The sequence below is a fragment of the Fundicoccus sp. Sow4_D5 genome, assembly GCF_052116365.1.
Classification (GTDB): Bacteria; Bacillota; Bacilli; order Lactobacillales; family Aerococcaceae; genus Fundicoccus.
Window position 1 is genome coordinate 1 of record NZ_JBQKLF010000001.1, and the last position, 57,671, is coordinate 57,671.

Here is a 57,671-nt window from a genome sequence, read left to right on the forward strand (position 1 = left end):
GGGACACAAGGGGCTGAACTAGCTGAGTCCTTACGAGAAGAGTATGACTTTGAAATTGTGACTTTTGAAGATTCTGTCAATATGTACCAAGAAGTAATGGTTGGTAATAGTACGGCAGCGGTTGAGGATTTCCCTGTAATGGCTTATGCCATCAATGATGGCAAATTAGCTTTAAGACAGTTAGAAGAAACCTTTGATATTGGCTCTTATGGTTTTGCGACCAGTCCTGGTGAAAACCCAGACTTAGTCGCAGCTTTTAATGAAGGATTAGCTAATATTCAAGCGTCGGGTCAATATGATGAGATTCTTGCCACTTATTTAGGTGACGCAGAAGTTGCTGATGATGCATCTAACATTGCTCAAGAAGAAGAATTGACTCATGACAAGAAATATGTGATTGCGACCGATACAACCTTTGCTCCATTTGAGTTCGTAAATGAAGCGGGCGAGATGGTTGGGATAGATATGGATATTCTAGCAGCGATTGCTGAAGATCAAGGTTTCGAATATGAAGTGCGAGCACTAGGCTTTAATGCGGCTGTTCAAGCCTTGGAAAGTAAGCAAGTCGATGGTGTGATTGCTGGAATGAGTATTACACCTGAGCGACAAGAGGCTTTTGATTTTTCGGAAGCTTACTATTTAAGTAGCTTGTCTTTTGCTGTCAAAGCAGATAGCGAAATTCAAACGCTTGACGATTTAAAGGGACAAAGAATTGCAGTTAAAACCGGGACACAAGGGGCTGAATTAGCCGAGTCATTACGAGAAGAGTATGACTTTGAGATTGTGACCCTTGAAGATTCTGTCAATATGTACCAAGAGGTAATGGTTGGTAATAGCGCGGCAGCGGTTGAAGATTTTCCTGTAATGGCTTATGCAATCAATGATGGTAACTTAGATTTAAGACAGTTAGAAGAAACCTTTGATATTGGTTCTTACGGCTTTGCGACCAGTCCTGGTGAAAACCCAGACTTAGTGACTGCCTTTAACCGTGGTTTAGCAAACATCCAAGCCTCAGGTCAATATGACGAGATTCTGGCCACTTATTTAGGTAGTGATTCAGCTGAAGCACTGGAACATGATAAAACTTATATTATTGCGACTGACCAAACTTACGCTCCGTTTGAGTTTGTGGATGATGATGATAATTTAGTCGGGATTGATATGGATTTAATGGCAGCGATCGCCGAGGATCAAGGCTTTGATTATGAGATGAAAGTCTTAGGTTTTAATGCTGCTGTTCAAGCGCTTGAAAGTGGTCAAGCTGATGGTGTAATTGCTGGGATGAGTATCACAGATGCTCGAAAAGAAAGCTTTGACTTTTCAGAGCCCTATTTTGACAGTCAGTTGTCCTTTGCGGTTAAAGCCGATAGTGAGATTCAAACGTTGGCTGATTTAGAAGGTCTACGTGTGGCAGTGAAAACTGGGACACAAGGGGCGGATTTGGCGGATAGTTTGAAAGAGGAATATGGCTTTGAGATTGCGATTTTTGAAGACTCTGCCAATGTGATTGAAGATGTTTTAGCGGGGAATAGCGCGGCCTTAGTTGAGGATCATCCTGTAATGGCTTATACCATTAAGGAAGGGGACGTGGCTTTACGTCTGTTAGATGAAACCTTCACGGTGGGTTCTTATGGCTTTGCGGTAATGAAAGGTGAGAATGCTGATTTATTAACAGCCTTCAACCAAGGTTTAGCGAATTTAAGAGAATCTGGTGCTTATGACGAGATTTTAGCAACGTATACAAGTACTGATGGTGCAACTGAATCAGTTGCAAATGATGCGCTAGCTACAGAAGAAGCAGATGAAGAAGCAGCAAACGTATTTATTAGTCAAATCACTAAAAACTGGCGACCATTATTAAATGGTTTATGGACAACGGTTTGGGTGACACTTGTATCGATTCTAATCGCAATGATTATCGGGATTGCCTTAGGGATTATGAGTGCTGGCCAAAACCCAGTCTTAAAATTTATCGCTTTACTATACGTTGATATCATGCGAGGTATTCCGTTATTAGTATTATCATTCTTTATCTACTTTGGTGTGCCTCAGTTAACAGGCTTAACCTTCCCAGCTACCTTAGCAGGGATTGTTACCTTAAGTTTAAACGCAGCAGCTTATATCTCTGAGATTGTACGTGGGGGAATTAAAGCCGTACCAATCGGCCAGTCTGAAGCAGGACGAAGCTTAGGTTTACCTTACAATCAAACGTTGAGACACATTGTTCTACCGCAGGCGTTTAAAATTATGGTACCATCATTTATTAACCAATTTGTTATTACTTTGAAAGATACGTCAATTTTATCCGTAATAGGCTTGGTTGAATTAACTCAAACTGGTAAAATAATTATCGCACGTGATTTCCAATCAGGAAGTATGTGGTTAATTGTTGGTTTAATGTATATAATCATTATTACTGCATTAACTAGAGTATCGAAGAGACTAGAAAAGGAGAATTAAACTATGTCTAAAGTAATTGTCAAAGATTTGAAAAAAAGCTTTGGTTCGAACGAAGTTTTAAAATCAATTAATTTAACAGTAGCAGAAGGAGAGGTTGTTTGTATTATTGGGCCATCTGGTTCAGGTAAATCAACACTACTTCGCTGCTTGAACCATTTAGAAGAAATTAATGGCGGTCACGTGACAATCAATGGCTTTGATATTAGTTCAAAAGATGTTGATTTGAATAAAGCGCGTGAGAACATTGGTATGGTGTTCCAACACTTTAACTTATTCCCACACCTTAGTGTGAAAGAAAACATTACCTTAGCACCAACGCAATTAGGTGTCTTGAAAAACAAAGATGCAGATGCAAAAGCCCGTGAATTACTGGCACAAGTTGGTTTAGCTGATAAAGTAGATGCTTTCCCTAATTCCTTATCAGGTGGTCAAAAGCAACGTGTAGCAATCGCACGTGCTCTAGCAATGAATCCTGATATTATGTTGTTTGACGAGCCAACCTCTGCACTCGATCCAGAGATGGTAGGAGATGTTCTGTCAGTTATGCAACAATTAGCAAAAGATGGCATGACAATGGTTATTGTAACGCATGAGATGGGCTTTGCGCGTGAGGTAGCAGACCGCGTGATTTTCATGGACGGTGGTTATATTGTTGAAGAGGATGTACCAGAGAAAATCTTCTCGGCTCCTGCTCATGAAAGAACGAAAAACTTCTTAGATAAAGTATTATAAAAGTAAAAAAAGGCAGATGAGCAATCTGTAGAGACCCCCTAAATTCGAATACGGATTTAGGGGGTCTTTTTATTTTGAAGTAAGGAGACGGGGGCCGAAAGTTCAAGTGAATCTCCGGAATATCTTTTTTCGGACAAAAAACAAAGTTTTCACCTTGTTAAATAGGAATTTCAACATTTAACCAGTCACAATATATCATCTCCTATAATGCATATTATGTGAAAGAATACGTAAGCTTTTATATGCTGTGTCATAGATTAAAATTTGAGGTGAAAAGAAAGTGGAAAAAGTAAAGACGAGTCGTTTAATCGTCATTTTTTTTCTGGTTCTAGGTATTTTTGGATTAGGAAATGGAAGTTCGAACGTAGCAGAAGTAAAGGCGCAAGCAAATAAAAAGGTCTATACAATCGCAACTGATACGCCATATGCTCCTTTCGAGTTTCTTGATGGTGAAGGTAATTTAATCGGAATAGCTATTGATATTCTGGCTGCAATTGCCAAAGACCAAGGCTTTGAATATGAATTAATGACGCTGCCGTTCAGTTTTTGGCTTACAAGCTTTAGAAAGTGGACAAGCAGATGGTATGATTGCTGGTATGGGAATTACAGAGGAAAGAGAAGCGTCGTTTGACTTTTCAAATCCATACTTTCAAGGTGGTTCAATGTTTGCAGTGGCTGCCAATAGTGAAATTGAAGCGATAGAAGATCTATAGGTCACAAGGTCGCTGTGAAAATTGGTACGACAGGTGAAGCAATTGCTAATGAATTATCGGGCGAATATGGCTTTGATACGACGACCTTTGAAGATTCAGTTAATATGTATCAAGACGTTGCCGCAGGCAACAGTCAAGCAGTGATTGGAGATGCGACAGTTATTCAATATGCCGTCAATACAGGAGCAGTCGATTTACGTTTAATCGCTGAAGAGAAGGCATCTATTCCGTTTGGTTTTGCTGTAAATAAAGGGAATCATCCAGAACTAGTTGACATGTTTAATGATGGCTTAGCTAATAGCCAAGCATCGGGTGAGTATGATGAAATACTGGCCACTTACTTAGGGGATGGAGCAAGCCAAGAATCTGTTCAAACTGGCTTCTTTGGTCAATTAAAACAAAACTGGCCCTCGCTAAGTTCTGGCTTAATCACGACCATTTGGGTAACGTTAGTATCCTTTGTGATTGCGATGATTATTGGTATGTTGATTGGCTTAATGCGTAGTAGTCAATCGATGATTCTATCTGGAATTGGTTTAGTTTATGTCGATATTATGCGTGGTATCCCACTACTAGTATTAGCATTCTTTATCTACTTTGGTATGCCACAAATGACAGGAATCAATATGAGCGCAAGTATCGCGGGTATTCTAACGCTGAGTTTAAATGCTGCTGCCTATGTTGCAGAAAATGTGCGTGGCGGTATTCAAGCAGTTGCTAAAGGACAGGCAGAAGCTGGTCGAAGTTTAGGTTTAAATTATGGAACGACAATGCGTCGAATCATTTTACCGCAAGCATTCAAAATTATGATTCCATCATTTATCAATCAATTTGTGATTACGTTGAAAGACACAGCAATCCTATCCGTTATTGGTTTAGTCGAGTTAACTCAGACTGGCTGAATTATTATCGCCCGTACTTATCAATCAGGCAGCATGTGGTTAATTATTGGACTGATGTACATTATTTTGATTACAATTTTAACGAAAATTTCAAATCGTCTAGAAAAGGAGTTAGTCTAATTTATGTCAACAGTTAAGGTAAAAGGCTTAAAGAAAAGCTTCGGAAAAAATGAAGTGCGAAAAGGCATCGATATGCAAGTCTCTTCAGGTGAAGTAATGTGTATCATTGGTCCTTCTGGGTCAGGTAAATCAACTTTATTGAGATGTCTTAACCGATTAGAAGAAATTCAAGGTGGGTCGATGACAATTGCTGATAAAGATATTACAAGTTCGACAATTGATATCAATAAGGCTCGCGAAAATATCGGGATGGTTTTCCAACAGTTTAATTTATTTCCACATCTAACGGTAAAGGACAACATTACGTTAGCGCCTTTAGAATTGGGAAGAGTTTCAAAAGCGGAAGCGAATGATGTGGCGTTAAAGTTACTCGATCAAGTTGGTTTAAATAATAAGGCAGACGCCTATCCTAAATCACTATCGGGAGGACAACAACAGCGAGTAGCCATTGCAAGAGCTTTAGCAATGAGTCCGGATATTATGTTGTTTGATGAACCAACTTCTGCCTTAAATCCCGAAATGGTCGGCGATGTATTAGAGGTTATGAAGCAATTAGCAGCCGATGGTATGACGATGGTGGTTGTGACACATGAGATGGGCTTCGCGCGTGAGGTGGGGGATCGTGTTGTGTTTATGGACGGAGGCTATATTGTTGAAGAAGATCAACCAGAAGCAATCTTCGATAATCCTCAAGAAGACAGAACACAAGATTTCCTCAATAAAGTATTATAAGAGTTTTATCACACCTTGTAGTGAGCTAGAATGCTCGCTGTAGGGTGTGTTTTTATTTCGTTAAGCATTGTGTCATTGAGAAATTACTTTCCTAGCTTGTGCTTGTATCGTCTAAAATGAGGGAAGTGCTCTAAAGGCATTTTGTCATTTGGTTAAGTGGTCTACTAAGTGATAGATTTTTATAAAATTGGGATATTTTGGCTTGTTAAAGGGGTTGAAATTCTTTAATATGATAGATGTTAGTTAGAAAGGGTGCAATTTATGAAAAGTATTGTTGAATATTATACGCCAACACATGAGATACCTGTTCCAGATCAGTATTTAGAAATTCCAATCGCATCATGGGACGATGTTATCCAACCGTTATTAGAAGAGGTCGCTAATCGTTATGGCGAGAGTTCAATCACGGATGAAATGGTGATTGATTTAGGTATTGCCAACGTATCAACTGTTCCAGCGTTTAAACGTTTTGCAAAAGAGTATTATCAAGATGAGTATATTTCTTATGCCTTTTATCACAAATTATTGCCATATTTATTAGCCTTTCATGGAGAAACCGCTGAAGTGGTCATTAATGCGGAAGAAAGAGAGCGTTATGTAGAAGAGTATCTTGAGCAAATTGAAGCTTTTGCTGAAGAAGAAGACTTGCCTGTTAATGATTACGCACAATTAAAATTAGGTTTACGTGGTGATATCGACACAATCTTAAAAGAGCGTGCCGTGGAAGATTATATCTTCAAGCTGATTGCCCATCACATTTTTAAAGAGAAGGGCCATGAGTTAGATGAATTAACTTATGAGCGTTTCATTCAACAGAATGTACTTCGTAGTGGAGCCGATGAAATTGATATGCGAGAGCGTTATCCTTACACTATTTTCCAAAAAATTATGCCAGAAATGTCATATAATACTGAACTGTTTGAATACTTCAAACCGAACTTCACATTTAAAGTGACTGGTGAAAATGCTTAATCAGACGGTCAAGCTATCTTATATGGTAAAAATTATAAATATTGAGATTGTGTGTGTGGAGGAGAACTAGAGCATGTCGAAAAAAACAGGGATTGTGGTTGGGCTTGGCTTAATGGTAGGCGTATTAGCTTATTTTCTATTGAGTCCTTTGTTCCAAACCGATATCAACCGAACCGTTAATTCCTTAGTAGATAAATATCAAAAGGCTGCTTTAATCGAGGAAACAAATTATTATGAGCAAACTCCGGTTTATCAAACTCAGCCAATTAATTTGGATCAATCAGCCAGTCTGTTAATTGAATCATTGCGTTTAGAAGGGCCAAACCTATCGATTGGTAATCGAGATGGTCAGCCGTTAATGGAGGCTTTAGAAACCGAAGAAGAAGTCGTAGAGAATCTGCCTTGGTTTTACTTTAGTCCCAATGTAGCGATTGTGTCACCTACATCGGTTGTTCAAAGAAAGCAATTATTGAGAAAAGAAACTGTCAATGGCTTTGCTTGGTATTTGGTGGATAATGAGGAACGACTATTTCAATTTGGTGAACCTTACACAGGTTGGCATAGTACCTCCTTTGATGGTTGGTACTATTTTTCGGATGGGGTGCCTCAAGCTGATTTAATTATCTCGTCGGCTGAAGCCAATGACTTGATTCGTTACCGTAATCAGTTAACAGCTTTAGTACCGGTCGTGGATTATCAACCCTTCTTCATTGAACAGCCAGAAAAATACGAAGTCATGACCGAAAGTTATCCAGTGAATTATAGTATCCTTTACAAAGCAAGGGATCAAATGGTGCTTACTTCACCTCCTGGAACGTATGGTTCAACATTCTTAACCAACACAGCAAGTTTTGAAGATATGCCGATGGAAGTTGTTGAAGAAATATCGACACTTAGCGGGACTTGGTTACGCGTCATGATTGGCTATGAAGAGTTAGGTTGGATTAAAAAGGATGAACAGTTTAATGATTATGTACTGACTTTCTATAGTGAACAAGAGTTATTAGACACGATTGAATTAGTCTTGTATGAAGAAATCGCCAATATTAGTGCTAATGCAGGGGCATCTTTTGTCAATAATGAGACGATGAGTCAGGTGAGTGTTAATAACCAGACCTTCTTCCCAGCAAGTACACAAAAAATCTATGTTTTAGCTGAGTTATATCATCAATATAGTAGGCAAATACTAGACCCGTATGAATATATTGAAATGGGTTGGGAAGATCAAGTGCCGGGCGCGGGTATTATTCAAAGTTACGCACCAGGCACGATGTTTACCTTAGATGAACTCGTCAATTTAGTAGCGATTTATAGTGATAATACAGCCGCAAACATGTTAATTGATGCGGTAGGTGGCGGGAGTGTGATAACCCCTCATATGCATCAGTTAGGTTTCTATGATACCTATGTTGATGGTAAGTATTATAATACACGTGAAGGTTACTTCCATACGACCCCTGGAGATGCTGCCCGTCTATTCGCCTTATTGTACAATAACCGTATTAATGGCGAACCTTGGGATGAAATGTATATCGATAAATTATTTTTAAACTCTCATAACTTTTTACGCCAGTTTATTCCTTATACAACAACCTCTTGGAATAAGTCTGGTTTGGGCGATCCAGAACAGAATGATGTCGCAACATTTGTGACGCCATATGGTTCTTATAGTTTAGCCGTTTATACAGAAACGCCGTGGGATTATGATGCGGTAGGAACACAGATGGGTTACTTGTCTTTAAGGATTCATGATGTGTTTAATGAATTAAGACAGCAGTTATGGGTCACCGTTGAAGATAGTGACAGTTATTTCGCGCCTGGAAGTGTTGAAGAATCGTATTATCAAGAAATAGTCGAATAATGTTCGGTTCATTGATTGAGCGTCCGCTCTTGCTTTTTTAAAAGCAGAGGCGGGCGCTTTTCATTTCTTAAAAAAGATGACAGACAGGTTACGATAGGAGTCTAAGGAAACTTGTTATTTGGTGATTAAAGGCTGTCAAGTTCTTTTGCTTTCAAGGAGACTTTAATGTATCAAAAGGAGATAGCTCTCTAAGGGCAAATAGGCGTCTATTGATTTTTGCCATTCGTGGATGGGTCATATTGTTCCCTGAATGGGGTTATGGTTTTTATGCGAAATGAGAATAGAATACATTTCAAGAAAGTATTTTTTAATGTGGATGGGTCTGATATAATGAAATTTAAATAACATATGAAAGAAGTGGTGAGAGTGGATCATTCAGAAGAAATCTTAAAGCTGCTTGAAACAGATAGCCGTTTAACGGTGAAGCAAGTCGCTATCTTATTAAATCTCGACGAAAAATTAGTCAGTGAGACGATTAAACATCTTGAAGATGAGAAAATTATCGCGGGCTACCATACACTGATTAATTGGGAGAAAACGGATGATCACTATGTCTCGGCGATGATTGAGGTGCGTGTAACGCCTCAGCGGGGGCAAGGTTTTGATCGGATTGCGGAAAAAATCTATCAATTCCCCGAAGTGAAGGCGATGTATTTAATTTCGGGCGGTTATGACTACTTAGTGGAATTGAAGAAAGCACCGATGAGACAAATCGCAAACTTTGTATCGTCACGTTTGTCAGTGATTGAGGAAGTTCAATCGACTGCAACCCATGTTGTATTGAAGCGTTACAAAGACCACAATACGGTTCTTATGAAAGATGACGAAGATAAACGGATGGTGGTTAGTCCATGAGGTCTTTCATCAATCAAAAGGTCAAAGGGATTAAGCCATCTGGTATTCGCAAGTTTTTCGATATAGCCAATGAGATGGCGGATGTAATTTCTTTGGGGGTTGGGGAACCTGATTTTGATACGCCATGGCATATTCGCGATGAGGGAATTTATGCTTTGCAAAAGGGGCAAACTTTTTACACGTCAAATGCAGGTTTAATGGAGTTACGTCTTGCGATTGCTGAAACGATTGCTATCAAGTATGGCATGACATATAATCCCTCAAATGAAATCTTGGTAACGGTAGGAGGCAGTGAGGCGATTGATCTGGCTTTGCGTGCGACGCTTGAACCGGGCGACGAGGTAATTTTCACGGAGCCGAGTTACGTTTCATACTTGCCATGTATTCAATTAGCTGATGGGATACCTGTTGCGATTCCTTTGAAGGAAGAGAATGATTTTCGTCTGACAGCTCAAGAGCTCAGACAAGCCATTACCCCTCAGTCCAAAATATTAATTCTATCCTTTCCGAATAATCCTACGGGCGCTGTTATGGCGAAAGCTGATTTAGAAGCGATTGCGGAAGTTGTTTTGGAACATGATTTGATGGTCATTACGGACGAAATCTATGCGGAACTGACATACTTTGATAAAGAGGCACATGTGTCAATTGCTGCTTTACCTGGCATGCAAGAGCGCACAATTTATATCAATGGCTTCTCTAAAGCTTATGCGATGACGGGATGGCGTTTAGGCTATTGTTGTGGACCAGCTGAGATAATGGAACAAATGATTAAGATTCATCAATTTGCGATTATGGCGGCTCCCACGACTAGTCAATATGCGGGAATTACGGCTTTGCGAAATGGTGATGCAGATGTTGCAGTAATGCGAGAAAGTTATAATCAACGTCGTCGCTTTTTATTGTATGAGCTTGATCGAATAGGACTACCTTGTTTTGAGCCATTTGGCGCTTTCTATGTGTTTCCAAACATCTCTGAGTTTGGTTTGACTTCTGAAGAATTTGCGACTCAATTGATCTATAGTCAGAAAGTTGCGGTTGTACCTGGAACGGCATTTGGTGCTTCAGGAGAGGGCTTTATCCGAATATCTTATGCTTATTCAATTCAAGAATTGAAGGTTGCTTTTGAGAGGTTGGCACTTTTTGTTGAAGCTTTACGTGAAAATAAGGGCACACTTCTATAAGCAAAAGCTAGAGACTGTATAACTAAATTTAATAAATAAAGTTTCAATGTATAAAAAAGTATTGATAAAATAGTCAGAGTATTGATTATAATATATAATTAATACTGGAGGGTAAATAAATAGCCTTGTTAATTGTAGTAATCACAATTAACAAGGCAATTATTAACACTAAATGTTACGCAGTAACATTTTTGATGATTTTGTTCGCTACTTCATTCGTTAATGAATAGAAGATTTTTGTGCCCTCACGCTCTGCTTCCACAATACCAGATTCACGCATTTTACTGATGTGTTGAGACACAGTCGATTGTGGTAAATCCAACGTTTCTTGGATTGCACCAACATTTAACACTCTGTTTTGATACAGTGTTAAAGCGATTGAGAATCTGATAGGGTGGGCTAGAAGTTTAAGGACATCAACGTATTCTTTAATTTCAGGAGATTTAACGTCAATTTTTTGCATAGAAAAGAGCCCCCTTCTTAATAAAATATTTTTGCTCTACTAGAAATACATTCTATCATACTTTCGAAATGAAATTAACTAAAAACCTTTAATATATGAAAATAATAATAATTACTTCTTTTTTCTTTAGAAAGAGAGAATGACCTGTATATTCAAACGTTGAACTTCGAGAAAATTTGTTTCGATAGATTTTAAAATTATAAAGCATTAAGATAGTGAGGATAGTTATTTAGCCAGATTTATGCGATTAACTGAACGTCACAATTTACTTACAAGGAGAAAACACACATGACACAAGAATTACCATTAAGATCAGCGTTACCTTTAGAGTTAACTTGGCAACTTGAACTGCTATACGCAGATCAAGCAGCATATGAAACGGATTTAGCAGAATTTAAAGAGAAGGTTACAACTTTTTCTGAAAAGTACAATGGAAAGTTAGCGGATCAATCACTTTTACTAACTTCATTAGCGGATTATGCGCAGATTATTGAGCAGTTACACCGCCTTTCTGGTTATGCCTCATTAGGTTATGAGACGGATAAATTAAACGACGTCTTTGAAAGCAACATGAGTCGTTTAGAAGACTTATATGAGTGGCAAGGTCAACAATTAACTTTCTATGATAATCAATTAGCTTTGTTAGATCTTGAGTATTTAACAAGCATTAGCCAAACTGAAGAAGGACAGACTTATGAGTACTTCTTAAAAGAAGTCGTTCGACAGAAAGAAACACATCTTTCTCAAGAAGTAGAGGAAGTATTAAGCGGCTTGGATAACTCAATTAATAATCAATACCGTCAATACTTAACAATGAAATTACAAGATATGAGCTTTGATTCTTTCACTGTTGCCGATCAACACTATTCAAATAGTTTTAATGGCTTTGAAGGGGAGTATGAAGTTCATGCCAATCCTGAAGTCCGTGCAAAAGCTTGGAAATCGTTTCACGATGGCTTAGCACGCTATCAAAACAGTGCCGCGATTAATTACATCAACCACGTTCAAACTGAGAAAAAAATGGCTACTTTACGAGGTTTTGATTCTGTGTTTGATTATTTACTATTCAATCAAAAGGTTGATCGTGAAGCGTTCAATCGTCAAATTGATGTCATCATGACTGAGTTTTCACCTGTGATGCAACGTTATGCGCGTTTATTAGCAAAAGAACACGGTTATGAAAAAGTGAGTTTAGCGGATATCAAAATTTCATTTTCAACCGAGGAAGCTGCAACAATTTCCGTTGAGGAAAGTCGTGTGATGATTGAAGATGCCTTGTCAGTTTTAGGAGAAGACTATAGTAAGATTGTTAAACGTGCTTTTGATGAGCGTTGGATTGATTACCCGATGAATCAAACAAAATCCACAGGTGGTTTCTGTTCAACGTCTTATAATGGTCCATCTTATATCTTATTGAATTGGACAAGCTTATTGAGTGAAGTGCTAGTGTTGGCTCATGAATTAGGTCATGCCGGTCACTTCCAATTAACTTATCAAGAACAAAGCGTATTGACACCAGAAGCAAGTCTTTACTTTATTGAAGCGCCTTCGACTGCCAATGAAGTGATTATGTGTCAATATTTATTAAATCAACCGATTTCAGCCGAACAAAAACGTATTTTAATTGCTGAATTTATTTCAAGAACTTACTTCCATAATATGGTGACACATTTATTGGAAGCAGATTTCCAGCGAAAAGTTTATCAAGCAGTTGATCAAGGGGATGTCCTAAATGCTAAGCGTTTAAATACCTTTTTCAAAGAAACACTAGAAAACTTCTGGGGCGATGCAGTTGAAATCAATAAGGGTTCTGAATTAACTTGGATGCGTCAGCCACACTACTTTATGGGCTTATATTCCTATACATATTCAGCAGGTTTAACGATTGGCACTCAAATTGGTCAAAAAATTGCAGCTAAAGATGAAACTGCTATTGAAAACTGGTTGGAAGTATTAAAAGCAGGTGGAACATTAGGTCCCATTGAATCCGCTGAAAAAGCAGGTGTATCAATGACGGATGCTGCTGCTTTAAGAGAAGCGATTCATTTTGTTGATGGTTTATTAGATCAAATTGAGGAATTAAAAGAAGCTTAATATAACTTCGGCTAATAAAAGTAGCGTAGCTATATCATGTTGCAGTTGTGTAACAAATTTTTCGAAAAGTCATATTTGGGCTCATATTTTACATTAGTGTGACGGTTTCAAGCAATGGGATTAAAGCTAGTTAACAACTGGCATTTAATCCTGTTTTTTTATTTGAGGTGCGTTAAGATACTCTATGCAAACACTCGTTTGTCTTTTGCATTAATTAGACAACGAAAGTATGAGGAGAATATTTAATGAAAAAATCGCTTAAAATAGCTGTTGCAGCTATATCACTTTCTGCAACAATGGCACCATTATCAAATTTAAAAGTTGAAGCCATCGAAGCAGCCGCATTTACTTTAAACGCAGGTAGCTGGAGAAAACGTAGTTTAGAAGACGTACAAGCGTCTGTCAATGAAGTCGTTTCCTTAGGGAACCAAACATATATAGTTCAATGGGGAGATACTTTAGGAACAATTGCTGCAGCGACAGGCATTTCAGTCAATGACTTAGCAGCTATCAATCAAATTTCAAACCCTGACTTAATTATCTCAGGTTCTGTTATTTATTTTGATGCCGTTAATCATACCTTAACTTACACTGAACCAAGTGGAGAAGAAGTAACGGTAGCTGCTGAAGAAACTAACGTAGCAGAAGTCATTGAAGATACAACGATTGTGGAAGATACAACTGTTGTTGAAGATGGTTACTTAATTGATGAGATAGAAGAGTGGGATCTTGGTGAAGCAATGAACGCCAATCAAGACGAAAGTCCAGCAGAAGAAGTCGTAGTAGACGACTCAGCTCTGGAACAAGCTTTAGCTGAAGAAGAAGCTGCTCGTTTAGCCGAAGAAGAAGCTGCTCGTTTGGCTGAAGAAGAAGCCGCTCAATTAGCTGAAGAAGAAGAAGCTGCTCAATTAACTGAAGAAGAAGCCGCTCAATTAGCTGAAGAAGAAGCTGCTCGTTTTGCTGAAGAAGAAGCTGCTCGTTTGGCTGAAGAAGAAGCTGCTCGTTTGGCTGAAGAAGAAGCTGCTCGTTTGGCTGAAGAAGAAGCCGCTCGTTTAGCCGAAGAAGAAGCCGCTCGTTTAGCCGAAGAAGAAGCCGCTCGTTTGGCTGAAGAAGAAGCTGCTCGTTTGGCTGAAGAAGAAGCCGCTCGTTTAGCCGAAGAAGAAGCTGCTCGTTTGGCTGAAGAAGAAGCTGCTCGTTTTGCTGAAGAAGAAGCTGCTCGTTTGGCTAAAGAAGAAGCCGCTCAATTAGCCGAAGAAGAAGCTGCTCGTTTGGCTGACGAAGAAGCTGCAAACTCAACTGATCCAACTGTTTATGGCACACCAATTGTAGTTGAAGCTACTGCATACTCGCGTAACGAAGCCGGTCTAGGAAACTTTACTGCAGATGGTACTGACTTACGTTTGGAACCAGCTGTTATCGCTGTTGACCCATCAGTCATTCCACTTGGAACAACGGTTTACATTCCTGGTTGGGGTTATTACCGTGCTGCTGACACAGGTGGCGCAATTGTAGGTAACAAAATTGATGTTCACTTTGAAAATGTCGCAGACACGTACCAATTCGGTCGTCAGTCGCTAACTATTTATATTGTTGACTAAGTAACTATAGAAAATCAGTGAGGCTAGGGTTAAACCTAGCTTCTTTTTTGTGTGTGTTGAGTTATTATTAAAGGGAAGACATTAATTTTGAAGTGAAAATTAACGTGTCGCATATTCAAACACTCAAGTAATTTTATTTCAAAAAATCATAATGAGTGCTAGAATTAAGCAGTGAAAATTTAATCAGAGGAGTTTTGTGAAATGAAAGATCAAACTAAAATAACATTCTGGGGTGGCCTAGATACAATCGGAGGCAACATCGTGAGTATCCAATTCAAAGACTACCGCATCATCACTGATTTCGGTGCATTAGCCGGAGTGAATATTATGGATTTACTTAGTAAGGAAACAACCCATTCTCATTTAGCATTAGGACAATTACCGGCAATTTCCGGCTTGTATCCCAAAGCAGCCATTGGTGATTTCGAACTGGAGAGTTTTGAGGAGTCAGCCTTAAATACAATCGTCTGTCTTTCACATTTACATCTAGATCATTTGGGTGCTTTTGGACAGTTGCCAGAAGAGCTACCTATTTATGCATTAGAAGAAGCTGTTGATTTTTATAAACAGTTAGAAAAAACAAGCTTACTGCCTAGTTATGCTGTTAATTGGCAAAAAGTGACTGCAGAAAGTACACTTCAACATGGACCTTTTGAGATTGTCTTTCATGAGAGTGATCATGATACAGTTGGCGCTGCAAGTATTTTTATTAAAACGCCAGATTTTAAAATTGTGTATTCAGGTGATTTCCGTTTATCGGGCTTCCATCCAGAAAAAGTCTTAAACTGGGCTCAAAAAGCACATGAGTTTGATGCGGACCTTTTCCTTGTTGAAGGAACAACATTTAGTCATTTTGCATCTGAGCCTAATCCAGTCGATGTAGCACTAGCGGAGGTGACACATTCGATTAATTCACCCAATGAAATCAAATTAATGAATTCAATTGAGGCCATCGCTCAAGAACACTCAGAGCAATTAATTGCTTTTAATGGTTACCCTCAAAATATTGAACGCTTATTAGTGTTAGCGGAATTATTCACCACTTTAGGCCGAACGCTCGTCATGGATCAGACCTATTTTGAATTAATGAAGCCTTATTTAACAGGTTATTTGAATGTAAAGTACTTACTTTTAGATGAAAATGCGTCAATTGAGGTGACAGACGAAGCGGTTTCTTTGGAGATGCTTCGTGAGATGCCTCAACATTATATTCTTCAATTTGATTATGAACGTCACGAACATGTATTTACTTTACCTGCGGGTGTATATTTCCATTCGAACGGGATGCCAATTGGAAGTTACATGGCAGAATACGAACCTTATGTACGCCGTTTCGTTGAAGCTGGCTGGGAATTTTACCATGCGAATGTTTCAGGACATGCATCGCAAAGTGATTTATTATTAGTGAATTACTTGACCCAAGCTAAATTAGTCGTGCCATGGCATACATTTAAACCAGACTTTTATGGTCAAGCAATTGAAGAAATTGGTTTACAGACTTGGTTACCCGAATACCACGTTGAATACACGGCGGCTGAACTTTCAGATATGATTAAGTAAATTTAGGAGAGTAGATATGCAGAAAATTACGATTTTAATGACGAGTGACACACATGGTTACTGGATTGATGTGCCTAATCAACCAGACCAGTCATTATTAAATACAGCGGCGACACTGAAGCGTTTGAAGCAAGAGTCAACGCATCCAACCATCAGCATTGATTTAGGTGATTTCATTCAAGGATCAGCATTTGCGACTTATTGTAGTCAAATTGCTGAAAATGGGAGTGTATTTGCTAGAGCGATGAATGATCTTGCTTATGATGCACAGATTATTGGGAATCATGAGTTTAATTTTGGTCCTGAGTACCGTGAAAGTATTCTGAACCAAATCATGGCACCAATTATCTGTTCTAACATTGTCGATGCTCAAACAGGTCAACCTGTTTTAGGTCAACCTTATAAAGTAATTGAAGTTGAAGGAATTAAAGTCGGCATCATTGGAACGACGACTCATTACATCCCCAATTGGGAATTACCTAAACATTATGAAGGTTTAGCCTTCAAAGATGCATTCGAGACAACGAAGTTTTACGCTGAGCAGCTTCGCTCTCAAGTGGACGTTGTGGTGGTGGCTTATCATGGTGGCTATGAAAGAGATTTGGATACTGGCGAAGCATTAGAAGACTTAACAGGTGAAAACCAAGGGGCACGTATGTTACAAGAAATCCCTGAAATTGATGTCTTGTTAACGGGCCACCAACACCGTTTAATTAATCAACAAGTTAATAATGCTTGGACCGTTCAACCGGGTTATGCGGGTGAGTGTGTTGCGTCCATAACACTGACTTTAGACAATAAAGAAATTGTGCATATGACAGGAGAGCTTCATGATACAAGCCTGGACGCTGCAGATACTGCCATCAAAGACGTGGTTAATCCAGAACGTACAATAGGAGAGCAGTGGTTGAAACAAGTCTTAGGTACGGCGAAATTAGACGTGCCAGTTGCAGATGCTTTTGAAGCGCGTCTAACAGGGACACCTTTTGTTGAACTACTTAACCAACTACAATTAAAAGAAACAGGTGCCGACTTTAGTGCTGTCACATTAATCAACGAATCATTTGTGAAGTTTAAAGGACCGGTGACTAATGAAATTTTACTGGAAGTCTATCCTTACTATAATCGTATAGCGAAAGTTCAACTAAGCGGACAAGATCTATATGAGATCGTCGAATTCAACTTAGAATATTGGACTTTAAATGAAAAAGGTGAGGTCCAAGTCAACCCTGATTATATTGACCCTAAACCGCGTCATTATAATTATGACTTATTTACAGGTTTGACAACCATCGCAAACTTGAGCAAACCGCTAGGACAGCGTGTCGAGCAATTGCTTGATGAACGGACACAATTACCAATTAAAAGAGATCAAACTTATACAATTGCAGTGTCTCAATACCGTGCAGTTGGCGGCGGCGATTATAAAACCTACACCCCGGACAAAATAGTCTCGATTAGTGAGATTGATATCGCAACTCGTTTGCGTGAAGCCTTGGCAGACTTTACGTCTAAAAACTGGGCAGCGATTAATGCGAATTATCGACATGTTGAGTGGTTAACGCATTCCTAAGATGGTCATTCAAGCACCGATTTGACTAAAGCTGACATTTGCTGTATACTCTTCATATATTACGAAATCGTAATAACTTTTTGTAAAGGAGTGGTAAGCATGGATATGAAATTAATCATACAAGGTATCAATTATTATGCGAGAAAAGAAAAAATGTATGGGTTGGATGAAAGAGAAATAGCGTTACGACAAGAATTACGTGAAAGCTATATTAAACTCATTCGCTTATCATTTCAAGACCAAATCGAGCATGTAAAAGTAGTAGACATCGAAGGTAACGATTTAACTCCCGAATTCCTAAAAGGTATTCAACGTGGAAAACAAATACATGGTCGACACTTGGAACCTAAAAATGATTTGCCAACTAAGATGGAACAATTCTTAGCAGGAATCGAAGAATTCGATCCAGAAGAAGACGAGCAATAACAGTTTTTTTATTAAAAAAATTAATTTTATGAATAGCCTATTAAAGTCAGCTCGTCTGATTTTAGTAGGCTGTTTTGTTATATTGATGAGCGACGTCTAATGTAAAATGAGAACAACATGATAAAACGGTGATGTTAATATTAAATCGTTAAAAATTTACGAAAAATTTACAATAATCTGTTACTATTGATTCGAATGCTTTGAAAATTGAAGTTGAGGTGAAAGAATGCAAGTTAGATTTGAAAACGTGACAATGCAATTCGAAAATAAGAAAGTGTTGGACCAAATAAATTTTACTTTGCCTAGCAAAGAATTAATCTCTTTTTTAGGTCCTAGTGGTTGTGGTAAGTCAACGACCTTATACCTGATTTCTGGCCTATTGAATGCCACATCTGGAAAAATATTTTTCGGAGACAAAGATGTGACTAAACTTGATCCAGTAAAACGAAACGTTGGGTTAGTATTCCAAAATTATGCTTTATATCCCCATTTAACAGTTCGCGAGAATATTATGTTCCCACTAAAGATGGCTAAGCTATCTAAAAAGGAACGTAGCGAGCGTGCAGAAGAGATGGCATTATTGACGAAAATTGCTGATCAATTAGATAAATATCCACGCCAATTATCGGGTGGTCAACAACAAAGGGTCGCCATTAGTCGTGCTTTAGCAAAAGAACCAGAAATACTCTTAATGGATGAGCCATTAAGTAACTTGGATGCACGTTTGAGAATTGAAATGCGTGAAGAGATTCGTCGTATTCAACAAGAAACGGGTGTTACCACAGTATTTGTTACCCATGACCAAGAAGAAGCGTTGAGTATTGCGGATAATGTTATGGTACTTGAAAGTGGAGAAATCCAACAAATGACAGATCCAGTGACGCTTTACCGTAAACCAAGCAACTTGTTTGTTTCCAAATTTATCGGCTCACCTATTATTAACACCTTTACTAAAGACTCATTAGCTTTGAATCCAGAGTCAGCTTTAATACAAGAAAATTGGATGACTTTAGGCATTCGTTCAGAGCACTTTACGTTAGGAAATGAAGAAGATTACTTAATCCGTGCGGTCATTCAAAGAATCGAAACAATTGGTAAAGATATTACAATTCATTGTGAGTGGCAAGGTGAAAAATTTGTGGTGTCCGACTTAGAAACAGATTCAATTGTAGGAGATACACTTTACCTAAACGTTAGCCCAGACAACTTGTTATTATTCGATGAGAATGAACAACTAGTTGAAAGAAGGGTTGAGAATGAATAAGAAACCCACACTAAAAAGCACCTTACAGGCCTTATTGTATTTAGCTCCCATGTTGTTTTTTATTGGTGTGTTTACCGTCTATCCGATCATCAAGTCTTTCGATATGAGTTTTTATCTGAATTACAATATGTTAAGTGGCTCGATTGATGGGCGAGGTTTAGACAATTATCTTGAAATTTTCAACGATCCTAGCTTTTATACCGCATTAAAAAATACCGGTATTTTCATCATAGGTGTTGTACCGGCATCAATCGTCATTTCGGTTTTGATTGCCCTAATGTTAAATCAAATTCCAATTTTCAAAAGTTTCTTCCGAACGGTTTACTTCTTACCCTTTGTAACAAGTACGGTAGCCGTGTCGATTGTCTGGAGTTGGTTATATCACTCGCGTTACGGATTGATTAACTTTATTTTAGGCCTAGTCGGGATTGATGCAATTAATTGGTTGAATGATCCAAAAATGGCTTTACCAGCCGTGATTATCATGTCTATTTGGAAGGGCCTTGGCTTTAATATCCTACTGACTTTAGTTGGTTTAGGAAACATATCTGAAGACTACTATAAAGCCGCTAAGATTGATGGAGCGAATGCATGGAATAGGTTCTGGAATATTACGGTTCCCTTACTGCGTCCGACCTTATTCTTATTATCAATTGTTGGTATTATTAACGGTTCGAAAGTATTTGATGAAGTGTACTCATTATTTAATGGACGTCCAGGCCCAGCAGGCTCTGCGACCACTTTAGTCTATTACTTATTCCAAAAATTCTATGTGCAGTTTGAATACGGCGTAGCTGCTGCATCGGGCATTATTTTATTCGGAATTGTCCTGATTATAACCCTCATTCAATATGTTGGAAATTCCTATTTTGAAAAAAGAGGAGGATAATTCAGTATGAAAAACGTCTTTAAGTTAATTGCACTATATAGTATCTTGTTCCTAGGAAGTATCATCATGGTGTTACCTTTTTACTGGATGATTACGACGAGTTTAAAATCAGGTGGGGAAGCAATTCAAGTCCCACCCTCATGGTTGCCTGAAAACTGGCTTTTCTCGAATTACCAGAAAGCACTTGAAGCAGCCCCATTTGCCCGCTACTTTATCAACAGTGTGATTGTTACATTCACATCGACAGTGGGCGAGTTAATTACGAGCATTTTGGCAGCCTTTGCCTTTGCTAAACTAAAGTTTTGGGGTAAAGATATTCTGTTTTTATGTTTGTTAGCAACAATGATGGTGCCAGGTGAGTTAATGACCATCCCGAACTTCGTCACATTGGCGAGCTGGGGCATGATTAACACTTATTGGGCGCTAATTATTCCCTGGTTAGCAAGTGTATTCTCAATCTTTACGTTAAAACAATCCTTTCAATCAGTTCCTGATGAACTTTACTATGCAGCAAAAACTGATGGAGCAAGTGACTGGCGTTTCCTTTGGGAAATGATGGTACCACTTTCTAAATCTTCTATTGTGGCAGTAATGATTCTGAAAGTGATTGGAAGTTGGAATTCGTTCATGTGGCCATTAATTGTCACGAACGACACAGCACTACGTACTTTACCAGTAGGGTTACAAGCCTTTACGACCGAAGCCGGAACAAAGTTTGAATTGTTAATGGCTGCGTCGACATTGGTAGTTATTCCGATGGTTGTCATTTATTTATTGTTGCAAAAGCACATTATTCAAGGCATTTCTCGCTCAGGCTTGAAAGGCTAACGTTGTAGAATGCTCACATGATCTCTCAGGAGGGAAAATATTAATGAAAAAGATTAAATTAGTAGTTGCAGCTTTAGTTGCATTGGCAGTATCAAGCGTATTCGCACCTTTGGCATCTGCCCAAGAGAAAGTACAAGTTACTCTCTGGCATGCAATGAATGGTCCTCACCAAGAAATGATAACAACATTAGTAGAAGAATTTAACTCATCTCAAGATACAGTAGAAGTGGTTGAGCAAAACCAAGGTGACTATAGCACCTTACAACAATCAGTCATGGCATCTGCTGCATCTGGTGATTTACCAACAATGACTCAACTGACTTCATCAAACACACCAGACTACAAAAACCAAGGCTTATTGTTAGCTTTAGACGGTTTAATGACAGATGAAAACGGCTGGACTACTGAACTTAAAGACGGTATCTTCCCAGGATTCATCGACGGTGTAACTTACGATGGAGAAATTTTCGCTATTCCATTTTCTAAATCGGTTCGTTTAATGTATGTAAACGAAGACTTATTAGCTGAAGTTGGCGCAGAAGTACCAACAACTTGGCAAGAAGTTTTAGATTTAGGAGTGGCATTAGATGAAGCTGGAATTGATACACCAGCAATGGGTCTAGAAAATAGTATTTCTATGGAACTAGAAACAATGGCTCGTCAAAACGGCGCAACTTGGATTGCACCTGACTTATCAGCAGTAGAAATTGCTTCTGAAACAGCAACAGAGCCCGTTCAATTCATTTATGATTTAATTGCTGAGGGACACGCTCGTACAGCTGGTGAAGACGGCTTTATGTCAGGCCCATTCTCATCAGGTGAATCTGCATTATACATCGGTTCATCAGCTGGTTTATCTTATGTATTACCTGGTATTGAAGAATCTGGCATCACTTTAGGAACAGCTGAAATTCCAGTGTTTGGCGAAGGTGAGCCATTAACATTATTTGCAGGTAACGACTTAGGAATTTTCTCTTCTGCTACTGAAGAAGAACAAGCTGGCGCAGCACAATTTATGGCTTTCTTATTAGAAGCTGACAATACAGCTCGTTGGGCATCAGAAACAGGCTACTTACCAATTACAAGTCAAGGTACAGAATCTGACACATGGACAACATTCTTGGAAGAAAATCCATTAGTAGAAGCAGCTTCTACAGAATTAACTTACGGAATGTCTCAACCAGGTTATGTAGGCGCATCAGAAGTCTTTTCTGAAATCGAAATGGCAATTGAAAGAATTTTATTAAGTGACTCAGACATCACAATGGAATTCCAAACAATTGAAGATTTAGTAAAAGGCCACTTAGGTTTAGAATAAACTTCATCCAACAACAATAAATAAATGACGAGAAACTAGGATACTTCGGTATGCTAGTTTTTTATTTAGGGAAAATAAGCCAAACACAAGCCACGCAGCCGCCACATCATGAAAAACGCCCCCCCTCTGGTCCCTTGGCACCTTACTAAAGTCTCCCATTACACTGCCGTTCTAAATTGCTTTTCACTACTTCTAATTGTCCCCGTTAGCCTCTAAGTGGCTGCGTTAGAATTAAACTGACAATAAGATTTTTATTTTAACAGGCTGACTGATAGGTTAAATCGACTTGTTCCCCACCTAACGTGCCCACTCATTTCTTTAGTTAAAACGTCAAAGATGATCGATTCTACTAACATCGAGCACAAAACGAATGAAGGTCATTTTTGGTAAAAAGGGTGTGAAAATCGACTCAAGACTGGATATTCGTTAAAATAGACGAAAGAGTAGAAAGGGTGTGTCAGTCTGGTAAAGAGGTCTGAAGATTCAAAAAGGTTGCCAATAAAGTAGCAGCGGATAGACTAGTTATGGTCAGAGGTGAAACATTAAGAAATGAGAAGGAAAAAAGCTGTCATAAGAAAGGCACTGAATAATTTCGCTAAACAATCGAAGCAATACTGCTTTAAATTTATAAAGAGGGAATGAAGATATAATGGATATGAATAAAGAACTTAAAGATGTGAAAGACCAAGCCGAAATCGTTCGAACCTTAATTGAGCAAGCTCTGGAGAAAATCGATAGTGCAAGAAATTGGGGGCTCTATGATATATTTGCAGGTGGCATGATTTCAAGCATGGTCAAAAGAGGGCGCATGAAAGAAAGTAATCAATTAATGGAAGAAATCGAACGGGCGTTGCAAAGATTACAAAAAGAGTACGGTGACATCAACTTGGAACTACCCGAGCAGTTAAATTTAGATTTTGCTTCTGAAATGTTTGATGTCTGGTTCGATAACATTTTTACAGACCTTTCTGTCCAGAGTAATTTAAAAAAACGCCGTGAACAATTAGTCTATCTCTATGACCAAGTCGACGAATTAGACAAGCTGATAACAATCGAATTAAACAAGTAAGAAAACTTAATAGCGCAAACACACAAGCTAATCAGCCTTTGATGAAGGTTGATTAGCTTGTGTGTTATTTACTCCTATTTACAATAACGACCAAATCAGTCGTTTAATTCTAGACTCTTTTCTTCACCGTGTGCTACAAACTTCATGCAGATTAAAGCCACGATAAAACAAACTAAAGCAAAAACGAACAAGAGATGATCAGCTTGAAACACATCTTGCAACAAACCATAAAAAATTGGGCTTACAATGGAAGCTGAGAAAGAGAAGAGGTAATAGTAACCAGTAAAAGTCCCAATCGACGTAATCGAAGCGAACTCCAGCACCATCGGTAGGGAATTGATATTAATCAACGCCCAGAAAAAACCACCAATCATTAGGAGAAGCTGCAATAAATGTTGACTAGGTTGGGCGATAATCAAGACGAAAATTCCGATAAAGCCCACAATGCCAAACAAAATTGTTTTCTTACGTCCAAACTTGTGACCGAGGCGACCCGCCGGAATAGCAAACAACAAGAAAAATAATGAGAAACCTGCTAACATGACCGTCGCTTGCCCACCACTAATTCCATAAGTATTCGTCGCATACAAGGTAAAGAAGGTTTCAATCGCATTATTACCCATGAACCAAGCAAAAATTGCTAACAATAAAGCACCTAAACTTACTTTATATTGCGAAGGTAAAGCCATGAAGGTAGTCATACTCCCCGTCTTCGACTTAATCTTTGACAAACTCTCAAAGTCGGTAACTGATTGAGTCGACAGCTCGGCTTGATACAAGCTAAATTGGTCCCTAGCAGTTCGCGCCCAACGATTGGCAATCGTATCACGAATCGGTAACTGCTTTTCTTCTCTAAAGCTAATCGAATCCGGATCACGAACAAACAAATACAGAAAGATTAAGGCAAGCATCATAATCACCGATGCCATTAAGAAAGCATAAAACTTGTCCTCGCGAATATCCGACAACAGGCCACCATAATAAAACGCAATAATTGACCCAAGGCCCCCCATTAAATTAATAATTCCATTGGCTTCACTGCGCAAAGGCGACGGCGTCACATCCGGCATAATTGCTACCACAGGACTCCGCCACAAAGCCATTAATAGGTTAAAGGCAATAATAACGCCCATGAATTGCCAAAGAATCATCTGCAAAGGAATGAATGCAAACAGAAACGCGCAAATCGGAATACCAAGCACAATCCATGGCAACCGTCGCCCTAAACGACTCCTAGTTTTATCACTCCAAGCACCAATCAAAGGCTGCAGAATAACCCCAAAAAAATTATCAATCGTCATAATCGTCCCAATCATCGTCCGACTCATACTGAACCGCTCATCCAAAATCAAAGGCACCTGAGCATTATAAACCGCCCAAGCCAAACTCGAGGCCATAAAGCCCACGCCAATCAGAGAAATTTGCCAATAATTCAACCTTAAACCCTTCTTAGAATTCATTTGCCACCCCTCCCTTAAAAGCAGACTTAGTTTGCATTATTATATAACAAAATAGGATTGATAGGAACACTGTTTCAAAAGGAAGTTTGTGAAAAAAATAAAGACGGCAGAAGAGAACGAACTTCAAAAAAGGTTGGCGCCCTCATAAGAAACAAAAGAGCGACACACTACAAAAGTAATGTGTCGCTCTCACTCAGTTATATTTAAACCGTTTCGTCAGCCTTAATCTCTAAACGCATATTTAAATTAAGGTAGCCGCGCTCGCTTTTTAAGACGAAGGCATTAGACCGTAATTTTAAATCAATTATGTTTTCTTGATCTAAATAAATTAATGCAGACTTTTGCGCTTTAATTGGCCCTAAATTACTTTCAATCGTCGTATCGTACACTTCTTGGGCATCATTGGCTCTTAGAATGAATACACCAGAATTTGCACAGGCACAGACCTCTGTGCCAGTATCATAAAAAAGACTCAGCTGATTGACTGCTGCTTTCTTTTCAAGAAATGTGCTTGCCTCTTGGGTAAATGTTAAATTCATCTAATCACTCCCTTTACTACTTCAATTATAACGCAACAGTCAGCTTTAGACCATAATATTACATTTAATATTTAGTAAAAGATGCAGATGAAGATGAAGATGAAGAGATGGCTGTTTGAAGTAGACTCCCAGGTGATGTAGCGATTTGTTATATCACTTCCAGGTGATGTAGCGATTTGTTATATCACTCCCAGGTGATGTAGCGCTTTGTTATATCACTTCCAGGTGATGTAGCAGTTTGTTATATCACTCCCAGGTGATGTAGCGCTTTGTTATATCACTTCCAGGTGATGTAGCAGTTTGTTATATCACTTCCAGGTGATGTAGCGGTTTGTTATATCACTTCCAGGTGATGTAGTGCTTTGTTATATCACTTCCAGGTGATGTAGCAGTTTGTTATATCACTTCCAGGTGATGTAGCGGTTTGTTATATCACTTCCAGGTGATGTAGTGCTTTGTTATATCACTCCCAGGTGATGTAGTGCTTTGTTATATCACTCCCAGGTGATGTAGCAGTTTGTTATATCACTTCCAGGTGATGTAGCAGTTTGTTATATCACTAAACATTGATAATGCAGCTAACGACATCAATTTTATTAGGCGTTTCCAATCCAATATTCTTCAACAACTAACCAAAAAAGAGTCGACCAGATGGTCGACCCCTTAATTTATTTAAATAAAGGCCATCACAATGTAGTTTAAGATGAACAGTATAATGGATACCCAGATAAGAGGGTGAACGTCTTTTCCTTCACCTTTTACAGTTTTTACTAAACCGTATGTGATGAAACCAGCTGCAATACCATTTGAGATTGAGTAAGCAAGCCCCATAAAGATTGAAGCAAAGAATGCTGGAACAGCTTCAGAGAAATCAGACCAGTCCACATCGTTTAAAGAAGCAATCATCAAAATACCTACAATAATTAAAGCAGGAGCAGTTGCTTGCGTTGGCACAATGCCAATCACTGGTGAAAGGAACATCGCTAATAAGAAACAAATAGAAGTGACAACAGATGTCATACCTGTACGACCACCAGCGCCAATACCTGCAGCAGATTCAACATAAGTTGTTACGTTCGATGTACCAAACAATGCACCAACTAATGTACCAATTGAATCACCAAACAATGCTTTATCCATTTTTGAACTGAAACCTTTGCTGTCTTGAACCGCTTTTTCATCTTCTTCAGAGAAGATACCAGTACGACGACCAGTTCCAATAAATGTTCCGATTGTGTCAAAGATATCAGATAAACTGAATGAGAAAATAGTAATTAATACAATTGGTAATTTAGTGAGGTCTGAGAATAAAGACGGTAGGCCTGCAGGGGTGAAAATTACCAAGAATGTTTCACCTAAATCATCAAATGCACTTGCTAATGAATTGTCTACTAAATTAATGGTTGATAAATCGACTAAGCCCATTGGAATAGCTAATAAAGTTGTAGCAACAATTCCAATTAGAATCGCACCTTGAATATTTTTAAGCATTAAGACAACTGTAATCACTAAACCAATTAAAGCAAGTAACACACCTGGATCTGTGAAGTTAACTAAAGCAGGAAGTGCTCCACTGTTGGCAACAAGTGAGTCGATTCCGTTTGTAATTGGAGCTGTTGGGTCGCCACCGTTAATTGACAAGATGTTGTAGCCGTCCACCGTAAAGTTTAATAAACCAGCATTCTTAATTCCGATATAGCCAATGAAAATCCCAATACCTGCAGAAATCGCATGTTGCAATGAATCTGGGATAGCAATAATTAACATTTTACGAACTTTTGTGATTGTTATGACAATATTAACAACCCCACAAATAAATACCATTGCAAGTGCTTCTTGCCATGTAAAACCTAAAGCAAAAACAACTGTATACGTAAAGAAGGCGTTTAGCCCCATACCTGGTGCAACTGCATAAGGCACGTTAGCAAATAATCCTAAAATTAAAGTTGCGATAGCAGAAGAAAAAATAGTTGCTAGAAATACAGCCTGACTAGGCATACCTGACAAAGCTAATAATGACGGGTTAACAAAAATAATGTATGACATTGCAAGGAAGGTCGTAATCCCAGCTGTAATTTCTGTACTTAATTTAGTACCGTTTTCTTCGAACTTAAAAAAATTTTCCACAAAAATCCTCCTAAAATAATGAACTCTTCATAATTACAAAAATGAGTATAGCATATTAAATTCCTTAAAAAAGCATAAAACAGAACTATTTAATTTTAAATAACATAAATGTTCGTGTTTATTTCGTTGAGCGCTTTTTTGTGAAATAAGCGTGATTTTATGGTCAATAACTATTACCGAATGATTACGGAATTTTATAAAACAGCCATTCCAGTTGCACGTGAATGTTAGCGAAGGGGGAATATGGTATAATTATGGATGCTAAAGCAAAGAAAGGGGTGCATAGAGATGGAAGCATATATAGATGAGCGTTTTGAAGAAGCCTTTGTTATCGGTGATATTCATGGAATGAAGAAATCAGTTGAAGACATGTTGAAAAATTGGAATCGTGATAAACAACAATTAATTTTTGTTGGCGATTATATTGATCGTGGGCCACAATCTGCTGATTCTTTGCTACTTGTACGAAAACTTCAGATGGAATACGGGGCAATTTGCTTGAGAGGGAATCACGAAGAAATGTTTTTAGCTTTTCTTCAAAATCCGATTAGTAAATGGACCCTCTATGAAAGAAATGGTGGTTTGAGCACTGTTTCGCAATTGTTAGGGGAATCGACACTAACCGTCAGTCAATATTCTCGTATTAAACTTGCGAGATTATTAAATGAACGCTATCCATGGTTGGAAAGCTGGCTACGCGATTTACCCTATTTCGTAGAATTTGGGAATTTTGTCGTTGTGCACGCCGGACTTAATTTGCGTTTAGATGATTGGCGACACACGAGCCCACATGATATGGTTTGGATTCGTCAGGACTTTCACGAAGCCGCCAACCAAACGGGCAAAACGATTGTCTTTGGACATACGCCCGTAATGAATTTGCACAATAACCGATCGGCCGTCCATGTTTGGCAAAAAGATGACAAATGGGGTATCGATGGCGGCGCAGTTTATGGTGGAAGTTTACTGGCTTTGCAGATGAATCGCCAAGAAGTAAAACAAATGTTTCAAGTAAAGAGTTAGGAGACGGACATGACAGAGGTATTAGAAGACAAGCAAGTAATTAAGCAAATTAGTAGTGAGGTTCAAGTTAAACCCACGCAAGTAGATTCGGTGTTAAAATTATTAGGAGAAGGCAATACCATTCCTTTTATTGCACGTTACCGTAAAGAAGTGACGGGTTCGTTAGATGAAGTTCAAATTCATTTGATTGAGCAAAAATATCAATACATGATGAATATGAGACAAAGAAAAGAAGAAGTGACGCGTTTGATTGGTGAGCAAGACAAGCTGACAGATGCCTTAAGTCAGCAAATTGAACAAGCAACGACTTTACAACAAATTGAAGATATTTATCGTCCATTTAAACAAAAACGTCGCACGAAGGCGATGACCGCAGAAGAAAATGGCTTATCACCTTTAGCGGATTGGTTGCAATCGAGCGCTGATCCACAAGTAACGCCTTTAGAAAAAGCAGCGGAATATATCAACGAGAAAGTTGAGACGGCTGAAGCTGCCTTAGCAGGTGCACATGAAATTATTGCACAAGAAGTCTCTGATAATGCGACTTACCGTGAATTTATCCGTAAGTATTCTCGATACAATGCGAAATTGACGACTAAATTAAAAGATGAAAGTTTAGACGAAACTAAAGTCTATCAAATGTATTATGACTTTTCAGAAGGCATTAACAAGTTGCCTGAACACCGTATTTTGGCAATCAATCGTGCTGAAAAAGAAGGAGTTCTATCCGCAAAACTTGTGATTGATGAAGTGCCTGTGATTCGCTATATGAGTCAACGAACGATTGCTTCTGCACTTCCAGAAGTTAGACGTGAGTTAATTCAAGCGGCTATCGAGGATAGCTACAAACGTTTCATTGGACCAGCGATTGAACGTGAGTTGAGAAATGAAGCAACAGAAAGAGCAGACAAACAAGCTATTCAAGTATTCGGTGATAACTTGCGTCACTTACTGTTACAACCGCCACTAAAAGGGCGTATCGTATTAGGATTAGACCCAGCTTACCGTACAGGATGTAAGTTAGCCGTTATTAATGAAACGGGACGTGTCTTGGATAAGGACGTTATTTACCCTCATAAACCTGCCAACGCTAAGCAAAGAGCCGCAGCGAGACCGGCATTAAAAGCAATGATTGAAAAACATCAAGTTGACGTAATTGCAATTGGTAACGGAACAGCCAGCCGCGAATCAGAAACCTTTGTAAACGAAATCGTTCAAGAATTAGACCGTAAAGTTCAGTTTATTGTCGTCAACGAAGCTGGCGCTTCCGTTTATAGTGCGAGTGAAATTGCCCGTCAAGAATTCCCAGATTATCAAGTGGAAGAACGAAGTGCGGTAAGTATTGCGCGTCGTTTACAGGATCCTTTAGCTGAGTTAATTAAAATCGATCCTAAATCGATGGGAGTCGGTCAATACCAACATGACGTGGCTCAGAATATGTTAACTGATCAGTTAGATTTCGTGGTAAACATCACGGTGAATCAGGTTGGTGTGGACATTAACACAGCCAGCGTCCCTTTATTACAACACGTTTCTGGTTTAACGACGACAACAGCTAAAAACATTATTGCTTTGCGTGATGAAATAGGACGCTTTGACAACCGTACGCAAATTAAAGATGTCAAACGTTTAGGACCTAAAACTTATGAGCAAGCGGTTGGTTTCTTACGTATTCTTGATGGGAAGAATCCATTAGACCAAACAAGTATTCACCCTGAAACTTATAAAGATGCTAAGAAGATTCTGAAGATGGCTGAAGTTGACTTATCAGAGTTGGGTACAGACGATGCGAATAAGAAATTAAAGACAATCGACGTTAAAACTTTAGCCCTTGATTCTGATTTAGGTGTGGAATCATTACAAGATATCATCGATGGCTTAATGAATCCTAGCGCAGATATTCGTGATGGCCAGGATGCACCTATCTTACGTGAAGACGTGTTAACGATGGATGATTTACATGAAGGTCTACAGTTACAAGGGGTGGTTCGTAACGTAGTAGACTTTGGTGCTTTCGTGGATATCGGCGTAAAAGAAGACGGCTTAATTCACATTTCTAAGTTATCTAGAAAATTCATTAAGCATCCTTCCGAAGCAGTTTCAGTCGGAGATATTGTTGAAGTAGAAGTGATTTCTGTTGATAAGGCGAAAAGTCGTATCGGTTTGAAACGTTTATTCCCTAAAATAAATAACTAATTCAGTATACTAGTGGTCATGATTTTTCAAGATCCACTAGTATTTTTTTTGGATTGTGAGGTGCAATCTGATAAGCAATGCGGTAAAATAGATTCAACTTAAATTCTGTGCTTTGAAAAGAGGAGAATTTTATGAAAACATCTGATATTGAACAAAAGTATGCCGTCTCGAGAGAGGCCTTGCGCTACTATATCGAACGTGGCTTGTTGAATCCTACCTGCATTAATGATTCCTTGGAATGGGAAGAAAAAGATGAAGTGACTTTGCAAAGCGTGTTGCAACTGAGAACAATGGGCTTAACTATCGACAGTATTGTTGAACTCAAACAGGATCATCAGGATAGTGTGGGGTTACAAACAAAATTGCTGCGCCGGGTGGAAAAAGTCAAACAAGAGATTGAAGCAATCGATTCAGAACAAAGAGAACTGGCTTATCGCAAGCAGATATTAGAGACTGCCTTACATCAACTGAGTCAGCAAATTCGTTTATATGAAGAAAGTGATTGACAAAATAGGTCAGGATGCCCTACAATAATATTGTTGTTGAAAATTGCGGTCGTGGCGGAATGGCAGACGCGCCAGCTTGAGGGGCTGGTGTCCTAAAGGATGTGTGGGTTCAAATCCCATCGACCGCATATCATAACTACTAATCTAAACGTCCATGAAGATAAAGTTCTTCATGGGCGTTTTTTATTTCATTAGGAGTGATTGAACTAGTTGATAGGTCTCAAACTGAAGCCAACTATTCTTATTATTGAGCCAGGGGGGTGACTCTTGGTTCAGAAAACGTAGTGCGTTTCGAGACGATGTAAGCTAAGTGATGACTAACTGTTTCATGTCTCTAGCAAACTTTATAATCGAATAAGACTGTATCGAGTATTCCCAAACCTAGAAATTTAACCCCTTATAGTGAAATGTGGCATACTAAAATCACCTTCTAATTGCTGTACATCCACCCACAAGAAGAAATTAGAGCATATTTTTAGAACTTACTCATAGTTTATCTTAAGGAGTAAATTAAGTGATTAGGCTTCAAATAAACGGCAAATATAGTTGGTTTTTAAAGAGTGATGAGTGTTTATTTTGACCGATTTACTTTTTGGGATAGTATGGCGTGAGAATTTTTTTAAATATGCTTGTTTAGAGGCTTATTTCTTGTTTTATACGTTCGGTTTTAAGTATATTTAATGTAAAGATACTTAGAGAAAGTGAATGAGAGAGGGTGGAAGGATGCTGAAACGTTCAATTATACTTATATTAATGTTGTGTTTTATTGGCTTGCCAAGAATATCAGGGCAAACTTTACCAAATGTGCTGATGGAGAATTATGAAGGAAAGGCAATCCCTCATACGTCGAGTGGGCTAACTAATCGATTGATTACTCAGGTGATGACGGAGTTTGATATAGAAGGCTCTAAGGAAATGTACCTTGATCAAAGGGATGGGGAAAGTCGTTTTCAAGTGGAAATACCATTGGGCGAGGACGGGCTTAGTGTTAGTTTTTATACCGGTAAAAGCACTCACGGCCAAGGTTTTTATATTTACCAAAAAGTGGCTTCTGAAAAAGTTGCTGATTTTGAAACGATTCACCGTTTGGTAAACTTAGTAGATGAGTCGCTTAGCGAAGAGGCTATTCAAGAGGCCTATGATCAGTGGTTAATGGATTTAAGTGGCACACAGAATTTTATTTTAGGCGGACATGCGGTGAATACCTATAATTATATAGAAGATGAAAAAGAATACCTTGCCTTTGAGGTCATGTATGAATACTTCGATACAGTTTTTGAAGACGAAAGTGTTCAAAACATTGTGACAACATTGTATGACGACTCAACGGAATTTCCTAATATTTATGCCAAAGATTATGCCGACAATCAAGAAGAAGTTTATGTTAATCGAGTGTTTATTAATCGAATTCTACATGAAATCAGTCAGACTTTTGGCTTTGAATTAGGTGAAGAACACCTAACTGCGATGGGAAATACGGTGTATTATTATCCTGAGGAGTTAGCTGAATTTGGTCGTTTAAATGAGTTCTATATTTTTTCTGGTCAGTCCGGTGCGGGCTCACGAATTGAGATTAGATTTACAATTGCTCATAATGACACACAAACACCCGCCATCAATAACCTCGAAGATCAGAGGCGAAGTTTCTTTTATTTCTTTGCGAAATTGTTGGATCCACTGTTGACAGATGTAGAGATTGAACAAGCCTTTTTGGATACGATTTATGAGGATCGTGGTGAGTATCGCTTAGGTCATATTTCAATACAAAAGGAAGGTTTTACGGACGAAACGATTAGTATGTATCGATTATTAACTTTCGAAGAAATTGAAGCAGTCTTTCCTGACAGCATAAACACTGTGTCGAAGGAACAAGCAAGCGACATCTTACTTGCTGAAGATGAGTACCATATTGCTAGCGCTGAACAACTGGCCAATCCAGACAAAATATATGATAGTTATTTGCCTTATACGCGACTAGCAAGTGGAAGAGGTAATGCTAAGCTAGAGTTTGAAACGTTGACGCAAGAGTATTGGGAGATTCTTCCAAATTTTAAGGCCCCTTTGACTATTACTGGAAAAGTCATTGCAAGTAATGAACAAGAAAATTGGCTGGAAATCAAGCCAGACAATGCTTCCTTTTTTGAGAGTTATTATGTGTATACGCCCGGCATCACTTTAGAATTGTCTGGAATGGTTGAAGTAACAGGACAGAATTTAGGGGTGCAAGATGAAGGGCCTGAGAATTTAAGTATCCTAGCCCAGAGTATTAAACAGGCGGGAGAGCTGATCTATCAAGCGGGAGGTGATCAGAATGAATAAAAGCATGTTAGGTCTCTTCGGAGTTTATCTAGTAATTCTCGGTTTGTTTTTCTGGCAAGTTAGACAAGAATCAAATAAACCAGAGAACGGCTATCTTAATGAATCCTATATTGTGAAACTGAACTCCCTCGACGAAGAAGAACTCTATCGTTTACGTAAGACACAAAGTGACTCTTCTGATTCAGCCTATTTTATGAATTTATCTGAGCAACAATTAATTAAAAAATCTGCCTTAGAAGTACAAAATAATCTAGCAACAAGGGTTAATGAGAAATATGCTGCTGTTTTAAAAGCGAGAATTGATTTCAATAATCAGTTGGTGTCTTTTGCAGACGCTAGCTATGCTTTTGTTGAAAAATCGCACTCAGAGTATGCAATCGCAGAAGGGGAAGAGGCTAAAATCAGTGATGAAAACTTGACCTTGTTAGTTGAAAATGCCAAGAGCACTCAGCGAGAACGTAATCAAGAAATTTGGAATACTGCTTGGTTTGCAATAGGAATCTATGTGTTATTCGCCGTGATTGGTAGTGTGATTTTATTTAATCTAGAGACAATTTCTCATTGGTTGGTTAATTTATTTGTGCAAGATGCGACACCAGGACCGATTATTGCTTTCTTAATTGGTTTGTCAGCTTTAGGACTGATCGTCAGAGGTCTATTTGTACTCTATCTTGCTTATTCAGCCATCACCTAATCATTAGAAGTCTCGTTAATAAATGAAGCGATTGCTTTTGAACTTCTTGTAAAATGCGAGTAAATTAGCTAGACTAAGAGAGAGGGAAATACGAGAAGAAGGGCGGTGTTTCAGTGCCGAGTAGAAAAATTTATTATTTACTGTTACTGGCATTAACCAGTCAAGCGGTTCTATTTAACCTTACAGTTGAAGCGATTAACGCAAAGACAGTTCATTCGCGATTGAATGATATTGAAGAAAGAGTTGACTCTCAAAGAGCCATTACGTCCGACTCAGTCAATGAAACTGAAAAGGACCTATCAAGTGAGGCGTATAGTGAGTCAGTTAGCGAGGACGAGCAGGCGACAATGGATTCAGAAATGCCTGCTGAAGAAACACCAGTTGATGAAGCGCAGGCTAAGGCTTATCGAGATGAACAAAAAATTAATGATTTTGTGAAAGCTTTGAGCGGCTTAGAAACCATTGAACATTATCAAATCAATTACACACTAACGGATACTCAAACAGAAGAAATTGTTGCACAAGGTGATTATGTCGGAAATCAAACCGAAGGGGATCTAATGGGAAGAATCACTTACCATTTTCCCAAAGCCGCCCCGAAGCAATATGATTTTGAGTTTATCAGTTACCGGCATTTTGATTTAGCCTACGTAAAAACGTTTGAATGGTTGGATTCGATGGCGTTTTTTAATCAACCTTATTTCAACCGAGCGATTCAAGAACAAGTAGCGGATTTACATGATGTGTTTGTGGCGATTGAAAGTTCCGAATTAAACCGTGTCAATCTACAAAATGATCCGTTCAAAACACTCTTGATGTTGCCAGATTTAAATCGTTTGAGTCGCATCTCGGCTGATAGCCTATATCAGGTGAATGAACTTTATTTACTTTCACTAGAAAGACTTGAGATTCCAGAGTATCTCTTTAGAAGGTCGACCAATTTCGGTTTTGACTTTCACTTAGGAATGAAAGTTTTGCCAGCGACAGAAAATAGAACACATTTAGATTGGAATGTAACGAGTGAGCAGCGCTTTCAAATTTCAGAAAAAGATAACAGCTTGAATTTCAAAGTTGCCGTTGATTCTGAATTAAGTGACTTGATGTTGCCACAACTTCCTGAAGAAACCGTAAGAGTTAATGACAATTTTGCCCGTCAAATGAGCTTGGATAATAATGTGATGTTGGACAAATTAACGAAGGTAAATATGGCGTATAATAAGGCCACTCAAACTTATCGTATGACTTTAGTCGGAATCGTGGAACAGATTGAATTTAATATATTCAGTGATGAAACGGCCGGTTTAGAAACAACCGAGTACCGCTTGGATTATACTGTGAAGCCAATTGAACGAGAAATCCCCAGATTAGACGACATTAGAAAAATGACCGGAGCAGAAGCGGATTATATTCTTGAGGAGCTTTTAAGTCCTTAAAAAAACTTCATTGAAAAACTAATTATTAAATTAGACGGATATAAACAAGAGCTCTACTCAATCATCTGAGTAAAGCTCTTGTTTATTTAGTCGTATCTTTTGACTTCGTAATGACTCGTGTTCTCTTTATACAGTGACCTCATAAAAGGAATACCAATGAGAGAAATCACACCCACCCCTAGGCCAACATCAAATAGATAATTCATGCGAACCGAGGGTTCGCTTAAAATCACCCGATGGATATTCCTGAAAGCATACCAATAAAATTGATCGTAGCCATCGTCAGCTGTCCAAGCCCAAACCGCATGATTGCCTAAAAAACCATAAAAATGGTCAGAATAAAAACTAAAATCACGCCGACATTACTGACTTTCCCACCAGCGATTTGATAACTCTTGAATGCAAAGAACAAAGCCAAGATAGCCGCAATCCAAGCAAAATAGCCAAGTAAACCGATAAAGAACTACAACAAAGCACTTAGTGAAGCACCCATTAGGGCACCCACTAAACCAAGCAACATATTCTCTTTTTTGTTGGTAAATTGGGTCTGTTGTTCCTTGACTTCTTCGAGCGTTAAATAATAATTCTCCTCGGATAAATACGTATAGTACTCATTAAATTGACTCAATTTGACCGAACCATCATTGATGCCTGTTTTAACATCGTCCGTCTCATAACCCAATTTGCGAAATTTTTCTGGAAAAGTATCAAGAATATGACGAATCGTTTGCATCATTTTTGCTTCTTAAGGAGACTTTCCCAGTAATGATGATCGTAGCAGCTTGTTGTTCGATTGAATGGATGGTCGGTAATTGCTTGCAGTCTTCGAAAAAAAGCACAATATTAGCCACAGCTTCTCCTGGATGCGCACCGAGCATTATATAGTAAAGATTACTCTAAGGTTGAACAGAAATTAAAGTATAAACACCCTCGATCTGTCCATGAACGACTACTTTTTCAGCCGCTTTTAAAGCATACTCCTCAAGCAAAAATTTGGATCTTGAATAAACCAATAAAACACCTCTTTCTCATGTCTAAAATGATTAAAAAAACTTAAGCTTGAAAGCTAAAGAAAAGTTTTCAAGTAAAAGCACCTTAAATGAATGACGGCATCTTCAGGATACACTCAACACATCAATATAACGGTAAAAAAGCATCTAAATGGCAACATCTTTGAAGATACTTTAAAGTTAAATTGATGCTTTATTAGTATTAAAGACAATATGATTCACATCTGTCGATTGTTGCGTCGTAAAATTCATACATAAATCTGCCAATTCATTCGGCGAAATATCAAATTGATTATTGACCCATTCGGTCATCACATTAAAGGCTAGTCCAATCATACCACGCACATTATAACGCATACTTGCTTCACTGTAATCTTCAGAAAAAGCCGAGTTCAAATAATTAAGGACAAAATAGCTCTGCATTTCACTTCCCAAGACAAGCTTCACTTCGGCTTGGTTCTCGTAGAGGAAAGTAAACAGATGTAACCAAAACTGATACCAATCGCCTCCTAAGATGAAGGCTTCACCTTCAGCGAGGATTCGATAAAAGAGTTGATTGCAAATATCTTGAAAAATCGCCGTCATCGAATCATAGTTACGATAATAGGCCATTCTAGAAACACCGGCTCGTTTGGTTAATTCCGTGACAGAGAGTTGATCGATCGATTTATGATCGAGTAGTTGCATCATGGCGGTCATAATTGCCTCGCGGGTCAGTTGGTTGATTTCTTGATTGCTAGGGGATGCCATAGAATACTCCTTTCATCTGTTGGTGTAGGTGTAGCAAAAGTCCTTTGAGTGTCACATCTGAGGCTTTATCTATTGAAGTCCAAATTATCAGGTGTTACTATTGTAACATCGAATAGTTATAAGTGAAAGGCACTTGTATGTACTATAATGAGTAGCGCACGAAAATAATCAAAGACTTGATACATAGACACTGTAAGAACTAACAAATAATAAACAAAGAGATAGAGGGATACGTATGAAAAGATACCGTTTAAGACCACTAGCAACGAAAAGAATATTAGCAGGCGAGCGTTTAATCACAATTGATGACTTTGAACAAACAGAGCAAGCGGAACACTTAGAAGAAGGCATGGTAATTATGTTAAGCGACGCAGACCGTCGTTTAAATGCTAAAGCATTAGTGGGCCGTCAGAATAAAGGACTCGCTTGGGTATTTACGAATGAGCAAGACGAGTTTTGGGATGAAGAGTTGCTTACACAACGCTTAGAAGCAGCAATCGAAATCAGACAAAAATTTCTATCAGAAGACCAAAGTGTCACAACCGCTTTTCGTTTATTCAATGGAGAAGGTGACGGCATTGGCGGTGTAACGATTGATTGGTACGAAGCATACATTCAATTCAACTGGTATTCAAGAGGAATATATGAATACCGTGAGTGGTTTGTAGCGGCTTTACAAGAATTATTACCTAATATCAAAGGTATCTATGAAACAAAGCGCTTCAAATTATTCGATAATGAATCAGCAATTGCTCATACAAGTGGTGAAGCTGCTCCACAACCGTTAGTGATTAAAGAGAATTCAATTGAGTACGCTGTATATTTAGGCGAGGATTGGATGACTGGCATCTTCCTAGATCAACGTGAAGTCCGTTCATTTGTACAAACGCAAGCACAAGATTTAAATGTCTTAAACTTATTTAGCTACACTGGCGCATTTTCAGTCGCAGCGGCTGTCGGAGGCGCAGCTAAAACGGTCAGCATCGATGTTGCTAATCGTAGTGTTGAAAAGACGAAAGAGCAATTTGCATTAAATGGCATTGATGCTCAACCACCTCAACATGAAGTTCGTGTGATGGACGTATTCGATTATGTGAATTATGCGAAAAGACATAACTTAACCTTCGATCTAGTCGTTTGTGATCCACCAAGTTTTGCCCGCACTAAAAAACGCCTGTTTAAAGCCGAAAAAGATTACGCACAATTAGCACAAGATTTATTTGACCTTACGGCACCTGGAGGCTTATGTATCTTAAGTACCAACCACAGTGGTTATAAAAAAGAAGCCTTTATTAATGAAATGTCGCAAGTCGGTCGTTCACATTCAGGACATTTTCAGATGATACAGTCTTATGGTCTACCATTTGATTTCCCAGCGAGTCTTGATGCAGAAAGCCACTACTTAAAAGTATTAGTCTTCTACCGCAATAATTAAGCAAACACAAGCGCTAACGTAATTAGATATTAGAAAGAAGGGGTTAACACATGGCTTATATCGAATTAAAAGACGTCGTTAAAGAATATAAAACGGGTGATGTGGTAACCCGGGCCAATGACGGCATAAACTTTAAGATTGAAAAAGGTGAATTCGTTGTCATTCTTGGCCCATCTGGTGCAGGAAAGTCAACGACTTTAAATATACTAGGTGGCATGGACCAAGCCACTTCAGGCGATGTCCTCATTGACAAAGAAAACATTGCCACATATTCCACTAAAGAACTGACAACCTTCCGCCGTTATGGCGTCGGATTTGTCTTTCAAAATTATAACTTGGTTCCCAATCTGACAGCCAAAGAAAATGTCGAACTGATGATTCAAATTGCCGGTAGCAAAGCCGACGCAGCACAAACCTTAATGGATTGTGGCCTCGGCCATCGCTTAAATAACTTCCCAGCCCAACTATCGGGCGGGGAACAACAAAGAGTATCGATTGCCAGAGCGATTGCAGGTAAACCTAAGTTGTTATTGTGTGACGAACCGACCGGTGCATTGGACTATGAAACAGGAAAACAAGTCTTGCAATTGCTCCAAGATACCTGTCACGAAACTAACACAACCGTGATTGTCATTACTCATAACCAAACCATCGCTCAAATGGCCAATCGAGTCATCAAAATACGCAATGGTAAAGTCAGCGAAATGACCTGTAACGACCATCCGAAAAAAGTAGATGATATCCAATGGTAACAGTGTTAGAAAGTGATGTGATACGATGAACTCAACAATCTGGAAAGACAACTTACGTGAAATCAAACAATCCTTCCCGAGATTTCTATCGATCTTTGCAATCATTAGTCTAGGCGTCGCCTTTTTTATTGGCATCAAAGCGACCGGACCCGCGATGACACAAACAGCCATCCAATACTTTGACAACTACCAACTACCCGACGGCACCATACTCTCGACCAGCGGCATCAACTCGAGCGACCTTGACATACTGGCCAAGCAACACGGCATCACCTGGCTACCGATGAAAAGTTTCGACTCGACATTAAAACCCGGCACCGAAACGGCCAAAATTTACACCCATAAGCCACAAGAACCCAAACATTTCTTTAACATTGTACAAGGTCATTTACCAGAAGCAAGTAAGGAAATCGCCTTGGACACACTACTTATGAAGCAGATGAACGAAGACGGTGACAGCATTCAATTAGGCGATGTGGTGACTTTAGAACAACCTAGCAACTACAATGAGACGTCCTTTGAAGAAGAAACCCTGGCAAGTTCCGGCTCCCACCAAGCAGAGTCCAACTCGTTGACAGTTGAAGCACCTCACTTACTAGAAACAGAATATACTGTGGTGGGCTTTGTTGAGACCCCTTTATATTTCGAACGGATTTCTCGTGGACCTGGTACCGTTTCAACCTTTGCAGTAGTGCCTGAAGAAAATGTAGCTGGAGATATTTATAGTGAAGTCTACTACTGGGTAGATGAAGCTAGCGCCTATGATGCGTATTCCGACGAATATGATGCGATTGCCTTAGAGAGCAAACAATCAATCGAAGAAAGTTTGAATGGTCAACCTTTGGCACGCTTAAATGAAATGCGCCGTGACCTCAACCAATTACTTCGCGACGGACGCAAAGAAATCTCAGACGGCTATCTTGAAATAAGCAACGGCCATCGTTTACTTAGTGAGGGGCGCAAGGAATTAGACGGAGGCTGGTTTGAGTACCGTGAAGGCCAAGAGGAGCTTATAGAAGGTCAGCTTCAACTGTTTGAAGGTCGACAAGAACTCGAGGATAGTCAAGCGGCTTTACAAGCAGGTTGGTTGGAATTAAATGCTAACCAAAAACGACTACTCGAAAACGAAGGCGTTTATCAAGCAGGATTAGCAGAGTATTATGCAGGTCTGAGCGCATTTGAAGATGGCATCGCCTTAGCCGAAGCAGAATTAAAAGCCGGTGAAGTCGAACTGACTAGCGCCTATGCGGCACTTGAAGTTGGATGCTTAGAATTAATCGATGGCCAAAGACAAATCGATGAAGGCCGTGCAGAGTTAACAGCCGCTCGCCAACAATTAATTGATGAATTAACTCAACAAATTCCCGAAGGGTTTGAAGATCCAGAGGCGATTCTGGCTTACTTAGAAGAAATCGGCCTTTCGGTTGAATCGTTAGTCTCTCAATTGGAAGATGATTTAAGCGAATTGCCTCAGCAATTAGAAACTTTGGGTCAAGAATTAGCGGCGATTCAAGCAGAGATTTCTGAACTAGAAACGAGTCAAGAAACACTGCTTGCTCGCCAAACGGAATTAGAAACAAGTATCGAAACTCAAGAAGTAACTCTTGTAGCTTTACATGATAATTTAGTCACTAAAGAAAATACACTCAGTCCGTTACTAGAAGAGGTCGCTCGTATCCAGGCCTTACTCGAAGCAACACCGCCTACTATCCCAGGCGAACTTGATCCAGATACTGGTGAAGAAGGCGAGTCGATCGCCAATCCGGACTATCAATCTCTTCAAGCTCAACTAATGGAAGTTCAATCTCAAGCCCAACAGCAGAGTCAACTTGTCTCACAGGCACAAACTGAAGTGACAGCAGCCCAAAGCCAATTAACGGCTAATCAGACCGAATTAGCGGAGGTAAATGCTCAAATTGAAACCACTCAAGGGCAAATAGAGCGCTTAAGACAAAGCCAAATCGAGAAGGTGTCTGAAGTAGAATTGCTTCAAGAATTATGGGCAGATATTGACCAAGAAGCCATTCAACAGCAAATTGACGAATTGTTAGCCTCACAAACAGACATTGAGGCACAAATTCGACAGCTGATTGAAGCAATCGAGCAGATGCAAGCAGCTGAGGCACAACTCAATGCAGCTCAAACCCAATTGGATGCCGGCTGGGCTGAGTACGCTAGTGGTTTATCTCAATATGAAGCAGGTCTGAGCCAGTTAACTGCCGGTCGCATCCAATTAGATAACGAACGAATAAATGGCCAAAGTCAATTAGCACTTGCCAAAGCTGAATTAGATGAAGGGCGCATCGCCTTAGATGAAGGCTATACACAACTTGAAGAGGGGCGCAATGCCTTATTTGACGGACAGGCTCAACTATCACAAGGCCGCCTTGACCTTCAAGACGCGTGGCATGAATTACAACATGGTAAACGTTTAGCATATGAAGGCTACCGTGAACTTCGTGACGGAGAAGAAGACTATGCTAGCAATGAACTAACATTATTGGATGAAGCAACAGCTGGCTTAATTGAATTAGCAGAGGCAGAAGAAGAGTTGGCAACTGCAGAAGAAGAACTCGCCACTTTGGAAGGCCCAATTTATTATGTCAATGGTCGTGATACTTTACAGCCATATGAAAGTGTTTATGAAAATGCCGAGAAATTAAATATTATCAGTCATATATTTCCCGTATTCTTTTTTGCAATCGCAGTCTTAGTCACCTTTACGACGGTTAAAAGAATGGGTAGTGAACAAAGAAATTATATGGGAACGATGAAACAAATGGGTTACCCAACCTATGTCATTTTATCAAAATTTGTGACCTATGCTGGTTTAGCTAGTGTTGTAGGGGTGATTTTTGGAATTATTGTGGGCTATCGGGTGTTTCCGCCGGTTATTATGAATGCCTATAATATGATGTATTACTTGGAGGATCAAGTAGTAGTGACCTCGTATAGTGTGAATGTGCTGGTGGCTATCATTGCGCTAAGTTGTGCTCTGGTGCCAGCGATTGTCACTCCAATCAATATCTTAAAAACTCAACCGGCAATGCTACTTCAACCGGAACCCCCTAAATCAGGTAAGAAAATTATATTTGAAAGAATCACTTGGTTGTGGAATATTCTAAGTTTTAAACGGAAGATGACCATTCGGAATCTCTTACGTTATAAAGGACGAAACATGATGACATTATTTGGAGTTGCAGGCTGTACGATGCTAATTGTTACTGGTTATGGAATTAGTGATACGATTTCAGGAATTGTAGATAAACAAATGACTGAAATTCAAACCTATAACGCTATGGTTTATTTAAACAGTCAACAAGAGTCTGATGATGTTGAAGCCTTTATGATGGAGCTGACTAACAATCCAGCGATTGAAGATTTTGTACCAATTTATACCGAGCAACTTGAAACTAATCGTTCAGATAAAGTAAATCAAGCTATCTCTGTGGTTGTACCATTGGTTGATGATGATGCTTTGGCAGACTTTATTAGTTTACGACGTCGAAGTCAGCCAGATGAAACACTTGCTTTAAGCACCGAAGGGGTCATTTTAACGGAAAGAATAGCTGAACATTTATCTTTTGATGAAGGAGAAGTCTTAGAATTAAAAGATGAAACTGAACAGTTATTTGAATTCCAAGTCTCAGCAATTACTGAACACTATATTGGACATAGTTTATACCTTTCGCCTCAAACGTATGAAAAACAATTTTTAAAAGAAGCACAAGCTAATGCTTTTTATATTCAGTATGCAAAGGGCATTGATAGTCGTCAGTTAGAAAAAGATTTTTCGAGCGATGATCGTATTTTAACTTTGCTTAATCTTGAAACAGTTGCTGATCAAGCAGGGCAGTCACTGGGAAGTTTAGATGTCATTACAATTGTTCTGATTATATCGGCGGCTGGTTTGGCTTTCGTTGTTTTATATAATTTAACGAATATAAATATCGCTGAACGAATGCGGGAATTATCAACTATCAAAGTGTTAGGCTTTTACAATCAAGAAGTTAGTATGTATATTTTTGAAGAAATACTTGTCTTAACTAGTATAGGTTCAATCCTTGGCCTGGGCTTAGGAAATCTATTAACGAGCTTTTTAATGAAGATGATGCAGCCAAATAATTTATTATTCCATCCAATTATTTATTGGGATAGTTATCTTGTATCTGCAGGTTTAACCTTCTTGTTTTCAAGTATCGTGATGCTGTTTATGCATCAGAAGTTAAGAAAAATAGATATGGTCGAAGCTTTGAAAGCCGTTGATTAACAAGCTTTTAGCTACTGGATTCAGAGAGTCCAGTAGCTTTTTTTATTGTTGTTGTGCGTCGCGAAAGGTTTAGCCTTATTTTGTCCGGAGGGGCTTTATGTTGAATGGCAAAGGAGGCTTAATCAGTTTGTAATTGTTTATGCGTCACTTTATATGCTACAATAAATGAGACTAATAACTGAAATAGATAAATATTCAGGAGGTACGTAAATATGAAATGTCCAAATTGTGATCGTAATGTAAGAAGTAAAACACAATGTGCTTATTGTGGTTACGATTTTAAAGCTGGGGACGTTGCTGCTGCAGAACCAAAACGTTCTGAGCGAACTGAACAAGCACCAGAAGTTGTCGGTAATGAGCGTGAACGTGGCGTTGAAGCGGCTGTTCCAGAAGTAACTGAGTTTAGAGATGCCGGTGATATTGGCTCGGGTGAAGTTTACGAAACACGTAGTGCTCGTGAACCACAAACTGTGCTTCCTAAGACGAAGCGTAAGGGTGGAAATGCCGTTTGGGGAATCATCAAGTTATTAATTGCTGTTGCTGTTGTTTTCCTATTGTTTTTATATGGACCACGTTTAGTGGGACAAGTAATGGATTACTTCAATTCAGAGGATAATTTCTTTGTCCAGACATTTGGATCAAAAGACGACTCGTCTGAAGAAACGAGTGATGTTGCGAGTGAAGAGACCGAAGTAGACGGCGAATCAACCGCTGATGGTGAATCAGTTGAAGAATTAGCGTCAGAAGAAACTGTCTCACAGAGTGCTTTAACGTTAACAAATCAATCAGTTGAGTTAGAAAACTATCCAACGATTGGTGTAACAATGGCATTTGAAGAGTCTTTAAGTTCAGTTGACCAAACGACCTTTAAATTCTTAGTAAGTGGTACTGGTGAAGAAATCGAATTATCAGAATACTCTTTATTTAAAGAAGGTAACAATCTTGTTTTAAGCTTTAATGATCCAACCTTAGAAGTGGTAGCAGCTACAGAACAAGAGCAAACACTTCGTTTAGTTTCCCAAGAGTTAAACATCGATGAGGCAGTCACTTATACATTGCCAGATGTTAATGTCGATCAAGAGCAAGCGAAACAATTTAATGATACTATCAACAATAATTTAACTGATTTAGGAAATGTTTCAGCTGTATTCTTCGAAGCAGGCGCCGATGTACCATTTGCTTATGATAATCAATCAATCGATGCTGATTCTTTAATCGCTTGGTTCGTCATTGAGCGTACTTTTGCAGGTTTATCGAATGGAGAATTTACCTTGGAGAGTTCAGTTGCAGTCAATGACAGTTTGAAGGCAGCAAATGATTCAGGCACAGTCGCAACAACTGAAGTGGACGCTACTTACACTTACGAGCAATTGCTAGAGTATGTTGTGCGTGAGCGTGACTTATCTGCCATGAACCACTTAATTCAAGAAACTGGCGGCTTAAATGAATTTAACTTATGGTTGAATGAATCTGGTTACTTCTCGACTCGCTTAACAGCTCCATTATCTTACAATGATGAAGGGGTAATTTCAGGAGCAATGACAAGTGCACAAGACTTGGGTAACTTATTAGATGCCTTAGCAAATGACAGTTTAGTGAACGAAACATCTGACGCTACTATTAAAGAAATGTTATTACAATCGCCATTTAGTGATAAGTATCCTGAAGATTTAGCAGGAGTTGTCACACGTTATGAATTAATGTCTGCCGACAATAATCCAAGTCGTCAATACTATGCAGGTGTGCTTGAAATGGAAGAAACATCTTACATCGTAGTGATGTTAGTTGCCAATGCGACAAATGCTGAAGAGGTAGTTCCAGCGATAGCAACAACAATTGAAGAGTTAACGGCTTATTTCACTGAAGGAGCTTTACCTTCTGAAGCAGCGGAGGAAGAAGAGACGGAGGAAGAAGTTGTCGTTGAATCGGAAACTGAGACAACTCAAGTTGAGATTGTAGAAGAAACGCCAGCTCAAGAAACACCAATTCAACCAACGACCCCGAATGAAGAGTTATCACCTTCTGGTGAACCAACGGGCGAATTGTTTGACGGCAAACCAACTGAAAATCTCTATTGGTTTGGCGATGAGTACCGTCAAGGAATTTGGTTCCAAGATGAAAGTGGCTCATGGAAATACCGCTAATTATCATTTAATTTACTTGTGGCTAGTAGCTGATTTACACAAATTGTGTGAGTCGGCTACTTTTTTTTGTGTTGTTGGCGTGGGAGGTGGACGGGATAGGTATGGACGTAGTTGACGATTGGCTGTGCTGCGATCGGAGTGTTCTTAAAAGGAGAAGCCGTGAGTGGAGTTTGGAGTGAGGATGTGGAATACAGTTTAGACTTTAGAATCCGACGCTCGACTCGCGGTGATGTGAGAGGAGCATTTTTTCTAAATACAGCCTGAAAACCATGGCTTTAGCATGCAACTTTGACTGAAGAAGGATGATTTTCCAAATTCGACATCAACAATTGCTGCTCTAGCCATCGCCGAAATATTCCCCGAAGTGTCCGACTACGTACGGGTTGCCAATTCGCAATTATTGTTTGCGCTAATGGTTACTTCGATATTACTTGTGATCTTAATAGAAAGAAATACAAAGAAAATTAAATCAGAAAAAAACTGGTTTTAATAGACCAGTCTTTTCCGCCAATAGGACCATTTTACTTATGCTTTGTCTATAGAAGACACTTCCTTAAGATGAGGGCTTGGCAATAAATAATTCACGCTTAAGGCAATCACAGAACCAATAATAGTATCTAAAACTCTGTTCAAGCCGTAACTGATGACATTATCACCGTGCTCGCCCAGCAGCACCACTAGAAAAGCGACGGTTGCAGGGAATACCATCTTGTTAAAATTCAACGCATTACAAATTGTAATCACTAATAAGATACCAATGGCCGTACCAACCGAATGTGAGAAGAAGTCTGGGAACCAATTCCACACACGTAATTGTAGAATAAACATCGCACTAAACACTCCAATTGTATTACCAAAAATTCGGTTACGACCAAATGACAAGCTTTGCTCTGTGTCAGCTTGCAATGAATAGACCGCAGCCAAACAAGCCAACAAACCAGAACCTCTGTCGATCCAGCCGAATAATAGAATAGTCAAGCCGACAGAAATCGCCGTTTTACTCGTTCGCCAACCAATTTTGAACCTTCTCCAATTCATTATTTCCCCCCTCAAGCAAAGACATTACTAAATTATAGCCAAAATAGGGACAATCATCAATTAGAGTCACATAGGTAAAATGCACTTACTCTGTTTTTTTCTCAAAAAGATTACTTTTAAAAGGAAAGTAAATGTGTGATAGAACCTAATCATACACGTTGAGATGTATGTAATCCGTTTACAAATATCACCTTTTAGGTGTATAATAATTGTAAAATACACGTAAAGGGTGATGTTTTGTGAGTCCAGCACTTATAGCAATTGTTACTAACGCAATCCAAGAGAAGTATGTTAGCGAAAAGTCATTTTATTCTGAGCAATTAGGCATCTCGCCCCAGAGTTGGGATCGCTGGAAGAAAGGTGAACAGGGGTTGAAATACGAAAACATTCAAATTCTTTCCACATTATTCACTGATTATGAATGGATGCTTGTGCAAAAAGTTGTCCGTAATGCAGAAATTATGACCGATGTCATGAACGAACCGGTAAAAGAGTATTTATTTTTAAAATATCAAATCGCCAAAACATGGGTTCATCACGGGATGGTCCGCTTAGAGTGGCATCAAAGTGACGGCAACGAAGCAGAAAGTAACCGTAAATCGAATATGACTATTTTGCAGTTAATTGCCGACTACAATTTCTGGGGATATAATGATATTATAGAAATTAGATTACCAGGCGTTATTCGTCAGCAAATTGAAACAGATGAAGTAAAACTATTACAATGGTTTGATTCAGAAACTGAAAAATTGAAAGATTAAATTTCAGCCCCTAGCATGATGACGCGCAACTGAAATTGATCGATAATTAGACAGGTGGTCGTTTTCGCGCCACTATACATAAATAAGAGTGGTGATAACATGGCTAAAAGGCCAGTAAAGAGAAAAACAACAGCCAAAAAACGACCGCGACCAAAGAAGCCGCGTCGAACTAAAACTGCACGCCAAAAAAAGTTTGAAAAACTTAAAGCAAGCTTGTTACAGAAAATTGGTGGCGTCTCCTTGTTTATAATTGCTCTAGCAGTTTTAATGGGAGCTTTGATTTTCCGAATAATGTTTAGCAGTGATTCTTTAATTTTTAATCCTGGCTTTAATCAAGAACAAAGTATCCGACAAGATTTTGTAAGGGAAATTATTCCAACGGCACAAAAACTTCAACGTCAGTATGGTATTTTGGCGAGCATTTCTATGGCTCAAGCGATGGTAGAGTCAGATTTTGGGCAAAGCCAATTAGCTGCTGATTATTATAATTTATATGGTGTAAAAACAACGTCAGACGATCCAAATTCAGTCGACTTTGCGACCGCAGAGTATATCGATGACCAATGGATTGAAATTATTGATTATTTTAAAGTTTATCCTGATTGGGATGCTTCGATGACAGCTCATGCTGAATTAATTTATTATGGCGTGACTTGGGATGAAAATTATTATTCTGCTGTAATTGAAGGTAATTCTTATAAAGAACAAGCTTTTGGTTTGCAAAAATCAGGTTATGCGACTGATCCTGATTATGCACAAAAGTTAATAAATATGATTGAAGAATGGGATTTGAATCAATATGATCAACCACTAAACTAGAAAAAAATAGTCTAAACTAATCTCTTCATTTATGGTATGATGTAGGCGGTCTATGTATAGAAAACGCTTTAATATGCGCTTTTTACATTATAATAATATAGAATCTTACACATTAAAAGGAGATAAACGCATGCCAGAAAAACATTATCCAGGCGAAACAGTTGGCATTATTGGTTCGTCAATTGCTTCGGCTTTGTTAGCTCAAGCTGCTGGTAAATTGGGTTATCGCGTTGCAAGCTTAGTTTTAACAGATAATAATCCAGTTCGTCAATTTGCAAGCTGGCAGACGGTGACTACGAGTTATAATGAACAAGCTTTGCGCCATTTCGCTAGTCGAGTTGATGTTGTAACAAGTGAGACGGGTCTACTCTCTAACCGTGATTTCCAGGTCCTTGCAGAATTAACAGATTTAACTTTATCCGATGATTTAATTGCAATCACAACTGACCGTCTAATTGAAAAAGCATACATCGATTCTGCTAAATGTTTAGTGACACCATTCTCGATGATTACTGACTTAGCAGATGTCAAGGAGGCTGTTGAATATATTGGTTTCCCGTGTGTGTTAAAATCTACACAGCGCCATTTACCTGAATCACATAATCATGTAGTGCTTTATAGTGAAGAAGACTATCCAAATGCAGAAGCTAAAATATTTAACGGGACTTGCATCCTTGAAGCATGGATTCCAACTGAAAAAAAAGCGACACTGACTGTCGTGCGTAATGAACGTGGTGAATTATTAATCTATCCTGTCTTCGAATTGATTCAACAAGGACACCAACTTGGAACACAGGTACGATTTCCAGCAATGATTGATGAGATGGTTGAACTAGAAATAAACCGTTTGGGTCAGTTATTAGCGGAATCATTAAGCTTAGTAGGGTCATTAACAATCGAATTTTTCATTACATCTGCCGGCGTCGTTTATATTAATGAAGCGAGTATCGGTTTGTCAGTGGAAGCTATTTTCACGATAGGTTCGATGACTATGTCACATTTTGAAGCATCTGCTCGTGCGTTACTTGGCTTACCATTACCAAATTTATCGCCATTGAGTGCAGCTGCGATATCGTTACCGATTAGTCAATTAAATATTGAAGCAGTTAAGACACAATATATGTTGCGTACAGATTGGGGCTTTGCTTTATTTAACCCGATGGGAAATCAAAGTGAAGATATTATAGGACAAGTCATCGTCACAGGCGATTCATTAGCTAACTGTGAAAGACAAATTGATTTGACAGAACTTTACAAGAAAAATTAAAGAAAAGCGGTATGCTTTTGCTGTTAGCAAAAGACATGCCGCTTTTTTATATATATCGGAAGGTGGGCGTGGATTACGGAAGAAGCTTATTTTTTTCACAAAAATACATTTCTAACTCAAGTAATATATCTTAGCTTCTTTTAGTCCTAGAAGTGTTGAAAGTGTTCGTAAGTAAGGCAAAGTCTATGGTTCGCCCTTGGGGAATGTTTAATTTATGACTTTTTCATAAAATTTGTGACTAAACCTCAAGTTACGAATGATTTTTTGCTATAATAGGAATCGGTGTATTAATAGAGAGCGAAGATGCTGAATTAGCATCATTGAAAGCTTAGTCTGTATCGGCTTGAGCGTACAGAACGAATGAACGGAGGAATTTTTGGTGTCATTAATGACCAATATTCAACAATTGAATGAAAAACAAAGAGAAGCGGTCCTTACTACAGAAGGCCCTTTATTAATTTCTGCAGGAGCAGGAAGTGGAAAAACACGGGTGTTGACACATCGTATTGCGTACTTGATAGAACAAAACAATGTAAATCCCTGGAACATTCTAGCAATTACTTTTACAAATAAAGCGGCAACAGAGATGCGTGAGAGGGTACAAAATTTAGTCGGTCCTGAAGCGGACTCAATTTGGGTATCAACCTTTCACTCAATGTGTGCACGTATACTCAGACGTGAGGCAGAAGCAGCTGGTTATGAAAAAAACTTTACGATCATTGATCAAGGTGAACAACAAACGTTAATGAAACAAGTTTTAAAAGAGTTGAATTTAGACTCAAACCAGTTTAGTTATAAAGATATGCTTTCAGTAATTGATGATGCGAAAAATAATAGCAAATCACCCGCACAATTTGAGCAAGAAGCGGAAGGGTATATGGGTGAGATTCAAGCAAAGTGCTATACGTTTTATCAAAAGAAATTAAAAACTGCGAATGCGATGGACTTTAATGATCTGTTATTAGTAACTGTTAAATTATTGGAAGAAAACGCGGCTATTCGTTTATTCTATCAGCATAAATTCCAGTATATCCATGTGGATGAGTACCAAGATACAAATATGACACAATATCGATTAGTTCAGTTATTAGCTGGATTGTTAAAGAATATTTGTGTTGTAGGTGATGCAGATCAAAGTATCTATGGTTGGCGTGGCGCAAATATGGAGAATATCATGAACTTCGAGAAAGATTATCCTAATGCGACAACAATTCTATTAGAACAAAATTATCGTTCCACTCAGAATATCTTAAAAGCTGCCAACAGTGTCATTACGAATAACCAGAATCGATTAGATAAAGCACTTTGGTCAGATAATGAAGCGGGCGAAAAAATCCGTTTCTATCGTGCAGAAACGGATCAAGAAGAAGCACGTTATGTTGTTCAACAGATTTATCAAGCTAAACAAGATTTTAAATTAGCAAATACTGATTTTGCTATTCTTTATCGTACCCAAGCGCAATCACGTGGACTCGAAGATTCATTGCTGAAAGCGAATATACCGTATAAGATCGTTGGAGGATTAAAATTCTATTCTAGAAAAGAAATCCAAGATACAATGGCTTACTTACGTCTAATCGATAATCCTTCGGATAACATTAGTTTTAATCGAATCGTTAACGTACCTAAACGCGGGATTGGTCCAACTTCAGTAGAAAAATTGGCCGATTATGCGGCTAGTCTGAACATGAATTGGTTAGAAGCAATTGAGCATATCGCAAATTCAAATATTCCAAAAGGAACTCAAACGAAATTCCAACGCTTTGCAGATATGATTGCTCGATTACGACAACAAGCAGAGTTTTTGAATATTACTGAATTAGTTGAACAAGTGTGGGAACAATCAGAATATACTGAAACATTAGTTAAAGCTGGAGATTTAGAGTCACAGAACCGTTTAGAAAACTTGGAGGAGTTCGCCTCTGTAACGAAGCAATTTGATGAAAGTGACCATGAGTTAACACAAGAAAGTGATCCAGATTATGCAATGCAAGATGCTAGCAATCAAGAAGAAGAAGTAGAAATGTCCTTACTTACTATATTTCTGACTGAATTATCCCTTCTGACAGATACGTCTAATGAAGAAGAGGTTGATCAAATTACATTAATGACGATGCATGCGGCTAAGGGCTTAGAATTTCCTTATGTCTTCATAGTAGGTATGGAGGAAGGGCTGTTTCCTTTAAGACGAGCAATGGAAAGTGATGATGAATTAGAAGAAGAGCGTCGTCTTGCTTATGTGGGGATGACTCGTGCCGAACAAGTTCTTTATTTAACAGCAGCGCGTAACCGACTATTATATGGACGTTACCAGTCAAACTTACCCAGTCGTTTTATCGATGAAATTGATCGTGAATTAATAGATTATGTGGGGCAATCTTTCCAAAGCCGTGTAACGAGCCAAAAAGATTATCGTTCATCATCAACTACTGGTCGTAGTTCTGCGAACAAGGTCGTTTTATCATCAAATCGTCCCTCTCGTACATCTACACGTTCTACTAGACCAACTCGTACGTTAGGAAAAAACACTAGTGCAGGAACGACAGAAAATTGGGCAGTTGGCGATCAAGTAGACCACAAAGCATGGGGAGTAGGAACAGTGGTCAAAGTGAAGCAAAGTAAGAATGATACTGTTTTAAGCGTAGCTTTTAAAGCGCAAGGCATAAAAGAGTTGCTTCCAAGCTTAGCACCAATAAAAAAAGTTTAGGTTGAGCTTATGATAAAGTTAACTCACTGGTATTAAGCAGTGTATTTGAGTAAACTCTTGATGCGACTAGATACCAGAAGTGTTATACTATTAAAATGAAATGAGTGTCGCTATTCGACGTGAAAATTGAGGAGTAGTGAAGATGGAACAAGCAACAACACAAGAAGCCTTACGTAAACGTTTGGATGAATTAAGACAACTGCTTAATGAATATGCCTATCAGTATTACGTATTAGATAAACCGACAGTTGCTGACAGTGAATATGACCGTTTATACCATGAACTTGAAACAATTGAAGCAGATTATCCAGAATGGATTAACCCAGAATCTCCCACTCAAAGAGTTGGAGACCAGTTGTTAGATGGTTTTGAAAAAGTTCGACATGCTGAAGCAATGTATAGTTTAGGGAATGCTTTTAGTGAAGAAGAAGTCGATGCTTTTATCGACCGAGTATTTAAACAAGCTGAGTCTGATCAGATTCAATTTATGTGTGAATGTAAAATAGATGGATTAGCAGTGGCTTTAACTTATGAAGAGGGACGATTTATTCGCGGAGCGACTCGTGGAGATGGAATAGTCGGTGAAGACATTACGACTAATCTGAGAACTATAAAATCTTTGCCACTCCAGTTACGACAACCAATTACGGCTGAAATTCGTGGCGAAGTGTATATGCCGAAAAAGAGTTTTCTAGCCTTGAATGAGGAAAGAGATGCATTAGGCTTAGTACCATTTGCCAACCCTCGTAATGCAGCTGCAGGTGGTTTACGACAAATTGACCCCAAAGCTGTTGCTAAACGAAATTTAAATTTATTCTTATATAGCGGTGTTTATACAGAATCATTTAGTCCAGTTTCTCAAGCGAACTTATTCGAAGCATTAGAAGCAGCCGGATTGAGGACGAATAGTTTGCGCCGATTATGCTCCACTAAGGAAGAAGTTCGTGATTTTTTAAGAACAATCAGTGATCAACGTCATGATTTATCTTATGAAATTGATGGGATCGTTATTAAAGTGAATGATGTGAGTACACAACAAGCTTTGGGCTTTACGGTTAAAGCACCACGCTGGGCAATTGCTTATAAATTCCCAGCTCAAGTTGAAACAACGACAGTTCGAGAAGTGGAATGGACCGTTGGTCGTACAGGCGTTGTCACTCCAACGGCGATAATGGATCCTATTGCATTAGCTGGAACAACTGTTCAAAGAGCTAGTCTACACAATATAGACTTTATTCAAGCCTTAGACTTGCGTTTGAATGACCAGATAACGGTGCATAAAGCGGGAGACATTATTCCAGAAGTAACCAGTGTATTAGTCGATAAGCGGACCGAAGATTCGGTGCCATTGGATATCCCTAGTCATTGCCCGGAATGTAAGGCAGAGTTAATTAGAGCTGAAGGGGAAGTTGCTTTACGATGCGTTAATCCCATTTGTCCAGCACAAAAATTAGCTCAGTTAAGTCATTTCGTTTCGAGAAATGCGATGAATATTATGGGCTTAGGTGTAAAAGTAATTGAGCAATTATTAACTAAAGGCTTCATCAAAGATCCAGCGGACTTATATTATTTAACTGAAGAAGATTTCTTACAGTTAGCTAACACAAAAGAAAAATCTGCCAAAAAATATTACACTGCCATTCAAGGCTCTAAAACAAATTCACTTGAACGCTTAATATTTGGCTTAGGTATCCGACATGTTGGAGCAAAAGCAGCACAATTACTTGCTCAAAGCTTTGAAACAATGGCAAACTTACAACTTGCAAGTAATGAGCAGATTGAAAGAATTGATGGTATAGGTGAGATGATTAGCCAATCAGTTGTTAGTTACTTTGGTCAAACTGAAAGTCTAGAGTTGATCAAACGTTTAATAGAAGCTGATGTTAATATGATTTATCAAGGCATAACATTAGCAGAACAAGCTGACACGGATAGTTACTGGGCTGGTAAAACTGTTGTTTTAACAGGAAGCATGGAAACTTATGGTCGTAGTGAAGCGAAAGTGATGCTCGAAACTTTAGGAGCCAAAGTGACTGGCAGTGTCTCTAAAAAAACAGACATTTTAGTCGCAGGAGAAGCAGCAGGTAGTAAGCTAAATAAGGCGCAAGATTTGGGAATTACCGTAATGAATGAGGAAGAATTTTTGCGTTCAATAGAAAAGAGTGAGAAAAGCGAATGAAAAGAAAACTAAGCAAAGTAGTCGGACTAATGTCCTTTGCGTTCTTGCTATCGGGTTGTTTAAATAATTTAGATGGTAAAGACCAAGAGGTAGAATTAGGGCCGGACGAAGTAGTTGTTCAAACAACAGCAAACCAATTGTCTAACGAATATTATCGTTCTGTTATTTTAGACAATCGTTACCAACTTAGTGCTTCAGCAAGTGCAGACAATAGCTTAAGTTCAGCTGGAAATATCTTTGCCTTTGAGGAAGGCCTATTGCGAATCAGTCAAGATATTTTTCCGACAGATCAATATTATATGCAAGAAGGTCAACTGATTGACGGCGATACGTTAACGAGTTGGGTTTCACGAGAATCTGAAGGTAATCCAGAAGGTTTAAATCCAGCATTACCAGTTAGTGGGGCGCAAGAAGAAGCCATTGAAGAAACTGAATCAGTGGATCCATCAGACGATCCCGAAGCAATGGATGAAACTGGAGAAGAAACGGCTGAATCAAACCAAGTAATTGTGGACCTTGATTCAACTCCGATTTACTTGTCTCAAATCATGGAAAAGAACATCATGGTCGAAACCGATGAAGGATATGCTTTAGGTGGTATTGTTATTGGCTTGGCTATGAACAGTGTTTACCAGTATACGGATGCTGAGGGGGTCGTTTACGAACAAGAAATTTCATTAGGTGAAATGCGTGAGCGTGGTAAAGCCTATGCAAACATCATTGTCGGACGATTAAGAAATACAGAACAATTGCGTTCAGTGCCGATTGTCGTTGGTATTTTCCGTCAGGCACCTGACAATGAAAATGCGGGTGGTAACTATGTATTAGATGGTATCTCACGTGAAGGTAACTACGTTACGGATTGGACAGAACGCAATGAGTACCGTGTGTCATTACCAATTATTGATAATTCAGATGTAAGTGATCAATATATATTCTTTGATTCATTTAGAAATGATATCATTAGCTTTTTCCCACACTTAAATGGCATAAGTGGTGAAGCTCTTTATATCGAGAATGGTTTAGCTTCACTTGATATTGAAATTGTGACTCAGTTCTACCAGTTAACTGAGATTACTGCCTTAACTCAGCATGTGACAGACGTCGCTCAAAGTCGCTTGCCAGAGGGAATTGGCTTAGAAATTAAAATTGTTTCATCGGCCGGTACCGAAGCATTTGTTGGTCGACAACCAGGTGAGAATCAAATAAAATCTCACATTTTCCGTCAATAAAATATGATATAAACGACATAAAAGTAAAAAGAGTGTGTCAAGAAAAGGAAGGTATAAATGAAGATTACTCGTTTAGACGTTGAGCACGTTGCAAAACTTGCAAAATTACAATTTAATAGTGAAGAATTTGATGAATTCTCAAAAGATTTCCAAGACATCGTCAACATGGTAGAAACTTTAAGTGAAGTGGATACAGCCAATGTGAAACCTACTCACCATGGAAATGATATTGTCAACGCATTCCGTGAAGATGTGGCGATTGATAGTCAACATCAAGCGGCATTATTGGCAAACGCGCCAAGTTCAGAAGGTGGCTTTATTCAAGTGCCAGTCATTATAGAAAGTGAGGAAGCATAGGATGTCTAAATTCCCAACAACGATTACAGAATTAAAAGCTGGTTTAAAAGCTGGTGAGTTTACTGCTGTTGAGTTACTAGAGCATACTTACCAACAGATTGAATCATTAGAAAGTAAAGTGGAAGCATTTTTAGAAATCGAATCTCAAAAGGCTGTCGCTTTAGAAGCTGCTAAAGCGGCCGATGCAAGAGGATACGGCGATGACGCTCCATTATTGAACGGTATCCCAATTGCAGTTAAAGATAACATTGTGACTCAAAACTTACGTACAACGGCTGCTAGCAAGATGTTAGAGAATTTCGTACCAACTTATGATGCAACAACGGTAACTAAATTAAAAGATGCTGGTGCGGTCATCGTAGGTAAAGTCAATTTGGATGAATTTGCAATGGGCGGAAGTAATGAGAACTCTGCATTTAAAGTGACACGTAACCCTTGGAATTTAAATAAAGTTCCTGGTGGATCATCAGGTGCATCAGGTGCATCTGTAGCTGCACGTCAAGTTCCAGCATCATTAGGAACAGATACTGGAGGGAGTATCCGTCAACCAGCAGCCTTTAACGGCGTTGTAGGAATGAAACCAACTTATGGTTCCGTTTCTCGTTATGGTTTAATTGCTTTTGGTTCAAGTTTAGATTCAATTGGACCTATGACTTTAACTGTTGAAGATAATGCCTTAATTTTAGAAGTGATTTCGGGTCATGATGAAAAAGACTCAACAAGTCTTCCTTCAATCGATCAAAACTACTCTGCTAAAATTGGCAAGTCTTTAAAAGGGATGAAAATCGCCTTCCCTAAAGAATTCAAGTCAAAAGAAATCAATGCAGAAATCCGTCAAGCAATGGAAGAAGCAGCAGAATTTTACCGTAGTGAAGGCGCTATTGTTGAAGAAGTTTCTCTACCTCATTCTAAATATGGTGTAGATGTTTACTATATTATTGCATCAGCAGAAGCAGCTTCCAACTTACAAAGATTTGACGGGATCCGTTACGGTCACCGTTCAGAAGCAGCACATACTTTAGAAGACGTTTATGTTAAAT

45 protein-coding genes and 1 tRNA gene (1 of these 46 running past the window's edge) are annotated in these 57,671 nt (G+C 38.8%); 39 read left to right on the top strand and 7 right to left on the bottom strand.

Annotated elements, in window-relative coordinates; genetic code table 11:
- The 10 genes from ACTQ45_RS00005 to ACTQ45_RS00050 form a co-directional block, all read left to right on the top strand.
- The coding region (locus tag ACTQ45_RS00005; RefSeq protein ID WP_441762585.1) for an ABC transporter substrate-binding protein/permease at positions 1–2,460 on the top strand (2,460 nt) is incomplete at its 5' end.
- A 3-nt stretch (positions 2,461–2,463) separates the two neighbouring features.
- Positions 2,464–3,192, top strand: a complete 729-nt coding sequence (locus tag ACTQ45_RS00010) for an amino acid ABC transporter ATP-binding protein (protein WP_441749924.1) — start codon at positions 2,464–2,466, stop codon at positions 3,190–3,192.
- Between the two features lie 280 nt (positions 3,193–3,472).
- A complete protein-coding gene (locus ACTQ45_RS00015; RefSeq protein ID WP_441762586.1) occupies positions 3,473–3,823 on the top strand; it encodes a transporter substrate-binding domain-containing protein in 351 nt (116 codons plus the stop codon).
- Positions 3,789–3,905 carry a hypothetical protein gene (locus ACTQ45_RS00020; protein ID WP_441762587.1) on the top strand — a complete coding sequence of 39 codons (117 nt, stop codon included), beginning with the start codon at positions 3,789–3,791 and terminating at the stop codon, positions 3,903–3,905. Before ACTQ45_RS00015 ends, ACTQ45_RS00020 begins: the two co-directional genes overlap by 35 nt.
- A 14-nt stretch (positions 3,906–3,919) precedes the next feature.
- Positions 3,920–4,807 (top strand): ABC transporter substrate-binding protein/permease, encoded by an 888-nt coding sequence (locus tag ACTQ45_RS00025; protein ID WP_441762588.1) that lies wholly within the window; start codon positions 3,920–3,922, stop codon positions 4,805–4,807.
- Between the two features lie 123 nt (positions 4,808–4,930).
- Entirely contained in the window at positions 4,931–5,659 is a 729-nt protein-coding gene (locus tag ACTQ45_RS00030) for an amino acid ABC transporter ATP-binding protein (RefSeq protein ID WP_441762589.1), read from the top strand.
- 261 nt (positions 5,660–5,920) lie between these two features.
- The gene (locus tag ACTQ45_RS00035; RefSeq protein ID WP_441749926.1) at positions 5,921–6,631 is read left to right on the top strand and encodes a hypothetical protein; all 711 of its coding nucleotides are present in this window, start codon (positions 5,921–5,923) and stop codon (positions 6,629–6,631) included.
- 73 nt (positions 6,632–6,704) lie between these two features.
- Positions 6,705–8,492 (top strand): serine hydrolase, encoded by a 1,788-nt coding sequence (locus ACTQ45_RS00040; protein ID WP_441749927.1) that lies wholly within the window; start codon positions 6,705–6,707, stop codon positions 8,490–8,492.
- 348 nt (positions 8,493–8,840) lie between these two features.
- Positions 8,841–9,347 (top strand): Lrp/AsnC family transcriptional regulator, encoded by a 507-nt coding sequence (locus ACTQ45_RS00045; RefSeq protein WP_441762590.1) that lies wholly within the window; start codon positions 8,841–8,843, stop codon positions 9,345–9,347.
- Positions 9,344–10,531 (top strand): pyridoxal phosphate-dependent aminotransferase, encoded by a 1,188-nt coding sequence (locus ACTQ45_RS00050; protein ID WP_441749929.1) that lies wholly within the window; start codon positions 9,344–9,346, stop codon positions 10,529–10,531. The genes ACTQ45_RS00045 and ACTQ45_RS00050 overlap by 4 nt, the downstream gene beginning before the upstream one ends.
- Positions 10,532–10,706: 175 nt before the next feature.
- Here the strand turns inward: ACTQ45_RS00050 and ACTQ45_RS00055 are convergent, their stop codons facing one another.
- Positions 10,707–10,994, bottom strand: coding sequence for an ArsR/SmtB family transcription factor (locus ACTQ45_RS00055; protein ID WP_441749930.1), 288 nt, complete (start codon positions 10,992–10,994; stop codon positions 10,707–10,709).
- Positions 10,995–11,282: 288 nt separating this feature from the next.
- Here ACTQ45_RS00055 and pepF point away from each other — a divergent pair, with 288 nt between their 5' ends.
- The 10 genes from pepF (at position 11,283) to ACTQ45_RS00105 (ending at position 23,613) form a co-directional block, all read left to right on the top strand.
- The gene (gene pepF / locus ACTQ45_RS00060; RefSeq protein WP_441749932.1) at positions 11,283–13,088 is read left to right on the top strand and encodes an oligoendopeptidase F; all 1,806 of its coding nucleotides are present in this window, start codon (positions 11,283–11,285) and stop codon (positions 13,086–13,088) included.
- Between the two features lie 245 nt (positions 13,089–13,333).
- Positions 13,334–14,686, top strand: a complete 1,353-nt coding sequence (locus ACTQ45_RS00065; protein WP_441762591.1) for a 3D domain-containing protein — start codon at positions 13,334–13,336, stop codon at positions 14,684–14,686.
- Positions 14,687–14,887: 201 nt separating this feature from the next.
- Complete coding sequence (locus ACTQ45_RS00070) at positions 14,888–16,246, top strand: MBL fold metallo-hydrolase (RefSeq protein ID WP_441762592.1); 1,359 nt, start codon at positions 14,888–14,890, stop codon at positions 16,244–16,246.
- Between the two features lie 16 nt (positions 16,247–16,262).
- The gene (locus ACTQ45_RS00075; RefSeq protein ID WP_441762593.1) at positions 16,263–17,819 is read left to right on the top strand and encodes a bifunctional metallophosphatase/5'-nucleotidase; all 1,557 of its coding nucleotides are present in this window, start codon (positions 16,263–16,265) and stop codon (positions 17,817–17,819) included.
- A 99-nt stretch (positions 17,820–17,918) separates the two neighbouring features.
- Complete coding sequence (locus ACTQ45_RS00080; RefSeq protein ID WP_441749936.1) at positions 17,919–18,245, top strand: DUF896 domain-containing protein; 327 nt, start codon at positions 17,919–17,921, stop codon at positions 18,243–18,245.
- 226 nt (positions 18,246–18,471) lie between these two features.
- The gene (locus tag ACTQ45_RS00085) at positions 18,472–19,509 is read left to right on the top strand and encodes an ABC transporter ATP-binding protein (RefSeq protein ID WP_441749937.1); all 1,038 of its coding nucleotides are present in this window, start codon (positions 18,472–18,474) and stop codon (positions 19,507–19,509) included.
- The gene (locus tag ACTQ45_RS00090) at positions 19,502–20,398 is read left to right on the top strand and encodes a carbohydrate ABC transporter permease (RefSeq protein WP_441749938.1); all 897 of its coding nucleotides are present in this window, start codon (positions 19,502–19,504) and stop codon (positions 20,396–20,398) included. The genes ACTQ45_RS00085 and ACTQ45_RS00090 overlap by 8 nt, the downstream gene beginning before the upstream one ends.
- A 6-nt stretch (positions 20,399–20,404) precedes the next feature.
- Complete coding sequence (locus tag ACTQ45_RS00095) at positions 20,405–21,226, top strand: carbohydrate ABC transporter permease (RefSeq protein WP_441749939.1); 822 nt, start codon at positions 20,405–20,407, stop codon at positions 21,224–21,226.
- A gap of 43 nt (positions 21,227–21,269) precedes the next feature.
- Positions 21,270–22,544 carry an ABC transporter substrate-binding protein gene (locus ACTQ45_RS00100; RefSeq protein ID WP_441762594.1) on the top strand — a complete coding sequence of 425 codons (1,275 nt, stop codon included), beginning with the start codon at positions 21,270–21,272 and terminating at the stop codon, positions 22,542–22,544.
- A 655-nt stretch (positions 22,545–23,199) separates the two neighbouring features.
- Positions 23,200–23,613, top strand: coding sequence for a hypothetical protein (locus ACTQ45_RS00105; protein WP_441762595.1), 414 nt, complete (start codon positions 23,200–23,202; stop codon positions 23,611–23,613).
- A 95-nt stretch (positions 23,614–23,708) separates the two neighbouring features.
- Here the strand turns inward: ACTQ45_RS00105 and ACTQ45_RS00110 are convergent, their stop codons facing one another.
- The 3 genes from ACTQ45_RS00110 to ACTQ45_RS00120 all read right to left on the bottom strand — a co-directional run bounded on the left by ACTQ45_RS00110 (position 23,709) and on the right by ACTQ45_RS00120 (position 27,739).
- Positions 23,709–25,073 carry an MFS transporter gene (locus ACTQ45_RS00110; RefSeq protein WP_441762596.1) on the bottom strand — a complete coding sequence of 455 codons (1,365 nt, stop codon included), beginning with the start codon at positions 25,071–25,073 and terminating at the stop codon, positions 23,709–23,711.
- A gap of 203 nt (positions 25,074–25,276) precedes the next feature.
- On the bottom strand, positions 25,277–25,612 hold the full coding sequence (locus ACTQ45_RS00115; protein WP_441749943.1) for an iron-sulfur cluster biosynthesis family protein: 336 nt from the start codon (positions 25,610–25,612) through the stop codon (positions 25,277–25,279).
- Positions 25,613–26,284: 672 nt separating this feature from the next.
- The gene (locus ACTQ45_RS00120) at positions 26,285–27,739 is read right to left on the bottom strand and encodes an NCS2 family permease (protein WP_441762597.1); all 1,455 of its coding nucleotides are present in this window, start codon (positions 27,737–27,739) and stop codon (positions 26,285–26,287) included.
- 288 nt (positions 27,740–28,027) lie between these two features.
- Between ACTQ45_RS00120 and ACTQ45_RS00125 the strand changes: the two genes are divergently transcribed.
- The 7 genes from ACTQ45_RS00125 (at position 28,028) to ACTQ45_RS00155 (ending at position 35,910) form a co-directional block, all read left to right on the top strand.
- The gene (locus ACTQ45_RS00125; RefSeq protein WP_441762598.1) at positions 28,028–28,762 is read left to right on the top strand and encodes a metallophosphoesterase family protein; all 735 of its coding nucleotides are present in this window, start codon (positions 28,028–28,030) and stop codon (positions 28,760–28,762) included.
- A 9-nt stretch (positions 28,763–28,771) separates the two neighbouring features.
- Positions 28,772–30,958 carry a Tex family protein gene (locus ACTQ45_RS00130; RefSeq protein WP_441749948.1) on the top strand — a complete coding sequence of 729 codons (2,187 nt, stop codon included), beginning with the start codon at positions 28,772–28,774 and terminating at the stop codon, positions 30,956–30,958.
- A 131-nt stretch (positions 30,959–31,089) separates the two neighbouring features.
- Positions 31,090–31,464, top strand: coding sequence for a MerR family transcriptional regulator (locus ACTQ45_RS00135; protein WP_441762599.1), 375 nt, complete (start codon positions 31,090–31,092; stop codon positions 31,462–31,464).
- Positions 31,465–31,509: 45 nt separating this feature from the next.
- A tRNA-Leu gene (locus tag ACTQ45_RS00140) sits at positions 31,510–31,592 on the top strand.
- Between the two features lie 595 nt (positions 31,593–32,187).
- Positions 32,188–33,783: a hypothetical protein gene (locus tag ACTQ45_RS00145; protein WP_441762600.1), complete on the top strand. Its 1,596-nt coding sequence runs from the start codon at positions 32,188–32,190 to the stop codon at positions 33,781–33,783.
- Entirely contained in the window at positions 33,776–34,477 is a 702-nt protein-coding gene (locus ACTQ45_RS00150) for a hypothetical protein (RefSeq protein ID WP_441762601.1), read from the top strand. Before ACTQ45_RS00145 ends, ACTQ45_RS00150 begins: the two co-directional genes overlap by 8 nt.
- Before the next feature lie 113 nt (positions 34,478–34,590).
- Positions 34,591–35,910, top strand: coding sequence for a hypothetical protein (locus tag ACTQ45_RS00155; protein ID WP_441762602.1), 1,320 nt, complete (start codon positions 34,591–34,593; stop codon positions 35,908–35,910).
- A gap of 463 nt (positions 35,911–36,373) precedes the next feature.
- Here the strand turns inward: ACTQ45_RS00155 and ACTQ45_RS00160 are convergent, their stop codons facing one another.
- Positions 36,374–36,646, bottom strand: coding sequence for a hypothetical protein (locus tag ACTQ45_RS00160; protein ID WP_441762603.1), 273 nt, complete (start codon positions 36,644–36,646; stop codon positions 36,374–36,376).
- Positions 36,647–37,100: 454 nt separating this feature from the next.
- The gene (locus tag ACTQ45_RS00165) at positions 37,101–37,670 is read right to left on the bottom strand and encodes a TetR/AcrR family transcriptional regulator (RefSeq protein ID WP_441749954.1); all 570 of its coding nucleotides are present in this window, start codon (positions 37,668–37,670) and stop codon (positions 37,101–37,103) included.
- Positions 37,671–37,905: 235 nt separating this feature from the next.
- Here ACTQ45_RS00165 and ACTQ45_RS00170 point away from each other — a divergent pair, with 235 nt between their 5' ends.
- The 4 genes from ACTQ45_RS00170 (at position 37,906) to ACTQ45_RS00185 (ending at position 46,271) form a co-directional block, all read left to right on the top strand.
- Positions 37,906–39,105, top strand: coding sequence for a class I SAM-dependent rRNA methyltransferase (locus ACTQ45_RS00170; RefSeq protein ID WP_441762604.1), 1,200 nt, complete (start codon positions 37,906–37,908; stop codon positions 39,103–39,105).
- A 50-nt stretch (positions 39,106–39,155) separates the two neighbouring features.
- On the top strand, positions 39,156–39,857 hold the full coding sequence (locus tag ACTQ45_RS00175) for an ABC transporter ATP-binding protein (RefSeq protein ID WP_441762605.1): 702 nt from the start codon (positions 39,156–39,158) through the stop codon (positions 39,855–39,857).
- 25 nt (positions 39,858–39,882) lie between these two features.
- On the top strand, positions 39,883–44,127 hold the full coding sequence (locus tag ACTQ45_RS00180) for an FtsX-like permease family protein (protein WP_441762606.1): 4,245 nt from the start codon (positions 39,883–39,885) through the stop codon (positions 44,125–44,127).
- A 212-nt stretch (positions 44,128–44,339) separates the two neighbouring features.
- On the top strand, positions 44,340–46,271 hold the full coding sequence (locus ACTQ45_RS00185; protein ID WP_441749960.1) for a serine hydrolase: 1,932 nt from the start codon (positions 44,340–44,342) through the stop codon (positions 46,269–46,271).
- Between the two features lie 525 nt (positions 46,272–46,796).
- On the opposite strand, the gene ACTQ45_RS00190 is transcribed toward ACTQ45_RS00185, so the two are convergent.
- Complete coding sequence (locus tag ACTQ45_RS00190) at positions 46,797–47,309, bottom strand: FUSC family protein (RefSeq protein ID WP_441749961.1); 513 nt, start codon at positions 47,307–47,309, stop codon at positions 46,797–46,799.
- 239 nt (positions 47,310–47,548) lie between these two features.
- On the opposite strand from ACTQ45_RS00190, the gene ACTQ45_RS00195 reads away from it, so the two are divergent.
- From ACTQ45_RS00195 to gatA, 8 genes are all read left to right on the top strand, one after another.
- Entirely contained in the window at positions 47,549–48,070 is a 522-nt protein-coding gene (locus ACTQ45_RS00195; protein WP_441749963.1) for a hypothetical protein, read from the top strand.
- Positions 48,071–48,169: 99 nt separating this feature from the next.
- The gene (locus tag ACTQ45_RS00200) at positions 48,170–48,889 is read left to right on the top strand and encodes a glycoside hydrolase family 73 protein (RefSeq protein ID WP_441749964.1); all 720 of its coding nucleotides are present in this window, start codon (positions 48,170–48,172) and stop codon (positions 48,887–48,889) included.
- A 130-nt stretch (positions 48,890–49,019) separates the two neighbouring features.
- Positions 49,020–50,156, top strand: coding sequence for an ATP-grasp domain-containing protein (locus ACTQ45_RS00205; protein ID WP_441749965.1), 1,137 nt, complete (start codon positions 49,020–49,022; stop codon positions 50,154–50,156).
- A gap of 388 nt (positions 50,157–50,544) precedes the next feature.
- Positions 50,545–52,863, top strand: a complete 2,319-nt coding sequence (pcrA, locus tag ACTQ45_RS00210) for a DNA helicase PcrA (protein WP_441763009.1) — start codon at positions 50,545–50,547, stop codon at positions 52,861–52,863.
- A gap of 142 nt (positions 52,864–53,005) precedes the next feature.
- Positions 53,006–55,042, top strand: a complete 2,037-nt coding sequence (ligA, locus tag ACTQ45_RS00215) for an NAD-dependent DNA ligase LigA (protein ID WP_441762607.1) — start codon at positions 53,006–53,008, stop codon at positions 55,040–55,042.
- Positions 55,039–56,274, top strand: a complete 1,236-nt coding sequence (locus tag ACTQ45_RS00220) for a CamS family sex pheromone protein (RefSeq protein WP_441762608.1) — start codon at positions 55,039–55,041, stop codon at positions 56,272–56,274. Before ligA ends, ACTQ45_RS00220 begins: the two co-directional genes overlap by 4 nt.
- Before the next feature lie 57 nt (positions 56,275–56,331).
- Entirely contained in the window at positions 56,332–56,631 is a 300-nt protein-coding gene (gatC, locus tag ACTQ45_RS00225) for an Asp-tRNA(Asn)/Glu-tRNA(Gln) amidotransferase subunit GatC (protein WP_441749968.1), read from the top strand.
- A gap of 1 nt (position 56,632) precedes the next feature.
- Positions 56,633–57,671: the 5' portion of an Asp-tRNA(Asn)/Glu-tRNA(Gln) amidotransferase subunit GatA gene (gatA, locus tag ACTQ45_RS00230; protein WP_441749969.1), read on the top strand. It continues 425 nt past the right edge of the window; 1,039 of the gene's 1,464 nt are visible here — the first part of the coding sequence; the start codon lies at positions 56,633–56,635; its stop codon lies off the right edge, out of view.

What these genes read in the sequence shown, in the direction of transcription:
- pepF (WP_441749932.1), top strand. Translation starts at nt 11,283, where the DNA reads ATGACACAAGAATTACCATTAAGATCAGCGTTACCTTTAGAGTTAACT.
- ACTQ45_RS00160 (WP_441762603.1), bottom strand. Translation starts at nt 36,646, where the DNA reads ATGATGCAAACGATTCGTCATATTCTTGATACTTTTCCAGAAAAATTT.
- ACTQ45_RS00020 (WP_441762587.1), top strand. Translation starts at nt 3,789, where the DNA reads ATGGGAATTACAGAGGAAAGAGAAGCGTCGTTTGACTTTTCAAATCCA.
- ACTQ45_RS00050 (WP_441749929.1), top strand. Translation starts at nt 9,344, where the DNA reads ATGAGGTCTTTCATCAATCAAAAGGTCAAAGGGATTAAGCCATCTGGT.
- ACTQ45_RS00095 (WP_441749939.1), top strand. Translation starts at nt 20,405, where the DNA reads ATGAAAAACGTCTTTAAGTTAATTGCACTATATAGTATCTTGTTCCTA.
- ACTQ45_RS00165 (WP_441749954.1), bottom strand. Translation starts at nt 37,670, where the DNA reads ATGGCATCCCCTAGCAATCAAGAAATCAACCAACTGACCCGCGAGGCA.
- ACTQ45_RS00115 (WP_441749943.1), bottom strand. Translation starts at nt 25,612, where the DNA reads ATGAATTTAACATTTACCCAAGAGGCAAGCACATTTCTTGAAAAGAAA.
- ACTQ45_RS00035 (WP_441749926.1), top strand. Translation starts at nt 5,921, where the DNA reads ATGAAAAGTATTGTTGAATATTATACGCCAACACATGAGATACCTGTT.
- ACTQ45_RS00205 (WP_441749965.1), top strand. Translation starts at nt 49,020, where the DNA reads ATGCCAGAAAAACATTATCCAGGCGAAACAGTTGGCATTATTGGTTCG.
- ACTQ45_RS00170 (WP_441762604.1), top strand. Translation starts at nt 37,906, where the DNA reads ATGAAAAGATACCGTTTAAGACCACTAGCAACGAAAAGAATATTAGCA.
- ACTQ45_RS00185 (WP_441749960.1), top strand. Translation starts at nt 44,340, where the DNA reads ATGAAATGTCCAAATTGTGATCGTAATGTAAGAAGTAAAACACAATGT.
- ACTQ45_RS00065 (WP_441762591.1), top strand. Translation starts at nt 13,334, where the DNA reads ATGAAAAAATCGCTTAAAATAGCTGTTGCAGCTATATCACTTTCTGCA.
- ligA (WP_441762607.1), top strand. Translation starts at nt 53,006, where the DNA reads ATGGAACAAGCAACAACACAAGAAGCCTTACGTAAACGTTTGGATGAA.
- ACTQ45_RS00090 (WP_441749938.1), top strand. Translation starts at nt 19,502, where the DNA reads ATGAATAAGAAACCCACACTAAAAAGCACCTTACAGGCCTTATTGTAT.
- ACTQ45_RS00070 (WP_441762592.1), top strand. Translation starts at nt 14,888, where the DNA reads ATGAAAGATCAAACTAAAATAACATTCTGGGGTGGCCTAGATACAATC.
- pcrA (WP_441763009.1), top strand. Translation starts at nt 50,545, where the DNA reads ATGACCAATATTCAACAATTGAATGAAAAACAAAGAGAAGCGGTCCTT.
- ACTQ45_RS00100 (WP_441762594.1), top strand. Translation starts at nt 21,270, where the DNA reads ATGAAAAAGATTAAATTAGTAGTTGCAGCTTTAGTTGCATTGGCAGTA.
- ACTQ45_RS00085 (WP_441749937.1), top strand. Translation starts at nt 18,472, where the DNA reads ATGCAAGTTAGATTTGAAAACGTGACAATGCAATTCGAAAATAAGAAA.
- ACTQ45_RS00080 (WP_441749936.1), top strand. Translation starts at nt 17,919, where the DNA reads ATGGATATGAAATTAATCATACAAGGTATCAATTATTATGCGAGAAAA.
- ACTQ45_RS00110 (WP_441762596.1), bottom strand. Translation starts at nt 25,073, where the DNA reads ATGAATTCTAAGAAGGGTTTAAGGTTGAATTATTGGCAAATTTCTCTG.
- ACTQ45_RS00075 (WP_441762593.1), top strand. Translation starts at nt 16,263, where the DNA reads ATGCAGAAAATTACGATTTTAATGACGAGTGACACACATGGTTACTGG.
- ACTQ45_RS00200 (WP_441749964.1), top strand. Translation starts at nt 48,170, where the DNA reads ATGGCTAAAAGGCCAGTAAAGAGAAAAACAACAGCCAAAAAACGACCG.
- gatC (WP_441749968.1), top strand. Translation starts at nt 56,332, where the DNA reads ATGAAGATTACTCGTTTAGACGTTGAGCACGTTGCAAAACTTGCAAAA.
- ACTQ45_RS00175 (WP_441762605.1), top strand. Translation starts at nt 39,156, where the DNA reads ATGGCTTATATCGAATTAAAAGACGTCGTTAAAGAATATAAAACGGGT.
- ACTQ45_RS00190 (WP_441749961.1), bottom strand. Translation starts at nt 47,309, where the DNA reads ATGAATTGGAGAAGGTTCAAAATTGGTTGGCGAACGAGTAAAACGGCG.
- ACTQ45_RS00045 (WP_441762590.1), top strand. Translation starts at nt 8,841, where the DNA reads ATGAAAGAAGTGGTGAGAGTGGATCATTCAGAAGAAATCTTAAAGCTG.
- ACTQ45_RS00145 (WP_441762600.1), top strand. Translation starts at nt 32,188, where the DNA reads ATGCTGAAACGTTCAATTATACTTATATTAATGTTGTGTTTTATTGGC.
- ACTQ45_RS00105 (WP_441762595.1), top strand. Translation starts at nt 23,200, where the DNA reads ATGAATAAAGAACTTAAAGATGTGAAAGACCAAGCCGAAATCGTTCGA.
- ACTQ45_RS00130 (WP_441749948.1), top strand. Translation starts at nt 28,772, where the DNA reads ATGACAGAGGTATTAGAAGACAAGCAAGTAATTAAGCAAATTAGTAGT.
- ACTQ45_RS00055 (WP_441749930.1), bottom strand. Translation starts at nt 10,994, where the DNA reads ATGCAAAAAATTGACGTTAAATCTCCTGAAATTAAAGAATACGTTGAT.
- ACTQ45_RS00040 (WP_441749927.1), top strand. Translation starts at nt 6,705, where the DNA reads ATGTCGAAAAAAACAGGGATTGTGGTTGGGCTTGGCTTAATGGTAGGC.
- ACTQ45_RS00125 (WP_441762598.1), top strand. Translation starts at nt 28,028, where the DNA reads ATGGAAGCATATATAGATGAGCGTTTTGAAGAAGCCTTTGTTATCGGT.
- ACTQ45_RS00220 (WP_441762608.1), top strand. Translation starts at nt 55,039, where the DNA reads ATGAAAAGAAAACTAAGCAAAGTAGTCGGACTAATGTCCTTTGCGTTC.
- ACTQ45_RS00180 (WP_441762606.1), top strand. Translation starts at nt 39,883, where the DNA reads ATGAACTCAACAATCTGGAAAGACAACTTACGTGAAATCAAACAATCC.
- ACTQ45_RS00150 (WP_441762601.1), top strand. Translation starts at nt 33,776, where the DNA reads ATGAATAAAAGCATGTTAGGTCTCTTCGGAGTTTATCTAGTAATTCTC.
- ACTQ45_RS00010 (WP_441749924.1), top strand. Translation starts at nt 2,464, where the DNA reads ATGTCTAAAGTAATTGTCAAAGATTTGAAAAAAAGCTTTGGTTCGAAC.
- ACTQ45_RS00135 (WP_441762599.1), top strand. Translation starts at nt 31,090, where the DNA reads ATGAAAACATCTGATATTGAACAAAAGTATGCCGTCTCGAGAGAGGCC.
- ACTQ45_RS00030 (WP_441762589.1), top strand. Translation starts at nt 4,931, where the DNA reads ATGTCAACAGTTAAGGTAAAAGGCTTAAAGAAAAGCTTCGGAAAAAAT.